Source organism: Pseudobutyrivibrio xylanivorans DSM 14809, from assembly GCF_900141825.1.
In the GTDB taxonomy this organism is placed as follows: domain Bacteria; phylum Bacillota; class Clostridia; order Lachnospirales; family Lachnospiraceae; genus Pseudobutyrivibrio; species Pseudobutyrivibrio xylanivorans.
The window spans coordinates 57,672-115,342 of record NZ_FQYQ01000002.1 but is presented as its reverse complement, the minus strand read 5'-3'; the positions used below and the strand labels follow the sequence as shown (position 1 = coordinate 115,342).

Annotated in this window: 50 protein-coding genes and 1 tRNA gene (2 of these 51 cut by a window edge); 6 read left to right on the top strand and 45 right to left on the bottom strand. The window is 39.1% G+C overall.

The features are described 5' to 3' along the window. The 4 genes from asd to BUA88_RS02240 form a co-directional block, all read right to left on the bottom strand. On the bottom strand, positions 1–573 hold the 5' portion of the coding sequence (asd, locus tag BUA88_RS02255) for an aspartate-semialdehyde dehydrogenase (protein WP_072912120.1). 513 nt of this gene lie to the left of the window's left edge; the window shows 573 of its 1,086 coding nt (coding positions 1–573); its start codon is at positions 571–573; the stop codon falls past the left edge of the window. Positions 574–640: 67 nt separating this feature from the next. After that, positions 641–2,020: an argininosuccinate lyase gene (gene argH / locus BUA88_RS02250; RefSeq protein WP_072912116.1), complete on the bottom strand. Its 1,380-nt coding sequence runs from the start codon at positions 2,018–2,020 to the stop codon at positions 641–643. A gap of 19 nt (positions 2,021–2,039) precedes the next feature. Then, positions 2,040–2,675, bottom strand: coding sequence for an epoxyqueuosine reductase QueH (locus BUA88_RS02245; protein ID WP_072912112.1), 636 nt, complete (start codon positions 2,673–2,675; stop codon positions 2,040–2,042). Continuing rightward, on the bottom strand, positions 2,672–3,019 hold the full coding sequence (locus tag BUA88_RS02240; protein WP_072912109.1) for a hypothetical protein: 348 nt from the start codon (positions 3,017–3,019) through the stop codon (positions 2,672–2,674). The genes BUA88_RS02245 and BUA88_RS02240 overlap by 4 nt, the downstream gene beginning before the upstream one ends. A gap of 210 nt (positions 3,020–3,229) precedes the next feature. Between BUA88_RS02240 and BUA88_RS02235 the strand changes: the two genes are divergently transcribed. The 5 genes from BUA88_RS02235 (at position 3,230) to BUA88_RS02215 (ending at position 7,068) form a co-directional block, all read left to right on the top strand. After that, positions 3,230–3,302, top strand: a tRNA-Thr gene (locus tag BUA88_RS02235). A 29-nt stretch (positions 3,303–3,331) separates the two neighbouring features. Next, positions 3,332–4,399, top strand: coding sequence for an ABC transporter ATP-binding protein (locus BUA88_RS02230; protein WP_072912106.1), 1,068 nt, complete (start codon positions 3,332–3,334; stop codon positions 4,397–4,399). Then, a complete protein-coding gene (locus BUA88_RS02225) occupies positions 4,392–5,219 on the top strand; it encodes an ABC transporter permease (RefSeq protein WP_036952748.1) in 828 nt (275 codons plus the stop codon). Before BUA88_RS02230 ends, BUA88_RS02225 begins: the two co-directional genes overlap by 8 nt. Then, positions 5,216–6,001, top strand: coding sequence for an ABC transporter permease (locus BUA88_RS02220; protein WP_072912103.1), 786 nt, complete (start codon positions 5,216–5,218; stop codon positions 5,999–6,001). Before BUA88_RS02225 ends, BUA88_RS02220 begins: the two co-directional genes overlap by 4 nt. Beyond that, entirely contained in the window at positions 6,001–7,068 is a 1,068-nt protein-coding gene (locus BUA88_RS02215) for an ABC transporter substrate-binding protein (RefSeq protein WP_072912100.1), read from the top strand. Before BUA88_RS02220 ends, BUA88_RS02215 begins: the two co-directional genes overlap by 1 nt. A 117-nt stretch (positions 7,069–7,185) precedes the next feature. On the opposite strand, the gene BUA88_RS02210 is transcribed toward BUA88_RS02215, so the two are convergent. The 32 genes from BUA88_RS02210 to BUA88_RS02055 form a co-directional block, all read right to left on the bottom strand. Next, a complete protein-coding gene (locus tag BUA88_RS02210) occupies positions 7,186–7,815 on the bottom strand; it encodes a DUF5688 family protein (protein WP_072912097.1) in 630 nt (209 codons plus the stop codon). A 99-nt stretch (positions 7,816–7,914) separates the two neighbouring features. Further along, a complete protein-coding gene (gene recN / locus BUA88_RS02205; RefSeq protein WP_072912092.1) occupies positions 7,915–9,594 on the bottom strand; it encodes a DNA repair protein RecN in 1,680 nt (559 codons plus the stop codon). 53 nt (positions 9,595–9,647) lie between these two features. Then, on the bottom strand, positions 9,648–10,103 hold the full coding sequence (gene argR, locus BUA88_RS02200) for an arginine repressor (protein ID WP_072912088.1): 456 nt from the start codon (positions 10,101–10,103) through the stop codon (positions 9,648–9,650). Then, the gene (locus tag BUA88_RS02195) at positions 10,104–10,949 is read right to left on the bottom strand and encodes an NAD(+)/NADH kinase (protein WP_072912084.1); all 846 of its coding nucleotides are present in this window, start codon (positions 10,947–10,949) and stop codon (positions 10,104–10,106) included. It lies immediately after the preceding gene. Next, positions 10,949–11,746 (bottom strand): TlyA family RNA methyltransferase, encoded by a 798-nt coding sequence (locus BUA88_RS02190; protein ID WP_072912081.1) that lies wholly within the window; start codon positions 11,744–11,746, stop codon positions 10,949–10,951. Before BUA88_RS02190 ends, BUA88_RS02195 begins: the two co-directional genes overlap by 1 nt. A 9-nt stretch (positions 11,747–11,755) precedes the next feature. Beyond that, positions 11,756–13,612 carry a 1-deoxy-D-xylulose-5-phosphate synthase gene (gene dxs, locus BUA88_RS02185; RefSeq protein WP_072912078.1) on the bottom strand — a complete coding sequence of 619 codons (1,857 nt, stop codon included), beginning with the start codon at positions 13,610–13,612 and terminating at the stop codon, positions 11,756–11,758. A gap of 6 nt (positions 13,613–13,618) precedes the next feature. Beyond that, positions 13,619–14,512 carry a polyprenyl synthetase family protein gene (locus BUA88_RS02180; protein WP_072912074.1) on the bottom strand — a complete coding sequence of 298 codons (894 nt, stop codon included), beginning with the start codon at positions 14,510–14,512 and terminating at the stop codon, positions 13,619–13,621. Between the two features lies 1 nt (position 14,513). Further along, a complete protein-coding gene (gene xseB / locus BUA88_RS02175) occupies positions 14,514–14,747 on the bottom strand; it encodes an exodeoxyribonuclease VII small subunit (protein ID WP_072912070.1) in 234 nt (77 codons plus the stop codon). Further along, complete coding sequence (gene xseA / locus BUA88_RS02170) at positions 14,728–15,948, bottom strand: exodeoxyribonuclease VII large subunit (protein ID WP_072912066.1); 1,221 nt, start codon at positions 15,946–15,948, stop codon at positions 14,728–14,730. The genes xseB and xseA overlap by 20 nt, the downstream gene beginning before the upstream one ends. 1 nt (position 15,949) lies before the next feature. Continuing rightward, positions 15,950–16,375 carry a transcription antitermination factor NusB gene (gene nusB, locus BUA88_RS02165; protein WP_072912064.1) on the bottom strand — a complete coding sequence of 142 codons (426 nt, stop codon included), beginning with the start codon at positions 16,373–16,375 and terminating at the stop codon, positions 15,950–15,952. A 112-nt stretch (positions 16,376–16,487) separates the two neighbouring features. Further along, positions 16,488–16,865: an Asp23/Gls24 family envelope stress response protein gene (locus BUA88_RS02160; protein WP_072912061.1), complete on the bottom strand. Its 378-nt coding sequence runs from the start codon at positions 16,863–16,865 to the stop codon at positions 16,488–16,490. A 94-nt stretch (positions 16,866–16,959) separates the two neighbouring features. Further along, complete coding sequence (locus BUA88_RS02155; RefSeq protein WP_072912057.1) at positions 16,960–18,270, bottom strand: HD-GYP domain-containing protein; 1,311 nt, start codon at positions 18,268–18,270, stop codon at positions 16,960–16,962. Between the two features lie 56 nt (positions 18,271–18,326). Beyond that, positions 18,327–19,043, bottom strand: a complete 717-nt coding sequence (surE, locus tag BUA88_RS02150; protein WP_072912054.1) for a 5'/3'-nucleotidase SurE — start codon at positions 19,041–19,043, stop codon at positions 18,327–18,329. 13 nt (positions 19,044–19,056) lie between these two features. Beyond that, entirely contained in the window at positions 19,057–19,815 is a 759-nt protein-coding gene (locus BUA88_RS02145; protein WP_072912051.1) for an SDR family NAD(P)-dependent oxidoreductase, read from the bottom strand. After that, complete coding sequence (locus BUA88_RS02140; RefSeq protein WP_072912048.1) at positions 19,812–20,399, bottom strand: HD domain-containing protein; 588 nt, start codon at positions 20,397–20,399, stop codon at positions 19,812–19,814. The genes BUA88_RS02145 and BUA88_RS02140 overlap by 4 nt, the downstream gene beginning before the upstream one ends. 23 nt (positions 20,400–20,422) lie before the next feature. Then, entirely contained in the window at positions 20,423–20,974 is a 552-nt protein-coding gene (locus BUA88_RS02135) for a macro domain-containing protein (RefSeq protein ID WP_072912047.1), read from the bottom strand. A 148-nt stretch (positions 20,975–21,122) separates the two neighbouring features. Then, positions 21,123–21,959 (bottom strand): phosphatase PAP2 family protein, encoded by an 837-nt coding sequence (locus BUA88_RS02130; RefSeq protein WP_072912043.1) that lies wholly within the window; start codon positions 21,957–21,959, stop codon positions 21,123–21,125. Positions 21,960–22,092: 133 nt separating this feature from the next. Continuing rightward, positions 22,093–24,537 (bottom strand): homocysteine S-methyltransferase family protein, encoded by a 2,445-nt coding sequence (locus BUA88_RS02125; RefSeq protein ID WP_072912040.1) that lies wholly within the window; start codon positions 24,535–24,537, stop codon positions 22,093–22,095. Positions 24,538–24,542: 5 nt separating this feature from the next. Beyond that, positions 24,543–25,445 carry a LysR family transcriptional regulator gene (locus BUA88_RS02120; RefSeq protein ID WP_072912037.1) on the bottom strand — a complete coding sequence of 301 codons (903 nt, stop codon included), beginning with the start codon at positions 25,443–25,445 and terminating at the stop codon, positions 24,543–24,545. A gap of 138 nt (positions 25,446–25,583) precedes the next feature. Further along, the gene (locus tag BUA88_RS02115) at positions 25,584–26,510 is read right to left on the bottom strand and encodes a hypothetical protein (RefSeq protein ID WP_072912035.1); all 927 of its coding nucleotides are present in this window, start codon (positions 26,508–26,510) and stop codon (positions 25,584–25,586) included. Between the two features lie 165 nt (positions 26,511–26,675). Further along, on the bottom strand, positions 26,676–27,353 hold the full coding sequence (locus BUA88_RS02110; RefSeq protein WP_072912032.1) for a response regulator: 678 nt from the start codon (positions 27,351–27,353) through the stop codon (positions 26,676–26,678). A 20-nt stretch (positions 27,354–27,373) separates the two neighbouring features. Further along, positions 27,374–28,006, bottom strand: coding sequence for an Hpt domain-containing protein (locus BUA88_RS02105; protein ID WP_072912029.1), 633 nt, complete (start codon positions 28,004–28,006; stop codon positions 27,374–27,376). Positions 28,007–28,082: 76 nt separating this feature from the next. Continuing rightward, on the bottom strand, positions 28,083–30,452 hold the full coding sequence (locus tag BUA88_RS02100) for an HD-GYP domain-containing protein (protein ID WP_072912026.1): 2,370 nt from the start codon (positions 30,450–30,452) through the stop codon (positions 28,083–28,085). A 15-nt stretch (positions 30,453–30,467) separates the two neighbouring features. Further along, positions 30,468–32,345 (bottom strand): response regulator, encoded by a 1,878-nt coding sequence (locus BUA88_RS02095; RefSeq protein WP_072912023.1) that lies wholly within the window; start codon positions 32,343–32,345, stop codon positions 30,468–30,470. Positions 32,346–32,476: 131 nt separating this feature from the next. After that, the gene (locus tag BUA88_RS02090; RefSeq protein ID WP_072912019.1) at positions 32,477–34,645 is read right to left on the bottom strand and encodes an HD-GYP domain-containing protein; all 2,169 of its coding nucleotides are present in this window, start codon (positions 34,643–34,645) and stop codon (positions 32,477–32,479) included. 59 nt (positions 34,646–34,704) lie between these two features. Continuing rightward, positions 34,705–36,285 carry a PP2C family protein-serine/threonine phosphatase gene (locus BUA88_RS02085; protein WP_072912013.1) on the bottom strand — a complete coding sequence of 527 codons (1,581 nt, stop codon included), beginning with the start codon at positions 36,283–36,285 and terminating at the stop codon, positions 34,705–34,707. Between the two features lie 17 nt (positions 36,286–36,302). Next, complete coding sequence (locus tag BUA88_RS02080; protein ID WP_072912008.1) at positions 36,303–36,740, bottom strand: ATP-binding protein; 438 nt, start codon at positions 36,738–36,740, stop codon at positions 36,303–36,305. Positions 36,741–36,914: 174 nt separating this feature from the next. Further along, positions 36,915–37,736, bottom strand: a complete 822-nt coding sequence (locus BUA88_RS02075; protein ID WP_072912004.1) for a response regulator — start codon at positions 37,734–37,736, stop codon at positions 36,915–36,917. Positions 37,737–37,750: 14 nt separating this feature from the next. Beyond that, positions 37,751–38,242: a hypothetical protein gene (locus tag BUA88_RS02070; protein ID WP_072912001.1), complete on the bottom strand. Its 492-nt coding sequence runs from the start codon at positions 38,240–38,242 to the stop codon at positions 37,751–37,753. 58 nt (positions 38,243–38,300) lie between these two features. Continuing rightward, a complete protein-coding gene (locus tag BUA88_RS02065; RefSeq protein ID WP_143151388.1) occupies positions 38,301–38,600 on the bottom strand; it encodes an STAS domain-containing protein in 300 nt (99 codons plus the stop codon). Positions 38,601–38,736: 136 nt separating this feature from the next. Then, positions 38,737–39,408 (bottom strand): hypothetical protein, encoded by a 672-nt coding sequence (locus BUA88_RS02060; RefSeq protein WP_072911998.1) that lies wholly within the window; start codon positions 39,406–39,408, stop codon positions 38,737–38,739. Between the two features lie 131 nt (positions 39,409–39,539). Then, on the bottom strand, positions 39,540–40,892 hold the full coding sequence (locus BUA88_RS02055) for an MATE family efflux transporter (protein ID WP_072911995.1): 1,353 nt from the start codon (positions 40,890–40,892) through the stop codon (positions 39,540–39,542). Between the two features lie 108 nt (positions 40,893–41,000). Between BUA88_RS02055 and BUA88_RS02050 the strand changes: the two genes are divergently transcribed. After that, a complete protein-coding gene (locus tag BUA88_RS02050; protein WP_072911992.1) occupies positions 41,001–42,125 on the top strand; it encodes a DUF362 domain-containing protein in 1,125 nt (374 codons plus the stop codon). A 192-nt stretch (positions 42,126–42,317) separates the two neighbouring features. Here the strand turns inward: BUA88_RS02050 and BUA88_RS02045 are convergent, their stop codons facing one another. From BUA88_RS02045 to BUA88_RS02005, 9 genes are all read right to left on the bottom strand, one after another. Then, positions 42,318–42,749, bottom strand: a complete 432-nt coding sequence (locus tag BUA88_RS02045; protein WP_072911989.1) for a flavodoxin — start codon at positions 42,747–42,749, stop codon at positions 42,318–42,320. Beyond that, a complete protein-coding gene (locus BUA88_RS02040; RefSeq protein ID WP_072911986.1) occupies positions 42,746–43,318 on the bottom strand; it encodes a DUF3793 family protein in 573 nt (190 codons plus the stop codon). The genes BUA88_RS02045 and BUA88_RS02040 overlap by 4 nt, the downstream gene beginning before the upstream one ends. Before the next feature lie 151 nt (positions 43,319–43,469). Then, a complete protein-coding gene (gene mnmA / locus BUA88_RS02035; protein WP_072911982.1) occupies positions 43,470–44,534 on the bottom strand; it encodes a tRNA 2-thiouridine(34) synthase MnmA in 1,065 nt (354 codons plus the stop codon). A 76-nt stretch (positions 44,535–44,610) separates the two neighbouring features. Further along, positions 44,611–46,185, bottom strand: a complete 1,575-nt coding sequence (locus tag BUA88_RS02030) for a GH25 family lysozyme (RefSeq protein ID WP_072911979.1) — start codon at positions 46,183–46,185, stop codon at positions 44,611–44,613. 9 nt (positions 46,186–46,194) lie between these two features. After that, positions 46,195–46,809, bottom strand: a complete 615-nt coding sequence (locus BUA88_RS02025) for a hypothetical protein (RefSeq protein WP_072911976.1) — start codon at positions 46,807–46,809, stop codon at positions 46,195–46,197. After that, positions 46,790–48,076: a sensor histidine kinase gene (locus BUA88_RS02020; protein ID WP_072911973.1), complete on the bottom strand. Its 1,287-nt coding sequence runs from the start codon at positions 48,074–48,076 to the stop codon at positions 46,790–46,792. The genes BUA88_RS02025 and BUA88_RS02020 overlap by 20 nt, the downstream gene beginning before the upstream one ends. A 4-nt stretch (positions 48,077–48,080) precedes the next feature. After that, the gene (locus BUA88_RS02015) at positions 48,081–51,200 is read right to left on the bottom strand and encodes a sortase (protein WP_072911971.1); all 3,120 of its coding nucleotides are present in this window, start codon (positions 51,198–51,200) and stop codon (positions 48,081–48,083) included. A gap of 2 nt (positions 51,201–51,202) precedes the next feature. Continuing rightward, entirely contained in the window at positions 51,203–52,498 is a 1,296-nt protein-coding gene (locus BUA88_RS02010) for a class C sortase (protein ID WP_072911968.1), read from the bottom strand. 98 nt (positions 52,499–52,596) lie between these two features. Next, positions 52,597–57,671 carry the 3' portion of an LPXTG cell wall anchor domain-containing protein gene (locus tag BUA88_RS02005; RefSeq protein ID WP_072911964.1) on the bottom strand. Its footprint extends 67 nt past the window's final position, so 5,075 of the gene's 5,142 nt are visible here — the last part of the coding sequence; its start codon lies off the right edge, out of view; it ends in the stop codon at positions 52,597–52,599.

Genomic DNA, 57,671 nt, shown 5'->3' with positions numbered 1-57,671 from the left:
CTTACCTGCACCTGAGATAGCCTGGTATGTTGTAGCTACTACCTCGTATGGCTCGAATTCCTTCCAAGCTGTAAGAACTGGTGCATATGACTGGATTGAGCAGTTTGGCTTAACTGCAACGAAGCCACGTGTAGTACCAAGTCTCTTCTTCTGGAACTCGATAACTTCCATGTGCTGTGGATTGATTTCAGGTACTACCATAGGAACGTCTGGAGTCCATCTATGTGCTGAGTTGTTTGAAACTACTGGAGTTTCTGTCTTTGCATAAGCTTCTTCAATGGCCTTGATTTCGTCCTTAGACATATCAACAGCTGAAAATACAAAATCAACCTCTGAAGCTACTTCCTCAACCTCATTAACGTTCTTTACGATGATGTCCTTCACTGCTTCTGGCATTGGAGTAGTCATTTTCCATCTTCCGCCTACTGCATCCTCGTATCTCTGACCGGCACTTCTTGGGCTGGCAGCAATTGTAGTAACCTCAAACCAAGGATGGTTTTCTAATAGAGAAATAAATCTCTGACCAACCATACCAGTTCCACCAAGAATTCCGACTCTTAATTTCTCGCTCATTTCAAACACTCTCCTTAAATTTGTTTTTCTGTCGCGGACATTTGTCCGCCGCAGTCATTACATGGCATTATAAACTATTAAGGAACTCCTTGCAAGCCTTAATTTCAAAGGTCATTGCCTCATGTCCAGGCGCACCTGTTGTAAGTCGCTTATTTACACAGGTTTCCATGGAAATTGAATCGTAAATATCTTCTTCAAAAACTGGAGAAATAGCCTTTAATTCCTCTAATGAAAGCTCATCGATGGACTTATCTTTGTCTATGCAGTAAAGAACAAGCTGTCCGATGATACCGTGTGCATCTCTGAAAGGCACACCTCTATTAACTAAATAATCGGCAGCATCAGTGGCATTTGTGAACCCCTTCTTTGCAGATTCTGCCATGACCTCTTTATTGAAAGTCATTGTTGCAAGCATGCCATCAAAGAGAACGATACAGTTCTGTACTGTCTCCATGGCGTCGAATGCCATCTCCTTGTCCTCCTGCATATCCTTATTGTAAGCAAGAGGAATGCCCTTCATTGTAGTAAGAAGTGATGTAAGTGCACCGTAAACACGGCCTGTCTTACCACGAACAAGCTCTGCGATATCTGGATTCTTCTTCTGAGGCATGATAGATGAGCCTGTAGAGTAAGCGTCGTCAATCTCTACGAAACGATACTCATTGCTGTTCCAGATGATTACTTCCTCTGAAAAACGGGAAAGATGCATTTGAATTGTAGCAAGGGCTGATAAAAATTCGATAAGATAATCTCTGTCAGAAACACCATCCATAGAATTAAGTGTAGGACCATTAAAATCCAAGAGCTCTGCAGTCATATCTCTGTTAAGAGGATATGTAGTACCTGCAAGGGCACCTGAGCCAAGTGGACAATAATTCATACGCTCTCTGATATCAGAAAGACGAAGTACGTCTCTTCTAAACATTTCAAAATAAGCGCCCATATGATGAGCAAGAGTGATAGGCTGAGCCTTCTGAAGATGTGTGAAGCCAGGCATAATTGTATCTATATGCTCTTCCATAATACCAAGAATAGTCTCAAGCAGATGCTTAAGAGCCTGAGATGTAGCATCAACCTGATCACGAGTATAAAGGCGCATATCCAAAGCAACCTGGTCGTTACGGCTACGACCTGTATGAAGCTTCTTTCCTGCGTCTCCAATTCTATCAATAAGATTAGCCTCTACAAAGCTGTGGACATCCTCGTACTCAGAAGTAATTTCCAGTGCTCCTGAATTAACATCAGCTTCAATACTGTCAAGACCATCTAAAATCTGATCACGCTCTTCATCAGTGATAACTCCTACAGAAGCAAGCATCTTAACATGTGCTCGGCTACCGCGGACATCCTGAGCAAAGAGCTTTTTATCAAAACTGATAGAAGCATTGAAATCATAAACCATCTGATCGGTAGATTTTGTGAATCTACCTCCCCACAACTGTGCCATAACTAATCCTCCGTAATTCTTAATTCTGTTCTTTTTGTAACTGTCTTTCATTATATGAATAAACGCATCCACAGTAGTCCTGTCGGTACATATCATATTCCGCTGATAACTGAGTAGACCTCTTAAAGCCCTCCTTCTTTTTAAAATCAGATGGAAGCCATGCCACTCCCACTTCTTCGCCTATACGAATTCCGATTTCATTGAGAACCTGAGAATCTTTCATTGGAGATATTGTAAGCGTTGTTGTGAAAAAGTCAAAGCTTTTTTCTAATGCAACTTCAGCTGTCCGTCTGAGACGGAGTTCGTAGCATTTATGACAACGTGCTCCCTTCTCTGGTTCATGCTCCAGTCCTTTTGCTATTTCGTAAAAACGATTTTTATCGTAATCACCTTCGATAAAGCTGACAGGATGCTTAGTAGGAAAAGCTTCGATAAAACGCTGCTGTTCCTTTACCCTGTGATAGTATTCCTCATCCGGATAAATATTCGGATTGTAATAGAACACAGTTATATTGAAATACTGTGATAAGTACTCAATACAATAACTGCTACATGGCCCACAACAGCTATGTAGCAATAAAGAAGGCACGCGGCCTTCTTTTTCAAATTCTGCTATTAACTTATCTAATTCTTTTTGATAATTTACCTTAATCATCTATTTGCCCAAATAAATAAAAATGCAATGGCGAAAACATAGATAAACGCCATAAGTACCATAAATCCAACCTGTGAAGCAAGGATACCGATAACAATCTGTGCAATAAACACAAGACCATGAATCCAGATAGGAATTCTATTAAGACATGCAGCAAGGGCAGCCTCAAGAACTACCATTACACAGGCAACAACAACATTAATATCAAATGATACGCAAGATATGATAATGGCCACTACCGAAAAAACTACCAGCCATATTAGAGCTATCAATGGAAGATTATCCTTATTAATGTAGGATTTAAGAAATGATGTAGGTAATGTCTTTTTAGTATTCTGAGCCATGTTATTCTCCTAATCTTTATAATCAATTTTTTACAAGTGTCATTATAATAAAATAGCTTGGTTTTCTCAACAATTTAATTGATTTTTTAGGGTAATTATATTAGACTTAATGTCGCAAAATAAAGGTTACCTGTGCATTGGAAATTACCTTCGGCAAGCACAGGTCATGTTCACGATTTTCCTTCGTAAACTTGGAAAATCCCGAAATATGCTCCGATAGCTCAGTTGGTAGAGCACCTCACTCGTAATGAGGGGGTCGTCAGTTCGAGTCTGATTCGGAGCTTTTTTCATATAGATAAGGAGGATTAAAAATTGGAATTTATTCAATTCGATCACGTTTCAAAAAGCTACGATAAACAGCTTGTTTTAGATGAGCTTGACTTATACATTAAAGAGAACACATTCGTGACTCTTCTTGGACCATCAGGCTGTGGTAAAACTACCACTCTTCGCCTTTTAGGTGGATTTGAAAAGCCTGATTCAGGACGTATCTATCTTAATGGAAATGATATCACTATGCTTCCAGCAAACCTTCGTCCTATCAATACCGTATTCCAGAAGTATGCTCTCTTCCCTCACATGACAATCGAGGAGAATATCGCATTTGGTCTTAATATCCAGAAGAAATCAAAGGAATACATTAACGACAAAATCAAATACGCTTTGAAACTTGTTAATCTTGATGGCTTCGAGAAGCGTTCTATCGATTCACTTTCAGGTGGTCAGCAGCAGCGTATCGCTATTGCCCGTGCCATCGTTAACGAGCCAAAGGTTCTTCTTTTAGATGAGCCACTTGGTGCGCTTGACTTAAAGCTTCGTCAGAACATGCAGTACGAGCTTATGAAGATTAAGCAGGAGCTTGGCATTACCTTCCTTTATGTTACACACGATCAGGAAGAAGCCCTCACTATGTCTGACACTATCGTTGTTATGAACCAGGGATACATTCAGCAGATTGGTTCTCCAGAGGATATTTATAATGAACCTGAAAATGCTTTCGTTGCCGATTTCATTGGCGAGAGCAACATCATAGAAGGAATCATGATTAAGGATGAGCTTGTTTCATTTCTTGGTGTTCAGGTTCCTTGTGTTGACCGTGGTTTTGGTACCATGAAGCCTGTCGACGTTGTTATCCGACCTGAGGATGTAGAGCTTGACGCTCCTGGAAAAGGATTTATGGATGGCGTCATCACAGACTGCCTCTTCAAGGGTGTTCACTACGAGCTTGATGTTCAGTGTGGTGAATACGAGTGGCTGGTTCACACTACCAAATACTTCGAGGTTGGCCAGCACGTTTCTTTAAATGTAATTCCATTTAACATCCAGATTATGAACAAGCCTGAGTCAGAGGATGAGGAGGTAATGAAGGAAGATGATTAATCGCTTTAGAACAAGCTTCCTTGCAGCACCTTATGCAGTCTGGGTATTGATTTGCACTATTCTTCCACTGTTTTACATCTTGGGATATGCCCTGACAAATGATGCAGGAGGCTTCACCCTTGCAAACTTACTTGCAATCACCGATGCAGTTCATTTGAAGTCACTTTGGCTTTCCATCGAGGTTGCTTTTGTCACAACAATAATCTGCCTGATTATTGCTTATCCTGTTGCGCTTATTTTGCACAACCTGAAAATCACAAACAAAGGATTCGTAGTATTCCTTTTTATCCTTCCAATGTGGATGAACTTCATGCTTCGTATTTTGGCATGGCAGATTATCCTTTCAAACAACGGAATCTTAAACAGCATCCTTTCAGCTATTGGTCTTCCAACAGTCCATATTTTATACACTAAGGCTGCTGTTACACTTGGTATGGTTTACGATTTCCTGCCTTACATGATTCTGCCTATTTACAACGCATTATCAAAGGTAAGTGATTCTGTAGTAGAGGCTGCCGCCGATCTTGGAGCCAACTGGTGGACTACTTTCATTAAGATTACTGTTCCACTTTCCAAGGATGGCATCATCTCAGGAATCATTATGGTATTCGTACCCGCCCTTTCTTCATTCGTTGTTTCCAACCTTTTAGGTGGAGGAAAGGTTCTGCTTATTGGTAACGTAATCGAGCAGGAATTCACACTTGCCAGAAACTGGAATTTAGGTTCTGGCCTTTCAATCATCCTCATGATTTTCGTACTTCTTTCTATGTCTATCATGAACAGAATTGATGATTCTGAGAATGGAGGTATGCTTGTATGACAAAGATTAAAAAAGGTACATCCTACTTCTATCTCGGACTTGTATTTTTATTTTTATATGCGCCAATTTTAGTGCTTATTGTTTTATCTTTTAATGACTCAATGTCACGTACCGTATGGGGCGGATTCACTTTGAAGTGGTATATGAACCTCACCTCAAACGACAATATTATGGGAGCACTTGGCACTACAATCAGGATTACACTTACGTCTTCAATCCTGGCCACAGTGCTTGGTACTTCAGCAGCCATCGGCATTCACTACATGAAAAAAAGACACGCTGCTATAATGCTTGGTGCAACAAATATTCCACTTTTAAATGCTGATATCGTTACTGGTATCTCACTGATGCTTCTTTTTACCAGATTCACTCCTCTTGGAGAGTTTTCAGTGGTACTTGCACATATTGCATTCTCGGTACCATATGTAATCTTTAATGTACTTCCTAGATTACAGTCACTTTCAGAGGCTTGCTTTGAAGCAGCCATGGATTTAGGTGCTACACCATCTTATGCATTTTACAAGGTAGTATGGCCAGAGATTTTCCCTGGTGTTTTATCAGGATTTTTGATGGCACTCACCATGTCACTTGACGATTTCACTATCACCTATTTTACAAAGGGTGCCGGTGTTAACACTCTTTCTACAATGCTTTACACACAGCTTAGAAAAGGAATCCAGCCAGAGCTTTATGCCCTGTCTACTATCCTGTTCTTACTTGCATTTATTCTTCTGCTAGTAATGAACTTTAAAAAGAACGTTAGAAAGGAGGCTGTTAAATAATGAAAAATAGATTTATTAGCCTTCTTAGTATTTTTGTTTTGTGTGCTACCCCAGTTCTCAGCTTTACAGGCTGTGGTTCTGATGCAGAAGCCACAGACACACTTGTTGTTTTAAATTATGGAAAGTACATCGAGGCTGATGTTCTGAAAAGATTCCAGAAGGAAACTGGAATTAAGGTTAAATATGAGGAGTATGAATCAGTTGAAGATATGTACGCCAAATATAAAGCCGGCTCTATCAATTATGATGTTATTTGTACATCAGACTACATGATTGAGACTATGCGACAGGAAGGTGAGCTTATTCCTATCGATTACAACTCTCTTCCAAACTACGCAAACATTGACCAAGATATCATTGACGCATCAGCAGCCTTCGATCCTACGCACAAATATACTGTTCCATATTTTTATGGTACAGTTGGTATACTTTATAACACCAAAATGGTAGACGAAGATACTGTTTCATCTTGGGATTGTCTTTGGAATCCAGAGTATAAAAATCGCACCGTAATGATTAACTCTCAGCGTGATGCATTTATGGTTGCACAAAAGAAATTAGGCTACGACATTAATACCACTGATAAAAAGGAGCTTGATGATACTTTTAATCTTCTCTGTGATGAAAAGAAATATGTCTATGCCTACCTCCAGGACGAGACCTATGAATGCATGATTTCCGAGGATGCCGCCATGGCAGTATGCTACTCTGGCGAGGCCGCCATGGGTATGGAATACAATGAAGATTTAGATTACATAGTTCCTAATGAAGGTGGAAACCTTTGGATAGATTCATGGTTTGTGCCTCGCACCTGCAAGCACTATGATGCAGCCATGAAATGGATTGACTTTATGTGTGAGGAAGAAGCTGCCACAGAAAACTTTGAATATGTTTGGTATGCTACGCCAAATACAAAGGTTGCTCAGCATGAGGATGAAGAAACCTTAGCTGATGAGACTGTATTCCCAACTAAGGAAACACTCTCTCGATGCAAGCTTTACGAAGCCTACGACAAAGACACCCTTGATTACACAACCACACTTTGGAAAAAACTTAAGGCTTACTAAATATTACACTGGTTACGCTCTCAATCCTTAGTAATTACTCCCTCGAGCTGAAGAAAGCTCTCCTTGAGTAATTCTAAGAGATTGATAGCTACCAGCTTTTTTGTTTTTCAGCAACGTTTACTGTACGATAGTCACCTCGTCATCGACGACACTATAAAAGTAGAGATTATCTGAGAGGAATTCATCTTCCTTCAATTCGTTACGATTAACGTGATAAATTAAATTCTTCAACTCTTGAGGGTCTACGTTTGGGCACTCTACCGATGGAATCATTATAAGTTCATGCACTGAGCATGGAATAATATAAACATCCGACTTCTTACGAGCAGCAAAAGCCTTGAGCAAATCTCTGTAAAGAAGTACTGCAGCTCCATGCATTGCTATATTATTTGTAGCAACATATAGTGGCAAGTCGTTATCCTCTTCCTCAGCTACAGACTGAAGTTCTTCACTATCTGTATAAGATGCTATAGTACTTAATATTCCACGAATCTTCAATCCTAGTAATCTTGGAGTGTTCTCTAGAGATAAGTTCATGAGTGCATCTACTTCTATACCCCAGGATGCCATCAACTCATTGGTAATAACCATACATTTCAAGGTGTCGTCATCATTGGTCTGTACAATATAAAACACCACTGCAAAATCCAAATATTCCTTATAAGGAACTGTCTCTAAAAACTCTGCATTTTTGTCTTTATTTATAAGCTTAAAGACAATATTCTTATTAATTTTTTTGTATGTCATATAGCCTCCGCTAAATGACACAAATCAAATGGGAATAAAAAACGAAAAAAGTCTGCATGCGACCATGCAGACTTCATTATATCATCTAAATTTTATAAATCAAGCTCTTTCTTTGTAACTTTTTGCCATATCTTTCATTTCCTTGGCATTAGTCATAACTGCCTCAGTAATAGCACTACCACCAAGCATTCTTGCAAGCTCATCTATTGTCTCATCTCCAAGAAGCTTCTTGATTCCAGAGATTGTGTGACCATTTGCAACACTCTTCTCAATAAGAAAATGAGTGTCAGCCATTGCCGCAATCTGAGGAAGGTGTGTGATACAGATAACCTGATGATTAGCAGCTACAGTAGAAAGCTTCTCTGAAACAGCCTGAGCTGTACGACCTGAAATACCAGCATCAATCTCATCAAAGATAAGTGTGTCTATTCCTCCATCTGAAGCCAAAACTGTCTTGATAGCCAGCATAATACGGCTCATCTCACCACCAGATGCGATATCCTTCAAAGGACGAAGTGGCTCTCCAGGGTTTGTGCTGATTACAAACTGTCCATCATCTATACCATTATCTGTGAAATGATCCAAGCGATTCAGCTCCATATCAAACTCACAATTAAGGAAGTTCAAATCACTCATGGCTGCCTGCATTTTCACAGCAAGCTCCTTAGCAGCCTTATGACGGATATCAGATAGCTTACCTGATAAAGAATCAAGCTCTGCTGTGGCATCATCCACCTTCTTCTTAAGCTCAGATAAATACTCATCAAAGCTTTCAAACTTATCTTTCTTCTCCTGACGAGCTGCTAACTCCTCTAAAATTATCTCGATAGAAGGACCATATTTATCTTTCAGGCGATTAATCTCGTTAAGCCGAATCTCCACCTCATTGAAGTGTCCTGCATCAAATGATGTATCAGCCATATAGCTTGAAAGCTCACGATTGAAATCTGAAATGATGCTGTCAGCGTCATTTAACATAGCGAGTAAATCTGCAGCCTTCTCATCTATTGATTCGATATGACGTAAATCTGAAATAGCTGAGCTAAGAGCATCCGAAGCGCCGCCTTCACCTGCCATCGCCTCATGAGCGCGTTGGAAATGTTCCATCGTCTTACTATAATTAGAAAGACGTCTATACTCATCTTCCAATTCCTCATCTTCGCCAGATTTGAGATTTGCAGATTCGATTTCATTAATCTCATGATCCAAAAGAACAATCTCTCGTTCCTTTGAAATATCGCTCTTTTTAGCATCTTCAAGCTCCTGCATAAGTGTCCGGTATTTCTTGTAGCTCTCTGCAACCTTAATCTTTAAATCGCCAATCTGATTCTTTGCAAACTCATCAAGGAATTCCATATGCTTATGAGTGTTAAGAAGTGACTGATGCTCCTTTTGACCATAAATATCAAGAAGGATGTCTCCAACCTCCTTCATCTTCGCCGCAGGAACCTGCTCGCCATTAATTTTGGCTACACTTCTAGACTCGGTAATCTTTCTGCTCATGATTACCTCATCATCATATGGCTCCACTCCTAAATCACGAAGCGCCTCTTTAGTTTTTTCATCATTAACGAGATATACTGCCTCAACAAAGGCCTCAGAATCAGAGTCTCTAAGAAAATCCTTAGATGCCTTATCACCCAAGCTAAGGTGAAGTGCTCCCAATATAATAGATTTACCTGCTCCAGTCTCGCCTGACAGAATGTTTAGCCCCTTTGAAAATATGATTTCTTCCTCATCAATTAAGGCTAAATTTTTAACGTGCAAACTAGCTAGCATCTTATTCTCCTTTTTAACCCATTTCGCCAACCTTAGGAATGCACTTTTCCTAATTAATGCTGCTCAATAATCTTTTTAAGCTTCCCCATGATGTAAACTGTGTCATCCAAAGAACGGATGGCACACATAATTGTGTCATCGCCAGCTATTGAACCGACAACCTCTGGATAATCAAAATGATCCATCGCTGCTGCCACAGCCATAGCCATACCAGAAACTGTCTTAATAACTAATATATTTCCAGCATTATCCATAGATACAAAACCATCTAGGAAAATGCGAATATATTTCTCATTCATATCTTCCTCTGTAGCCTTAAATGCTACATAACGAAGCTTTCCTGTACCATCAGCAATCTTAGTAAGCTTCATCTCTCGAATATCACGAGAAACTGTAGCCTGAGTTGCGTTAAAGCCAGCCTCCTCGAGACGTGCTGTAAGCTCCTCCTGTGTGCCGATTTCATTTTTTACTATTAACTCTAAAATCTTTGCCTGTCTTTCAATCTTCATTTAGATCTCCTGCATTCTTGCTCTTATTCGTTCCAAGAAATTAACATTTTCAAGCATTACCATATGTGATGTTGTGTCGGATTGGTAAATTCTGAGCTTCTCCCCCTTTTTCAATGTCTGTCTGAGGGTGCCATCATAAACTATGTTTGCCTGAGGATCATCCTCATCGTGACGAGCCTCTATGGTTACCTCAACCTCATCTGAAGAAGCAAGTATTATACTTCTTGAATTAAGAGTGTGAGGATTTATTGGTGTAAGTATTAAACAATCTGCATGTGGGCTTACAATAGGTCCGTTTGCAGACAGATTATAGGCTGTAGAACCTGTAGGTGTGGCCACAATAAGACCATCGCAATTATGATTGTAAAGCTGAATTCCATTAACCTTTACCGTCAGATTCAAAACATATAAACCTGCCGCGACAGGCGCAACCACAATATCATTAAGTGCTCTGAAGTGATTGCCAGAATCATTAGAACAATCTCCCTCGAGCATCATTCGAGTATCCAACTTATAATTGTCGTTAAGGAGCTGATCAAGGCAATGTTCTATGTTATCTACTGTCATATCGCAAAGATAGCCGAGATGACCACAGTTTAATCCAACTATTGGAACATTACGATTTGTAATATTCTGAGCAACGCGAACTACCGTTCCGTCTCCACCAACAGTAATAATGCACTGGACATCATCTGCTACGCTTATTGGTTCATCTGAGCTGTCTGAACATGTATCCAAATCTAATATGCACATTCCGCCATGTGCCTTGATATAATCACGAATTACATTGACATATTTCTCATGTATATCGCTAAAAGACCTTGCAACAATTAAAAAGTTTTTCATTATTTGTCTAAGCTACCATGAGCCGCTGCAACAGTGGCAGCAACATCAATAGCATCCCCCTCTTTTTCTGAGTTAGAAATATGAATTAAGTATTCAATATTACCTTCTGGCCCCTTTATTGGAGAGAACTCCAAGTGGAGCACATAAAAACCTATCTCTTTAACAAAATCTATTATGTTATTAATTACTTCCTCATGGACTGCTGGATCACGGACTACGCCCTTCTTACCAACCTTCTCACGACCGGCCTCAAACTGTGGCTTGATTAGACAAACCATCTCAGCATCATCATTAAGAAGTGCCTTTGCAGGGCCTAAAACCTTTGTAAGGCTAATAAAGGAAACATCAACAGATGCGAAATCTAATTTCTCACCAATGTCCTCTAATGTGACATAACGGATGTTAGTCTTTTCCATGCAAACTACACGTGGATCCTGACGAAGCTTCCATGCGAACTGACCATAGCCTACATCCACCGAAAATACTTTGCTGGCGCCGTTTTGAAGCATGCAATCAGTGAAGCCTCCTGTAGAAGCCCCAATGTCCATGCAAACTTTGCCATCTAACGTGATATCAAAATGAGTCATAGCTTTTTCAAGCTTAAGACCACCTCGGCTAACATATTTAAGCTGCTGGCCGTGGATTTCTATATCAGCATCTACATCTATTTTTGTGCCTGCCTTATCCTCACGATTGCCTTTGACAAATACATTGCCTTCCATAATCATGGTCTTGGCCTTTTCGCGGGATGGAGCAAAGCCCCTATCTACTAAAACAATATCAAGTCTTTCTTTCATTCTTATTTCCTATAAAACTTCTAATATACGTTCTGTAATTGACTCAGCGTCCATTCTAAGTTCTTTAAAAAGAAGTGTGACACTGCCGTGCTGTACGAACTCATCTGGAATGGCAATCTTAAGTACCTTTCCTTTGTAATCAATGTCATTAAGGTATGCCTGCACCTGCTGACCAAAGCCACCAGTGTAAACATTCTCTTCCATAGTGACAATCAAATCGTATCGGTCCTTGATTGCTTCAAGATATTCCTTATCGAATGGCTTCGCAAAGCGGGCATTGCAGATACCAGCATCGATTCCATGAGACTGTAACAACTGCTCAACTTCCTCTGCTTTCTTAACCATTGAACCAAAGGCAAGAAGCATAACCTTAGAACCATCCTTAATTTCTTCAGCTCTTCCAAGCTGAATTGGAGCTCGCTGCTCCTTCAATCCGCAGTATGCTTCTCCTCTTGGGTATCTGATGGCAATTGGACCATCATGATTAGATACTGCAAATTTCATCATATCTGAAAGCTCCCATTTATTCTTAGGAGCCATCACTGTCATATTAGGCATTGATGTAAGGAATGATACATCAAATACACCCTGATGTGTGCTTCCATCTGAGCCAACAAGGCCAGCTCTGTCAATTGCAAATACAACATGAAGATTCTGAAGACATACATCCTCGAGAATCTGGTCATAGGCCCTCTGAAGGAAGGATGAATAAACTGCAAATACTGGAGTCCTTCCACCTAGTGCAAGACCAGCTGCAAATGTAACTGCATGTTCTTCTGCGATTCCCACGTCGAAAAACTTTTCTGGGAACATATTTCTGAAACGCTTGAGACCAGCACCCTCGGCCATAGCTGCTGTTATAGCAACTACCTCAGGATTTCTGTCTCCCATTTTACGCATTACAGTAGAGAATACATCTGTGTAACCAGGATTATTACTTCTCTTAGGAAGACCAGTCTCAATCTCAAAAATATCGGTGCCATGGAAACGTGAAGGATGACGCTCAGCCGGCTCGTAGCCATTACCTTTCTTAGTAATGACATGAACAAGAACTGGTCCGTTAATACGAACTGCCATCTTGAATGTTTCAAGCATAGCTTTTATATTATGTCCATCGACAGGACCCAGGTACATAACACCAAGATCCTCAAATACCATATTAGGAACCATTAATTGCTTAATTCCATTTTTAGTACTGCGAATCTTGCGGATAATATTCTCGCCATTAGGCCATGACTCAAGTGATGAAAGAACATCGTTTTTTAGTCCAACATACTTTGAGCTTGTACGTAATCTTTCAAGATTAACCGACATACCACCTACATTTTTGGAAATCGACATTTCATTATCGTTAAGAATAATGAGCAAATTAGATTTCTGAAGGCGTGATGCATTATTGAGAGCCTCGTAAGCAAGACCACCTGTAAGAGCTCCATCACCGATAACTGCTGCCACTTTATAATGCTCGTCTGCCAAGTCTCTGGCAATACAATAACCAAGAGCTGCAGAAAGTGATGTAGAGCTGTGACCAGTATCAAAGCTGTCACATTCGCTCTCCTCTCTCTTAGGGAAACCACTCAATCCACCGTACTGACGAAGATGTTCAAACTCACTTGCTCGACCTGTAAGAATTTTATGTGTATACGCCTGATGTCCAACATCCCAGATCAACTTGTCCTGAGGGAAATCTAGAAGCAAATGCAAAGCGATTGTAAGCTCTACTGTACCAAGATTAGATGCAAGATGTCCACCAGTCTTGGAAAGATGCTCAATCAAAAATGTTCTGATTTCCTGTGGCAGAGCCTGAAGCTCTTCCTCTGTTAAGTTTTTTACATCATTTGGCTGCTTTATTTTATCAAGAACCATATATTTTTATTTGTCTCTGTAAACTAAATAGTTAAGAAGCTCATTTAAGAATTCGTTCTTCTGTGGAAGACTATTAAGCTCTTCAAGTGCTTCATCTGTGAGACGTTTTACCTCTTCCTTGGATTTTTCAATACCTGCAAATGTAACAAATGTACATTTTTCGTTTCTCTCGTCTGAGCCAATTGGCTTTCCGAGAGTAGCCTCATCGCCTTCTACATCCAGGATGTCATCCTGAATCTGGAAAGCAAGGCCGATTTTCTTGGCTACATTTTCAACAATCTCAACCTGTTTTTCTGTAGCCCCAGCAAGCACTGCTCCAATCATCATGGAAGCCTCAATAAGCGCTCCTGTCTTTAGTTCGTATATAAAATCCAGCTTTTCTTTTGTCATTTCAAGCTGCTTTTTTTCAGATTCTACATCTACCACCTGTCCGCCAATCATACCGAAAACTCCGGCCTTTCTGGCAAGAAGTCTCATAGCTTCTGTGACTCTGACGGTATCCACATCTGCATCGTAAGCATTTAATGCTGTCTCAAATGCATAGTTGAGAAGTGCATCGCCAGCAAGCACCCCCATTGCCTCACCATAAACTGCGTGAGTGGTAGGCTTTCCACGACGAAGCATATCGTTATCCATGGCTGGTAAATCATCATGAACAAGTGAATATGTATGAATAAGCTCAATGGCTGCCATAAATGGCTCAATCACATCTCCTTCACCACCAAATAACTGGAAGGTCTCGTTCATAAGAATTGGGCGGAGCCTCTTACCTCCAGCCGTGACGCTGTACTGCATAGCATCGAAAATAGAGCTCTGCATTCCTTCAACGTCTGGTAAGAATCTGATAACTACATCCTCAGCCGATTCCGCTCTAAGGTTAAGTTCGTTTTTAATATCCATGCTAGTCTTCCTCTTCAAAAACCTCTAAACCGCCATCTTTACTGATAGCCATAACGGCTTTTTTTGTCTGTTCGATTTTGGCATTGACATGCTGTAGTTCTTCCATGCCTGCCTTATATAGCGCAAAGGAATCATCCAAAGATATGTCTGACGACTCCATCTTCGAAATGATTTCCTCTAATGCTTCAAAGCTCTGTTCAATTGTAGTTTCCTGATTATCCTTTTTCTGAGCCATATAATCTCCTGTCTGTAACCTGACTGATAAGCTCTCCATCTTTGATTCTGATATTGATGCTGTCTCCAACAGAAATCTGTTCTATGGTATCAACTCTGTTTCCAGCCTGGTCGGTAATATATCCGAAACCTGTGGCCAGCTTTTTCGCTGGTGAAAGTCCATCAAGACGACCTGATAAAGCAACAAGTCTGTTCTCGTATCTGTCCAGTTTTACCTGAATCAGATTCTGCAGTCTGATGGAAATATTTGAAAGCCTCTCTTCGTTGGCTTTGATTTTATTCTCTGGGCGCAACAGCTGCAGTCGCTGTTTGTAGCTATTTAAGCGCTCCTGATAGGCCTGAAGTCTGAAATCCAGATTACGCTCCAGCTTGTCTGAATATCTGGTAATCTGATTTGCAAAATCCTGATAAACAAAGTTTGCAAGCTCTGCCGCCTGTGAAGGTGTGGCTGCACGTCTGTCTGCAACAAAATCTGCGATAGTAACATCTGTCTCGTGACCAACAGCAGAAATGATTGGAGTGTTTGCCCTGAATATCGCTCTGGCAACCTCCTCTTCATTGAAAGCCCATAAATCCTCGATGGAACCACCGCCTCGACCAACGATGATAACATCCAGATCCATCTCATCCAGGCACTGAATACCTGAGATAATGGATGGTGCTGCTCCCTCACCCTGAACCTGAGCGGGATAAAGGATTATTTGAACAAATGGATTACGGGTCTTAGATACACGGATGATGTCGTGAACTGCCGCTCCTGTAGGAGCAGTAACCACCCCGATTCGCATAGCATGTGTAGGTAGTGATTTTTTATACATGGCATCAAACATACCACTTTCCTGAAGCTCTTCTTTAAGAGCCTCAAAACGCTGATATAAATCACCGACACCCTGCAATTCGATTTCATTTGCGTAGACCTGATAAGTGCCATAAGGCTTATAAACTCCAACATAGCCTGTGACCACTACCTGGTCTCCATCTTTCATTTGGAATTTCAGCCCCTTAGCACGCTTTCCTGCAAACATAACACAGGAAATCGCTGCCTTATCATCCTTTAAGGTGAAATAAATATGGCCAGTATGATTATACTTGCAATTGCTAACTTCACCTGAAAGTGAAAGGTTCCCAAGCATAAAATCGTCGGAAAACATCCGCTCGATATATGTATTTACCTGTGAAACACTATATACATTTTTATTCATGTTATTGAACTAATTTAGCTAATGCTCCGTTTACAAAACCAGCTGAGCTGTCTGTACCAAATTCATCTGCTAAAGAAACAGCCTCATTTATAGCTACGCCAACAGGCATGCTCTCATATTTGATTTCGTATAAAGCAAGACGGATAAGTGTAAGATCAACCTTTGCCATACGAGTAGTCTTCCAACCATCAACTGACTTATTGATAAGCTCATCGATTTCTGGAAGCTTTGAAATAATATCCTCAGACTTGGTTTTAATATATTCCTCATCCTCAGGTGTCTTATTATTCTTAGCAAGATCTTCTGTTTCGGCGTTGTTACGACCCTGAAGGAATGTGCTTATAACACCTTCCATATCATCAGTGTCATGAAACTCATTCATGAAAACTGCCTTGAATACTTCTTTTCTGACTTCATGTCTATTCATAAAATAATACTCCTAAAAAATGTTGATATTTAGAATAATATAGGGATGCCATCATAACGATAGCACCCCATAATTATACATTAATATGCATAAAAAATAAATAACCGCTGGATTAGTTGTTAGAAGAAACACTAACTGTAGCGATACGAATATCTACTGCTGTAACAACAAGACCTGTCATAGTTTCAACAGCCTGCTTAACCTTCTCCTGAACCATTCCTGAAACCTTTGGAATCTCATAGCCATATTTCATATTAATAGCCATACGGACAACAATCTTTCCAGGATCAGCATCAACAACTCTAACAGCCTTTGCAAGCTTGCCCTGACCTGCCTTTGAGATGTTATCAGCTGTAAGATTACCAGCTAATGACTCTACGCCCTCAACCTCAACTGCACCAAGACCAGCAATAATGCCAATCACCTCTTCTGAGATATTTACTCCGCCATCGCCATTAACATTTATTACAAAATTCTTATTTTCTGCCATGTCTGCCTCCTAAAATCTATAGAAAAACTAGAATAATTATAGCAAACTAGAGGGAATTGGTAAACCTGTTTTCAAATTCATTTTATTTATAGGGTCAATCCTTATATTTCAGTCTGATTTCCTCAATCTGGTCATAGCATCTGTCAAATACATCTACTACTCTAGGGGCAAACTGCTGGCCGCGCTGGATAATAATCTCAGTTCTTGCTCTGTCAGCTGGCCATGGATCCTTGTAGGAACGTTTGCTGGTAAGAGCGTCATACACATCTGCCACTGCTACTATCTGGGCGAAGACCGAAATCTCATCCCCTTTCAGCCCCTGATGATAACCTTTTCCATCCCAGCGCTCGTGGTGCTGGTAAGCTATTTCTCTGGCTATATTCATAATCAGACTATCGCCATGGGACAAAAGAGTATTTCCATAGGCAGAATGTTCTTTTACAATCTCATATTCCTCAGGCGTAAGTGGTCCTGGCTTTTCAATGATTTCGTTAGGAATCATAAGCTTTCCTACGTCATGCATCATTGATGCCACCTTAACAAGCTCCACATCCACATTATCATTTAAAATCTCACTTGCGAGAATGCCAGTATATTCAGACACTCGACGTATGTGCTCGCCAGTCTCGCCAGATTTTGCCTCGGATATAGTAGCAAAATCCCTGATAATATCAGTCTGGCTTTCCTGGAATTTCTTCATGTAATCTATCTTTTTAGTCTGTTCTTTCGATAGGTACACATTCAGCTTTGAAAATCCCGCAGCAAAAGCGCAGGACACTATAACGATCGCATCAATCCAAATAACCAGAACATCTATATCTTCTGAAACAACGTAATTGAAAAAATACAAAGCACAGTAACAGCTATCCATAAGCACAAACAATGCGAAGTAGAAAGACAGCACTGCCTTCCAGTTCAAAGACTCCAAATGACTCCTGATGTAATCTATTTCATTGAAATGGACAATAACCAAAAGTATCAGACCTATAGCATACACAACCAGATATGTTCCCCTTGTAGGAGAAATTATAAGGGCAAATCTGTCCTGAAGCACGAACTGAAAATACCAGGTCGAAGTAACAGCCGCAGGCAAACCTATTATTTTTGCATATAGAATAAGCGGAATTATAAATGCGATTATGTCATAAGCAATGACAAAAGCTGTATGAATGGCAAAGAATGTCGCACTGGAGGATTCTGCATAAGAAAAGAGCAGAACGGAAAAGAACCATGATGAAAGAAATTCAGCAATAACCGATACCACTGGCGCAGAAATAAAAAACAGGACAATACTGAGCCCTATTTTCTGAAGGAAAGTATACTTGCCTTTTACCTGCATAAAGGAATAATAGACAAAGAATACTGCCGGTATATATCTAGGCCAATGATATAATACTAGGTCCATGCCATACCTCCATTGCTAAATTTTAGCAAAGATGTGTGGCATAATTATGAATATTTCTAGAATCCAATATTGTTCACAACTCCGACGGAAACATAGTTATTTAGAACCGCGTGATAATCAGAATCCTCTTCTGCCTCAGGAGTATAAACTCCTTCAACCATATATCTGACTCCGCCGTCATCCAGCTCTTCCACTACATTGTAGTGATCCTTGTAAAACATTCCCTGTGAAACAGTTCTGTTGTAAAGGATTCCCTTGCAGTCTGAAAGAGGACAATCCGGAAAATTTACATTGTGAATATGACCTGGTTTTAATGGCTGATCTAACAAGCGCTTTAGTATTTCACGAAGGTATTTATCAGTAACATCATGATAATTACACCCCTCAGACAACGCTATAGCGTGATATCCTTGAAAAGTCGCCTCAAAAGCTGCACCTGCTGTGGCTGAATATTGAATATCCGATGCTACATTAAGGCCAAAATTAATGCCTGAGAGAACCACATCAGGCTTTTCCGGCATAACATTAAGACCTCCTACTCTGACACAGTCTCCAGGGGTGCCACTGCATGAGTAAGCATGAACACCATCAATAGGAAAATCTTCATATGGATATATATCTATGGCATTATGTAGGCTGATACTGTGGCTGGCAGCGCTTCGCTGGCTTTCCGGTGCCACCACCCAAACCTCTCCAAATTCTTTCGCTACTCTGGCAAGTCTTATGATTCCAGCTGCTTCTATGCCATCGTCATTCGTAATTAAAATTCGCATAAAATTCTCCCAATTAACCAAGCTTTTTCTTCTGTTGGCGGCCTGTCATCTTAACCAAAATTGGATATGGCACGAGATGTGAAAATGTACATGCTAGCTTCATTCGTATAGATGGAACAATAATTAATTTCTTCCTATCCATTCCTTTTAAAGCTTCCTTTACACACTGCTGTGGAGTGATTCCCTTTAGCGAGAAAACCACATCTGCATTCTCGTTAAACTCAGTATCTACAGGTCCTGGGCAAAGTGCACTAACTCTTATACTGCTCCCCATTTCTCTAAGTTCTACTGCTACGGCTCTTGTGAGACTAACCACATAGGCCTTTGAAGCGTAGTAGCCTGCCATATAAGGTCCACCAGGAAGAAGTCCCGCCGAAGAAGCCACATTTAAGATATGACCTGAGCCTGCCTCCTGCATATTCTGAAGGATTCCTTTGAATAAAATATGCATAGCCACGTCATTAACTTTGATCATCTGAAGCTCTTTTTTTATATCAGTCTGAGAAAAAGCTCCAGCCACGCCAAGACCTGCATTATTGATGAAAACATCGATATTCTCATCCTGAAGCTTTTCTAAAAGATTAAAGCATTCTTTTTTCTTGCTAAGATCCACTGGAATAATTTCAACTGGGACAGAAACCATCGACTTTAGCTCCTCAAGACGCTCCACTCTTCGTCCTGTAACAATAAGCCTGTAGCCTCTGTTAGCAAGCTGAATAGCGAACTCCTTGCCGATACCTGATGTTGCGCCTGTAATCAGTGCAGTTTTCATTCTTTGATATTCCCCTTTTCTATATTGTTTTGAATAATATCATTAACAACTTCAAAAAGCTTTTGTGAACCAAGCTTTGTTTTGTCCTGTCTACCGTGAACCTGGGCAGAAGTTACTCCGTGCTGCCTCCAGTCTTCTCCGCCATTACTGTTATTTAACATCAGCGGCTGAAGATTGTCCATTGCATGTGCGAACTTGGATTCTGGTGTCTCATAGGCTTCAAACTCATCAAATAGAGCTATTAACTCTAACTTCTGATCATCTGGAAGTAAGGAGTAAATCTTCTCCTTAGCTACATCTTCTCTTGCCTTTTGGGTCTTAAGGTTCACCTCATCATATGCATAAGTATCGCCTGCCTCAATCTCTACGATATCATGAATCAGGCACATAAGCATAACCTTTGAAATATCCACCTCTTCATTGGCATATTCCTTTAAAAGATATGCCATGATGGCCATGTGCCATGCGTGTTCTGCATCATTTTCATTGCGTCCATGGCCTGACAGGTGAGTCTGTCTAAAAATGTTTTTTTCCTTATCTATTTCAAGTGCAAAATCAAGTTGTTTCTTAAGTCTTTCATCCATGGTCATATCCTTGCTTAATTTTATTAGTCTTCTTCCTCTACACGGAAAAAATTATTGTACTCTATCTGAGCTTCGGCCAATTCACCTCTACCGAAGGCACAAAGCTTTACATCAATTGAATAATCTGGGAAATCCTTATTGAATTTATCATATGCCCTGCAACACTGCTTGGCAGATTCCGCTGCTGGATGTGCTAAATTCCCCCCGAAGATTCCCGAGCTGATAAGTGGAAATGAAATGCTGTGATAATCATTTTCCTTAAGTGTAATCAATGAATTGTAGTAGGCATCAAATAATTCCTGATAAGCCTTAGGTGTAACGGAAAAATTAGGACCTACAGCGTGAATTATAGCCTTTGCATTTGTAAGTTTAAATGATGGTGTGATTACTGCATCCCCATCATTCAGTGGTGTTTCAATCTTTTCGCAGGCATCTGTCAGTTCATTCATTCCTGCCTTCGAAAATATTACTCCACAAATTCCTCCCCCGGCCCACAAGCCTTTGTTTGCTGCATTAACTACTGCATCCACCTCCTGCTCTGCGCAAGATCCGTGGACTAATTCGATATTGCTCATAATATTCCCCCATATTACTTAAAAATTTTACCGTTTTATATTACCACAACTTAAAGGTTTAAGTTAATGGTTAAATGTGATATGTAAAAAAAATGGCACTTTATCAATGATAAAGTGCCATCCTTCATAATTCATTTACTACTCTTTTTTAAACCTTATAAGTTTTCTCTACATACCAATTTGTAAACGAAATTGTGAATAGCGTTAAAAAACATCCCGCCCAGACATCTGTCGCATAGTGAACACCCAATAGCATGCGGGAAATCATGGTGGAGCCTGTTATAAATATAGCCAAGAGCCACAACGCTATGTCCCACTTATTAATCCTAAGTCTAGGAATAAATTTTTTGAAATAAACCAAAATAAAACTTAGCGCAGCCTGTGCTGCATGACCTGAAGGGAATGAAGAGTCATGAGCTATAGGATGATGAACAAACCAGTATGTAAACTGGCTGTCAGGGTCTGTCAGTGTGATAAAACGTGGTCTGTTAAAGCCGTATTTAATAATAGTCTGTCCTAAAACCGCAACAAGTGTAGCAACAAGACCAACCATCATAACTTTTCTAAGCTCTACCACCTGTGCATAACTACAGATACATCTGTTTGCCCACATTGAGAAACGAATAAAAAGCAAGTCTAATATAAAGATTACTCCCAGCCATCTACTATTCAACATACCTACAGACAATAAATTAAAGCCAACAAATACAATCAAAGAAAGCCACCCCAAAATGATAGATAATACTCTCTTTTTTGCTACTCTGAGAGTAAGAAAATTGCTGATTGCAAAAAAGATTCCCGCCATAGGAGTAGTAAGAAGACCTACTATTTCAAAAAACTTCGCATATGAACTATCAAATCTGTAAACAGCTTTTGCAATTGGCAAATCATAAAAAGTAAAAATCAGCATTCCCACTACAAAAACTATTATCCATAATGCAGAATTCCACACAACCTTTTTAATACTAGTTTTTTTTTCAACCATAACATACCCCTAAATAATCCCCCAGCATCACATGTTTATTCTATCTTATAGTTGTGTATTTTTTATATAATCATCTATTCAGTGGGTACTTACACCAAAAAATCCCCCACCACGTCTGTGGTAGGGGAACCAATTAATATCCCACTAATTCACGTACAAGCTTTACGCAGCCTGCGGCATCCTCGGAATAGCCATCGGCACCGATTTCATCCTTAAAGGATTCTGTAATGCAGGCACCGCCAATGATAATCTTTGACTGGCAGCCACGATTTTTCGCCTCGATAACAACATCCGCCATCTTCATCATTGTGGTAGTCATCAACGCTGAAAGACCGATGATTTCTGCATTAAGCTCCATTGCCTTATCTACAATGTCAGCAGCTGGAATATCCTTGCCCATATCGATTACATTATATCCGTAATTCTTAAGCATAAGAGCGCAAAGGTTCTTTCCGATATCATGAATATCTCCCTCTACGGTAGCGATAACCACAGTAGCCTTTGGCTCCCCAGATGCGCTGGCAAGAAGTGGTTCGATAAGCTTCATTCCTGTCTCCATTGCATTGGCTCCGGCAATAAGCTGAGGAAGGAAATACTTCTTCTTGTCATAGAGCTCTCCTACTACATTGATTCCCTTGATAAGATGCTCCTCAATAATAACCTGTGGATCAACTCCATCAGCAATAGCTTTGTTTACTTCTTCAACTATCTGTTCTTTTTTGCCTTTAACAACGCACTGAGCGATAACTGATAATCCCTCGCAGGCAGATGCCACAGTAAGACCTCCACCAGCTCCAGCGCCACTGACACCACCAGCAGGTGCAGCCGCTGCAGCCTTTGCCTCTACGACAGGAAGCGCAGAATATTTTTCCAGAGCTCCTGGCTTATTCATAAGAGTATCTGCTGCCGCTGCGCAGTACATCAGCATTTCCTGATTCGGATTTGCGATAGCCATAGTAAGACCTCGGCTGACAGCGATAGTAAGATAAGTCGTATTTACGAATTGACGATTAGGCATACCAAATGAAATATTTGAAAGACCACAGACAGTTGGGAGTCCTAATTCGTATTTACAATAATCAATAGTTTCGAAGCACTGTAAGCCTGCTGTACCTTCGGCACCAACTGTCTGAACCAACACATCCACAACAGCATCTTCCTTCTTAAGACCAAGCTCAACAGCCTTATTTAAAACTGTGTTGATATGCTGCTTTTTCTCGTCCATATCCTTTGGAAGTCCCGCACCTGAAAGAGGAAGTGTGATAAACATCGCACCGTACTTCTTTGCAAGCTTAAGCATCGGTTCCATCTTCTCCTGCTCTGCAGAGATGGAATTAATAAGGGCACGACCTGGATAAATACGAAGAGCTGCCTCCATAACATCCACATGGCTTGTATCAATACAGAGAGGCAAATCAACGGATGAAGTAACCTCGTAAATGCTATCAAGCATCATCTGCTTCTCATCGATACCGTTCATTCCCATATTTACATCAAGAATATTTGCACCACGTTCCTCCTGCTCTCTGGCGAAATCAACTACCATAGAAAGTGAGCCATTGCGCAATGTCTCCTGAAATTTCTTCTTTCCAGTAGGATTGATTCGCTCACCGATAACCATAAATGGACCATCCAAATCAATCCATGTATTCATACGCTCTGAGGTAACGACACGAAGAGGCTTATCAACCACCTTATGAGGTGACTTATCCTTAAGACGTGAAACCAGCTCACGAATATGCTCTGGTGTCGAACCACAACAGCCGCCAAAAAGAGATGCTCCAGCTTCATATAATTTCTCGCAAGCATCTGTAAACTCTGTAGGACCCATCTTATAAACAGTCTTTCCATTTTCAAGCTCTGGAAGACCTGCATTAGGCTTGCACATAATTGGCACTGTAGCTACTGGTGCAATCTGCTGAACTAGCTCAAGCATAGCATCTGGGCCTGTACTACAATTCATTCCGATACAATCGATTCCCATAGACTGAAGCACAATTGTAGCTGTATCGGGTGATGTTCCATAAAGAGTCTTTCCGTCTGGATTATAGGTAAGTGAAACGATAATAGGCAAATCACATGTCTCTTTAATAGCAAGAACAGCTGCACGACATTCCTGAAGACTCATCATAGTCTCCACCACAAACAGATCTACGCCCTCTTCCAAAATGGCACGAACCTGCTCCTTATAACAATCCACCAAATCCTCAAACATCAAATCTCCAAGTGGATAAAGTTGCTTACCTGTCATTGAAATATCAGCAGCTACATATTTTCCTTCAGGACAAATCTCACGGGTAAGTCTAACAAGATTTCGGTTTATATTAACCAAATCATCTGCCATGCCATACTCATCCAGCTTAATTCTGGTACCTGTGAATGTAGGTGCAAGAACGATATCTGAACCTGCATCATAATATGCCTTCTGTACTTCCTGAATAGCCCATGGATTATCAAGAATCCATTTTTCTGGACATACACCGGCTGCCATTCCACGTTTCTGAAGCTCAGTACCTGTGGCTCCATCAATAAACACTGTTCTAGTTTCAAGTAACTGTCTAAATTCGTTTCTAGTCATTAACATTACTCCTCAATTGCATGTCTTACATAATCCAAAAATTCTACGGCCACTGGGCCAGGTGTGTATTCCTTATTAATTAAATATCCAAACTCAATCTGTCCACCCTCATTGAACAGCTCAATGCCTGGAATATACTCACTCTCATAATTGTTAAAGGACTCAGCACTAAGATTTGCTAAGTGATTCTTCTCTAACATGTTGTGCATGACATAATCACTATTCGTAATTACGGATATATCCTTGCTTATATCAATGTCATCCCCATCTGCTGTCTGCCATTTTCCATAGCGAAGATACGCGTCATTTTCTGACTGGATAAACTTAAGTCCACTAAGAACCTTTGCATGCTTCTTTTTTGAATATGCTTTGTCCTCTGGTTCAAAATAAACCATTCCATTCATAGTTTTTAGTGTAACGAATCGAAGATTATATTTCTTTATCAGATATTCCACCTGAGACTTTGAATCCGGAAATACGTAGATAAAGCTAAGCTCATCATCGGAAAGACGTACTCTCTCAATGAGAGATGGTGTACTGTCTGCATGAACATAGAAGCACAAATCATCCTTCTTATGTTGCTCGTAAAACTCAGAAAAACAATTTGAAAGCCATGAGCTGTGGTTCATTCCAATTCGAACCACATTCTTCTGAGCATTGGCACTTTCTGATTCAAGTCTGTCAAAATCCATAACAAGATGGCTTGCCTTCTGATAAAAAGCCCTGCCCTTTTCAGTAAGCGCAATACCTTTGCTTACTCGCTTAAACAATGGGTATTCCAGTTCGTTCTCCAAAGAAAGAATAACCTTGCTGACACTTGATTGCGTTGTAAATAAAATCTTTGCAGCCTCGCTAAAGGAACCTACGTCAGCAGACACTACAAAATATTTCAACTGTTTAATTTCCATTATTTATCCCCTCGCATTAAGGCTATGTATTCCCTACTGAAATACCTGGCACTTTACTATGCTAAAGATTGTACCATAATAAAAGGAGCAGTCCAATACGAACTGCTCCAAAACATTTATAGTTAATAACATTAATTATTACTGAACAAACTCAATTGAATCAATGATTGCTGAGAATGCATCAGATACTGGGATATCAATAGCATCATCACCACTGTTGTGTACTGTGAACTCAAAAGTTAATGCTCCATCCATGTAATCTCTGCCAAGTGCAGAACAATGAAGTCCAGAATTAGAATCATCACTAACTGGCATAGCTGCATAGTAGCATGTCACGTCCTCTGTTCCAGGGAAAATACTCTCACTATAGTTTGTATCACTACCCCAAGCATCACCGATTGCCTTAATTGCGCCTTCACCCTTGTTATCTACTGTATAAGTAGCTGTAATCATGCATGTACCAGCACAGTCACCTGTGTATACAAATGTTGTTACAGGGCCACCCTGATTTACCTGAATAACATCTGGATTATACTTTACCTGCCATCCATTAGCGTCAGTGTATACAAAGTCTTCACCTGTCTTCTCATTTACATAATTAACTGCATCGAAGCTATCGGTATCTACACCTTCTACTGGTTCAAATACAAGCTCGAGGCCATCAGAAAATGATCCAACAACTTTGCTGTCTTTAAATTCCTTAACTGAAAAAACTTCATCGGTTGGATCAACACTTCCAATATGGAATGTCACATCATCATAACCAACTTCATATTCAAAGTATGTCTTAGTTCCTGTAACACCATCATCAATACTTCCTGAACCATCACCGTAAAATACGTAGAAGTATGTCTTATCTGGATTCTCAGCCTCAGCAGCATAATTTGCATATACACCCTTTGTGAAATATGTAACTGCTGACATTGCAACTTCTTCATCATCAATCTGTGCTGTCTTCATTGTGTCAACATCTGCTGACTGTCCGCAGCCAACCATGCTCATTACCATTGTAAGAGCTAAACCAAGTGAAAATACCTTTTTCATTACTGAATTAATCTTTGTCATCTTTCCATCTCCTTTAAATAATGTTTATATTATTTTCTTGTTCTCTTGTTTACATGCACATATTATCATCCCTAATATCACACAAGTGTCACACAGAATATCACAGCAATAAAAAAAGAGAATACGCCTGTAAATCCGCATTCTCCCTTTGTATTCTATTAACTATTATTCTGCTTCCTGCATAAAAAAGACTTTGATTTTATTTAAAAACTCATCCTTCGGCATGGTTTTTAAGAAATAGCCCTGGTGATTTAAATGCTCTACTGAACGAATACTTTCCTGACTATCATTTCCTGATAAGAAAATCACAGGCAAATCCTTCATCTGGTCATCAGCCCTAAGTTTTTCCAAAACCTGTGGTCCTGATGTAACAGGCATTTCATAATCTAACAGAACCAAATCTGCATTGTTACTACCAAGCCATTTTATCGCTCTTGCTCCAGAAGTAACCATAGATACTTTGTAATCATCAAGCATCCATTCTCTCACAAGACTCATATAATTTGGATCATCATCCACTATAAGAATTTTCTTTTTATCCTCAAATGAATCCTGACTTACATCAGCATTAACACTTGAAATGTAACTGTCATAATCAACCGGCTTTTTTAAAGGAATGATTCTTCTACTTCCTAAATTGTTTTCAATAAATGCTTTTATATCTTCTGATACAGCTTCTTCTTCACTAAAAGTAATGACAGAAACCTCAGCCCACATTTCTTGTATTTTATCTAAATCATAAATTGAAAAAATAGATTCTATACCTGAATCGTCAAGTTTCTTCATAAGAATCTTTATTACAAAAGATTCTTTCTCCCCCAATATTAATACCTTATGTCCCAATACTATTCGCCCCCATTAAATCACTTAATCGCTTGTATTCCAAGCAACTCTTCAAGTCCATCCCAATCACACTTTCGTAGCATGGACTCCACTTTATCAACAACCTCCTGCTTATCCAAAGGAAGATGATATAAGCTTAATTCCTCCAAAATCATTTCCACCCCATCAATATCCAGTGTAGGCACCACTTCCTTAAGTGCGTCAAACGCCTCGTCCAATTCTTCCTCAGATATAGGCTTTTTATTTTCCAGTCGTTTTTTCTTCTCCTGCATATAAGGATGTAATCTTTCCTTGTAGCTTCTATAAAGCTCCAATAAATGTCCCAGATTCTCATCTAGTATTGAAAGATTATTACTCTTACCAGCCAGCTCAAGAGAATATGCCAACTCGCACATTTCGGTGGCACCGATAATTCTTGATGCTGTTTTTAAAGCATGGACCTTGACGGTAAAAAAAGAAATATCCCCCTCTTTAAAAGATTTTTCTAATTCAGAGACTTTTTCATCTATATCTAAATAGAAGGATTTAAGATATTTATCAAACTCTCTTACACTGCCACAATAGCGCAATCCATCTGAAATAGAGATTCCCTCTACCCCTGACAATCCTATTAGTTCCTGCGGAACATTATCGTCTCTGAATGAATCAGCCATACTTTCTCCTCAAAAAATAATTATATGTACAATATACCATACTTTTTAAAATGTTTATCCATTTCTATAAATATTATTAAATTTTTTTACTAATTCGTATATCCGTTAATGCAACCTGATCTCCACTTATAGAAACATAAATTTCTTTTGTACCATCAAGTATTAAGGTTTTATTTTCAATTTCTATTCCAAGGTTTTCTGTTTTAAAATCGATTGCATTTCCTTTTCTCACAAAGGAGACAGAACACTCCAGTCCTGCTTTATGTTTCTGCTTCCATATATCCCAACCTGGGAAGGTATCCTTTTTCTTCATTGAAAAATTGTTCTCTGCGATTTTTTCATCAGCCGACACTTCGCCATTTAATTTTATCAATGCATATTCACGATAATTCTTTCCGAATATTTTTTGATCATCAGCATAATATAAAACGATATAAGGACAATGCCAAACCAGACCTGCTGAAGGTAAACTCATAGTACGGAAATCCAGTCTAATTTTATCCTCCAGTGGAATCCCCTCTGTTGAAGCTGAACGATACTGATCAATCTGAACATTGGCAACATCAGATTCCATTCGATTAATAAATGTGTCGCCATCCACAATCTTAGGAATATCAGATTCTCTAATTAGTTCATCAGTAATATCAACCACGATATCGTAAATACGACAATTTTCACCAGTGAGACAAACATATGCTGCTTTAGAACGATCTGGTAAAGCAAGGATAATATCATATTTTCCTTTAGAGCTGTTTACTTCCAGCTTTACATGATCTTCATATTTAGCAGCGATAATCTCATAACTATCCTCTGAGATTTCCGCTTCCTGACTTTGAATAGGCTCCACTTTAAGATTTCTAGCCGATGTTAAAATTGACTTACCATCAAACCAGACTTCTCCATACTCCAAATAATGATACGCTTCAATGCCTTTTGTTGTATCATGACAACGCCCATCAAATGAGTCAAATAAAACCATGGCAGGTTCCGAGAATTTGCCAATAAAGTCTTCCGGGGTCGAAGTCTTGAAATGAATTTTAGTTATGGTGTTTACGATTGGAATTCCAACAGTAGTAGCATCTCTATATGCCTTACAAGCTATTTCCTTCTCTACCATTAATGGTGTCTTCTTAATAACCTCATTATTTTCCTGATCTAGAATATTCACCATAATTGCTGCTATCTCAGGATCAAATTTGCTTCCCGACTGCTTGATAAGCTCTTCACGTATAGTCTGAATAGGAAATGGTCCGCGATAACTTCTTCGCGAAGTCATGGCATCATAAGCATCTGCAACACAGATAATTCTTGCAATTTCAGGAATCACCTTGCCTTTCAATCCCTTTGGATATCCATTTCCATCATATCGTTCATGACTATATAGAGCAGCCTCTTTCAAATATGGATACTCCACAATGCTGGAGAGAATATCACTACTAAGCTTTGGCACATTCTCAATTATCTTTCTTTCATCATCAGATAACTGTTCTTTTTGATCGAGCAAAGAATCAGGAATACCTACCAAACCCACATTATGCATTAGCGCTGCATAATATATTTCGTCACACTCCTCTTCTGTTTTCCCCATAAGAACAGCAATTCTTTTTGCCAGCTTCGCTACTCTTGAAGAATGGCCAAGTGAATACTCGTCACGTTTTTCAACAGCATACATAAATGCTGTTGCTGTCTGATCAAAAAGACGCTTAACGCTCTTCTTTTCTTCCTCAAGCATTCTCATCTCATGATTATGCGCATCCACAACAGTCTGATTAATATCAATATACGTAAATACGTACAATGAAATTGAAACCAAAACCATAGCCATATTTGTCAAAGACAAACCATACATATATACTTGAATTATTCCCATTAAAACAGGAACAATGGCATAAATTATCAACGATATATATATCCATTTGCTAAACAAATATCGATATTGATACAGCACAGTTAGCAATATAAATGGAGCGCAAACAGGAACGATATAGCTTAAAAGAAATCCAGGTCCTCTGTGATAAAAATTAGATTCGTCAAAGTAGTAGAATAAACCTGTATACTGCGACATCACAACTATACTCATATCTATAAAACAAGCTATGCTGATAAAGACTAATCTCTTAGGGCGCGACTTTACTCTTCCATCTCGCATAATAATGTTTTCAAGATACAAATCAAATCCCAGTACAGCACATGGAGTCAAAAAATAAACGAAGAAATTGCTAACCCTGACCATAATATAACCAACTGTTCCTGTAGTACCGGCATACATATATGCCAAGCGTTCAAATATCATGAGAAAGGTTGCCACGGAAAGCATAAAAATCATTATCTGCTTTCTACGCTTTTCCAAAAATCTTGTTATAAAAAGAAGCAGTGTGAAACACAAACTGACTACAGCAAGTACCTGCATTATATCTAATTGATAAGTTCTGATAAAATTATACATGTACTGTCTCCCACATCAGACATTTTTAATCCATTCTTCCATAGCATCCCAGTCAAAGATCTTTAGCATCTTTGACAAGTCGTAAATCTTAATTGCATCATCATCAGGAAGCTTATACTCCATCAGTCCGTCGACAACCATAGATACTGCATCATAATCCATAAGCGGAATCATCTCCTTTAAGGTTGCATAAGCGTCTTCCAGCTCATCAGCAGGAATAAGTTCCTTATCCTCATCATCTGAAACCACAACCTTAAGTGATTTAAGTTTTTCCTTATACGCTTCATACTCCGCCAAAAAGATATCATTGTTGGCATCTATGAAAGCAATATCATTCCTCTTTCCTGCCTTTTCAAGCTTTAAAGCATATTCTGAAAGTTCACGGGCACCTATAATACGGCATGAGCTTTTTAAAGAATGAACCTTAATCGTATAAAGTCGAATATTGCCTTCTTCGTAAGAATCCCTAATTACCTTTGTATTGGAATCAATGGTATCAAGGAACAACTCCAATGCAAAAATAAAACTTCCTATTCCACCAGAATTCTTAATACCCTCATCTACATCTATACCTTCTGTCTCGTTTATCCATAGCATGTTCTCCGGAAGCTCTTTCAGTTCTTCCACTACTTCATCCCTGTCAATTACCTCCACCATTTCCTCAGGAAGGTATTTAAGAATGACCTTCTCCAAAACCTCTGTATCAACAGGCTTAGAAAGATATCCATCAAATCCTTTTGACAGATAGAAATCTTCACCTGTAGTTGAGTTCGCTGTAAGGGCATAGACTGGAATATCCGGTTCTATCTCACGAATCTTTTCAAGTGTTTCTATTCCATCCATTTCAGGCATCATGTGATCTAGCAGAACAAAATCAAAATGATTATCCTTAATCTTATCAATTGCTTCCTCGCCACTTAATGCAGTAGTAACAAATACTCTCGTGGCTTTCAGTAAGCCCTTAATAACGCTAAGATTTAATGGATTGTCATCCACTACAAGGATATCTGCATCCGGAGCTATGAAGTGAGGTACATATGGTCCCTTCGCACCAATATCATCATGCTCTATGAAAATACCTATTGGGGTTGCATCTACAATCTTCTGTCCCAATGAGAGGAAAAATTCAGAGCCCTCACCATAAGTACTTTCGCACCAAAGCTGACCGCCCATTAATTCTGCGAACCTATTTGAAATATCAAGGCCCAGACCTGTTCCCTGAATCTCAGCGTTTTTTTCTTCATCCAATCTATCGTAGGCCGTAAAGAGTCGGCCCATGTCCTCTTCTTTTATACCTATACCAGTATCTTTTACAGCAAAGCAAAGTGTGCAAACGTCGTTTTCCCGAGACTCCATAGATACATTTAAAATAAGTCCACCTCTTGGTGTATACTTAACAGCATTTGTGAGCAGATTTAAAACAATCTGCTTAATCTTCCCCATATCTCCGTAAAGACGTTTTGGCATAACCTCATCAATAACAACTTCGAAGGTCAATTCCTTTTCAACAGTTCTAACACGAATCATTGAAACAATTGAGCGTAGCATATCCTGGGTGTCATACTCCTGCTCCACTAGATGCATTTTTCCAGACTCAATTTTTGAAATATCAAGCAAGTCATTTATTAGTCCAAGTAATGATTCTGATGCATTTCTAATATCGAAAGCATAATTCATCATTGATATGAAATAATCCTTTGGAACTCCTCTTGCATCCTCACGTATTGCCATCTCATTCATTCCCATTATTGTGTTAATAGGAGTTCTGATTTCATGAGACATGTTTGCAAGGAATCTGGACTTTGATGTGTAGGCTCTTTCAGCCTCTTCCTTTGCCTTTCTGATTTCCTCATACTGCCTTTTGATGACAGTTGAGCGCATTATAAGCCACACAATCAAACCACCCAATATAGCAATCAATATCAGGAACAATATATTTATTATTGATAAATGGTCCGTTGACCCTAAGCCTGTTAAATCATTCATTTCCTACTATATAGCTCCTTTTCATAATTGAGTGCTATTTAGCCATGTTCTTTGTTGTACTTTCTATAAATAACCTTTACCTCCGGGAGCGAATCTACAAATACCTCGACACATTTTGGATCAAACTCAGAGCCTGCTCTCTCCTTAATGAGTGCTATAGTCTCGTCAAAAGAATGCTTTATTCCATCGCTCTGACCTGAGGTAAGAACATCAAACTGATCTGCTACAGCCATGATTCTTGCTGAAAGCGGAATAACTTCCCCATGTAACCCTTCCGGATATCCTGTTCCGTCCCATCTTTCATGATGATATGCCGCCATATTTCTTGCTTCCTTAAGATAGTTTTCACCAGCTACTGTTGTAATAGCATTTTCCATTATCTTCTTTCCAGCTGTAGTATGTGTTTTCTTTATTTCTTCCTCTTCAGGGGTAAGCTTTCCAGTCTTATTTAAGATACTATCTGGAACGTTAATTTTCCCAATATCATGCAAAGGTGCTGAACGAACAACGGCTGAAATAAATTTATCGTTAACCTTGCCAGGATAATACCCCTTTTTCTTAAGACCCTCTGCAATTATCTTTACGTAGGCTGATGTCTTTTGAATGTGAGCACCACTACTCTCATCGCGATTCTCTACCAAATCAGCCATAGTAACAATCAAACCGTCCTGCATTTTTGTAGTATTCTCTGTAAAATGCCGAATGCTTCGAATCTGCTCAGCCTGGTTTAAAGCAATATTGCAGATAGATTGATAGAGCATTTCCACTTCGTCGCCTGTATGAACATCTATCTTTCTTAAATCTCTAACAGCTTTATCAATCTCTACCTGATTATCCCCAGCCTTAATAAAGCGTTCCACACCAAGCCCGATTCTGCTGATTGGATAAACAAGATATCTTCCCATAGTCCACATTCCATGTGCCAAAATGGTAATAATGATACTTACCATTATAAGAAGTACTCTCCACATGAATTCCATCAAATATTCAGCAACATATTCTACCGATGCATCCGCTCCAGCATAGCAGACACAGTTTCCATCAGAATCATAAACCGGATAAAATGATGTTACTATCCAACTATAAGAATTGTCAGATTCTGTAGGAGGAATCACTTTGCCTTCCTTAAAATCATCTACATAACATAAAAATTCTTCATCTAAACGAATTCTCTCTCCGGGAGCAATGCCAACTTCGTCACCCTCATATCCAAAGTTTTCATGATCGCTTCTGGCATCCAAATCAAAGACGAAAATCATATCCTCGCCTTCAATTTTTACGATGTAAAGGTAAGCTACGCCAACAGCGTTATCTCTGATTTTATAAAGAAGTTCTTCTGTAGCTTTATATCCTGGAGCGTTTTCTCCATATCTTATGTATCTATCAATCTTGTTGGGGTCAACAACAGAAGCCGCAAACTTAGCAGCCGAAGTCGCAATCTCCTTTTTTTCTTCAAGAGCCCTGTTGAAATACATTCGCATTCCAATTATGGACATCATGATAATTACCAAGACCGAAACACCCAAGAGCAGCATTGTAAGTCTTACTCGCATAGAATGTTTAGCGTCTCTGCTCCATGCTCTGATTGCAATCATTTCCTCATTAGAAAGAGGACGCTGCTTCCAGCCAGCATATATGAATTTTTCTTTAAATTTTTCAGGAATAAAATTAATGATATTTAATGCTATACCAATAGATAAACCCTTATCAAAAATATTAATGACAGTGTTTACAACTAAAAATGTAGTTGCATGAGAGAAACCTGTAGCCCTGGTTATTCGTTCTATAGAGTCTGATACAAGAATGTTTTCAGGAGAAAGAAACAGATGCCACTGAATATAAGTACCCACTCCACCACTCATAATACCTGCTGCTAGTGCAAATAATACTTTATACAAAAAACTTCGGTAAGCATAACGTTCAATATATAAAGCAGAAAGCATTGCTATAAAGATATTAACAATGGCAAAATACATGGATGCATCGCTATATATACTACATAGCGCATTTGTTAATACTGCTGTGAAAATTCCCGGCAAAATTCCAGCGACACAAGAAACTACAACAGTACCTATCGTGTCCAAAAACAGCGGAACGCCTGATAAATTGGTAAAAAAAGCAGGCAGCAAATTAATGACTATTCCAAATAAAACAAATAGCCATCTAATCAATAAATTCTGATTATCTTTGAACCATATTTTTCTCAAGCCTAATCCCCCCACTAATACTTTTAGACTACTATTAATAAAGAAATTGTCAAGGAAATCTATAAGTATTTAAAACTAAGCATTGTAATATCATCAAATTGAGGCGAATCTTCTACAAAAATGTCAATGTCATTCTCCACTATCTCAAGCAGCTCTTTCATATTAGCATTTGGATTTAGATTAAGAGCTGTCAACATTCTCTCTGCTCCATAACGCTCATTTTGGGAATTGGTGGCCTCAGGTACACCATCCGTATATACGAACAAACAATCTCCGTGATTAAGCTGGAATTCGTTTTCTCTAAATTTGATTCCTTCCATAGCTGCAACTGCAGGTGAATGCTTATAAATATCAAGCTCAAATTTTCCATCTGCTCTTTTGATAACAGGATGTTCATGACCTGCATTGGCAGCTATTACTTTGCCTGTGGAAATTTCTATAATACCAAGCCATACCGTAACAAATAAATCTGCATCATTACCTTCGCAAAGCTGATTGTTAACATCATAAAGAATATCTGATGGAGAAAAAACTTTATCCATCAATGCTCGATATTTAATAAGTGTTTTAGCATTTACCATGAAAAGTGCTGCTGGCACACCTTTACCAGATACATCTGCCATTACAAGGGCTAAATGGTCATTATCAACTAAGAAAAAATCATAAAAGTCTCCACCAACCTCTTTTGCTGGTGTCATTGTCGCGTAGATATCAAATTCTTTTCTCTCTGGAAATGGAGGGAAGATTCTTGGAAGCATATCAGCCTGAATCTTTGCTGCTACATTTAATTCAGCAGTAATACGCTCTTTCTCAGCTGTGATAGTTTCAATATTATCAATATACTCTACAATATCCTGCTCCATGCTATAAACAGACTTCGCCAGTTCTTCCAATTCATCACCGGTTTTGATATTGTTCAAAGAATCATCAGTTGTAGTTTCATCTGCGAAGTGCTTGATATTTTTTGTTAACACTATCAAAGGATGGATGATATAAGTGTTCATATAGTGCCAGTTCAAAAAACAAAATGCCCCCAAAAGAACTATTGCAATTATAATCATTGCGATAATAAACCTGCGGAGCGTAGAATGAATAACTTCCATGTTCGTATCTACGAATAAAAGTGCTACGACATTTCCTTTGCTATCTTCTACTGGAAGGCAGCTTGATGTAAGATAGCCATACTGTGAATGTCGCACCAAATAACTATTGGGTTTTACTCCTTCTGTGTATACTTTCCATAATTCATCAAAGGACGCAGCAATAGGATCCACAAAGCCCATATTGCTTCCTGAATCGTATATGTATTGAATTGTATGATCTTCTCTTGGAACGCCAATATAGATATAGGCAGCATTTGAAAATTCCTGAACAGATTTAAGATACTCTACCATGTCTTGGTAGTAGTCATCCTCATACCATGTCTTGGTATACTCAGCAATTTTGTCGTGATCAATGTGATGTAAAATGATATTTGCAACAACATAGCCACGCTCGTTATAGATTTTTTGAACTGATCTGTCAAAAACAAGTGAACCGCTAATACACATAGCGATATTGATAAGCAACGTAAATACGATAATACCAGCAAGAGCTTTCGCGTGAATACCAAATTTTTTCTTTTTGAATATTGTTGTCATTATCCCCTCTTTCCCCTTTAAATATGCTTCATCAATGTAAGTATATTTTTTCCATCTTTATAATCGTATGTAATCTCATCCATACTCTTTTTCGCCATAAAAATTCCAAGTCCGCCGATTTCCCTGTCCTCCGCCGACAGTGTAATATCAGGTTTTTCTCTTTCCAGGGGATTATAAGGAACACCTTCATCCTTAAAAGTAAGATAAACCTGTCCTCCATCTGTCATCAAGTCCAATTCCATAGGCCCGATACCAGTGTCAGGAATAGTCTTACCTTCCTTATCAAGTTTGCCATAAGCGTAGTGAGCAATATTGACGTAAATCTCTTCTACAGCAAGTGTGATCTGCATAATGTGAGCCCTATCACAGTCCTGTGCCTCAAGCTCTCCTTCAACAAACCTCATTACTTTTTCAAGATTTTCAATTGTTGCTTCACACTCAAAAGACTTTTTCATAAGTATTCTACCTATAAAACCCTTCAATCAAATCCGCTGATTTCTTCATTGATTAAGATTATACTATAAATAATATCACACAAATGTCACACAATGTTTATTTATCATCATATGTGAAAAAATAAAAGGGGCGGAAGATTTGTCCGTCCCTCAAGTAATACTTCCTTTAATTCTTTATACTGCGTCTTCATCTTCGTATAATGCATAACTTATCTCATCAAGCTCTGCATGGAAAAATTCAGGCCAGCTGTACTGATTCATATAATCACCGAGATATTGGTACTTGGAATCTTTCTTTTTATCAAGCCAGTCAAATAAATCACACTCGATTTTATCCTTGGCGATTGCCATACTGCCTCGCTGCTTAATAATAACTCCATCCAATTTCAGCTTCTTAAATGTATTCTGTAAATCCTGTCTCAAATTACATAGATACGATAGCTTCTTTTCTGGGTCACCATCATCTTCCCACAATGAAGCAATTAACTCTCCATTTGTAGTCTGAGCTCCACGATTGTTAATTAGAATAGCAACTATCTCTTTTGTTCTATTGTATTTGAACGTCACCGGTTCACCATCTACAAAAAGCTCGAAGTTTCCAAAAGTTTGAGCAAACACTCTCTTGTACTTCTTTCGAAGCTCAGGGTATCTAAGAGAATCAAGCTCCTTTGTCACCCTTTTTTCAACCTCTGGTTTGTAGATGTAACCACTGGCATGAAGCTGCATTGCATCATATGCAAATTCCTTATGCTCAGTCACAAAAATAATATTTATATATGGATTAAGTTCTACCAAATATTTTCCTAACTCTATTCCTGACAGTTCAGGCATGTTCACGTCCAAAAAGGCTACGTCAATTTCTTCTTCTCTGGCTTTTGCCAATGCCGAAAGCGAACTATCAAAAGCAAAAAGACTAGCGTCACTGTTTGCCTTTTTCACAAGCTTTGTAAGTTTATCAAGAGAAGTGCGCTCATCATCTACTGCTAATATATTCATACTGCCCCCCTCCCCTACACTATTGAAACTGACTTAATTTTCTGGTTTTTACGCTGTTCAGCAGTCATGTGAAGAGGGTCTGCCTCTCCTACCACCAGTGTATCTCCATCATTCATAGCCGCATCATGTAGAGGCCCCATATTCATGTCAGCAATAACAAGTGCAGCGAACCTGTCATAATTATCATCATCTATTACTGGAAAATGATGTTTCATTCTATACCAATGCTCACTATCGTAGCCTACACTTCCAACATATAGACGATCTGCTGTATCAGCCACATCATCAACATCAGCATAAGGTGCATTGGCCATGGCTGTATCTTCACAAAACAGAGTTGCGTATATACGAAGTATTTTGTCTCTTACAGTCTCTTCATGACCATCTTTTGCCACCTTGCCAGTACTGGATTCCATATAAGTATAAAAGTATTCCTGTGCTTCGTCGCTATCGTCAAAATTTAAAATTGCATCATAAAATTTTTTATCAATAAAACTTTTTCCCATAATACATTAACCCTTCCTCAAAAAATAAGGGGTAGAAAAACCACCCCTCAAACAACTCTTATTGAATTGTAAATATATCTGAAAAACCAGTTACATCAAAAATCTCCTGAACCTCCTCAGTAGGATTATTAACTACCATCCTGCCCTGCTTGTTCATGACTTTCTGTGCTGATAAAAGAACCCTTAAACCTGCACTTGAAATATATTCCAGATTCTTTAAATCGAAAGTGAGCTTTGAAACCCCATCAATAACTGCATTAATCTTTTCTTCTAATTGAGGAGAGGTGGTTGTGTCTAGTCTTCCCTCGAGCTCCACAATCAAATCTCCACCATTTTTCTCATCCTTGATATTTAACATATTCTTATACTCCTTCTCGTATGCCAATAAAGACCTTGATTCTTGGCCTAATATTTTGAAATTATTATACTCTAACAACATTTTATACTCAATAAATTGTGATTGTTTCACATTTTTTTCATAAATCGCTTATCATCTAGATTTCCATGATAAAAGCCATTTCGATCTGGTTCTTTTCCACACCAACTACAACATCCTTTGCAATGCTTGCTACGATAGACTTTTCAAGCTCATCCCAATATGCTGTAGTCTCAGGTTCACCATTTCCCTCCTTAAGGGATTTCTTATAATCATCCATTGTCCACATAAATCCTGTAAAGGCATTTGGATTTGAAGCAACAGCTGTATCTAAATAGCAACCTGATATTCCCATTCCATATCCATTATACTTCTGCTGAAGCTTCATAACTCCATCATAGCTTAGAAGCCCTGTTTCCACGAAATCTCTCACCTTACCCATGAAACCAACTGCAAGAGCATTTTCGCCAGTGGATGAAACAGACATTAAATCTGTCTTTTTATCTATGTTCATGTTAGTCTTTCCAACAAGTCTAAGCCAGCTTTCTCCATCATATTTTTCAGCCCAAACAATAGCTGTGAAATCACCAGTGATAGCTTTTACCATGCTGATAGATTCTTCATATAGAAGCTTCATATGTAATGCATCCTTCTTATTCAACTGAAGCTCTTCAATACTCTTGTCCACCTGTTCATAGACTTCATTGTATCTTTTTGCATCACTGTTAACGTAAATCTGCTCTGTAGATAACTTTGGGACCTGATTCTTATTCTTGATTATAGTCTCCATTGATAACCTCCCCAAACCCTATGATTATTTTCTATGGTGATAATTTATCATAGGAATTATCACAAAAGTGTCACATGCTTCTGTAAGTCATACAAAACGTTGAAAAAAGACTGCACTAGGCAGTCCTATAATTATCGAGTTAAATCCTTAACCCACTTATATTTTTTATAATGATAGAAAACCCAAGGTAATTTTCCAACTTCATCCAAACAGGTGCAGGCATAAACTGCAAGTACCGGCCAATGAAATACAAATGCTCCCAAAAAAGCAATAGGTACAGCAATGCACCACATACAAACTGCAAGACTATAGATATCAAAAAGTGTGTCTCCACCAGCACCAAAGACACCGTTGATTACTACAGTATTAATGCAACGTCCTATCATGTAAAAGGACATAATAACCATCATTCCTATAAGATATTGCTTTGCCCTTGGTGTAAGGATAATGAAATTAACTACTAAAGGTGTCACAAGCAAAATGATTGCAGTTGAAAAAAATCCTATTAGCACAGACATCTTTGAGATACGCTGTCCATATAGCTTTCCTCTTTCCAAATTTCCAGCGCCGAGCTCATTTCCAATAATAATTCCTCCTGCAGCACTGACACCATCACATACGCAGCACATAAGATCTCGGACAACTGCTGCAACAGAATTAGCGGCAGCTGAATCGGTGCCAAGATGTCCCATAAAAGCAGTATATGATGTAAATCCTACACCCCAGAACATAGCTGCACCTGCAAGAGGAAGACCACAACGAACGTAATCTTTGAGAAGCAAAGCGTCTCTTACTACCAAATCCCTTAATGATGGATGAATGAAATCCTTTTGGAAGGATGAAATAACCGCCCAAATCAATTCTATAATTCTAGAAATAAGTGTCGCTATAGCTGCGCCCTTAGCACCAAGAGCAGGAAGTCCCATAAGTCCAAAAATAAGAATTCCATTAAGAATTATATTGATAACTACAGCACCTGAACTAATGATGGCACATCTGTCTGCATGTTCAGTAACTCTCATAATACCAAGGAAACACTGAGAAAATCCTGTGAGAAGATATGACCATCCTGCGATTTTGAGGTAGCTTGCGCCAATGGATATAAGGGCTTCATCACTGGCAAAAATCATCATAAGCTGTCTTGGAAAAGCCACACAGGCAACACAGAAAAACAGTGAAATTACAAATGCTATTCTAATACTCATTCCAAAAATCTTATGAAGAGTCTTTTTATCGCCCTTGCCCCAATACTGGGCACCAAGAATCGAAATTGAACCCGTAACAGCACAGAGCATCATATTTTGAATAAACTGCACCTGAGTGGCAAGTGAAACTGCAGCCATTGAATTCTGTTCAATTCGTCCAAGCATTACAGCATCGCATGCAGCCACCAGCGCAAGCATTAATGCTTGAAATGCAATGGGTAAAGTTAAATTAAAAAGTCGTCGCAGAAAGTCCTTGTCTGCAAATAATTTATCTTTCATCAAGTAACCTCCAAAATTTGTCTATGATTATTATACAATTATGTTGTATGATTTAGATATAGTTAGTTTTGAATTTAGGGTTCATTTGAAAGGAGTCTTATTTATTTTATGGAGAAATCAAAGGTATATTTTACTGACTTTAGAACTGTATTAGGGGTTAGTCTCCCTGCTAAATTACAGAAACTTATTAAAAAAGCTGGGATTGAGACAATAGATATGGAGGGAAAGTTTGTCGCAATCAAAATGCATTTTGGTGAGTTAGGTAATCTGGCATACCTTCGACCAAATTATGCAAAGGCAGTAGCTGATGTTGTTAAAGAATGCGGAGGACTTCCTTTTTTAACCGACTGCAACACTTTATATCCAGGTAGCAGAAAGCATGCTTTAGAGCATTTGGACTGTGCCAATATTAATGGATTTAATACTATTACTACAGGCTGCCAGATACTAATTGCTGATGGTCTAAGAGGAACTGATGATATTCTTGTTCCTGTTCCAAATGGTGAGTATTGCAAGGAAGCCTACATTGGTAGAGCTGTTATGGATGCTGATATTTTTATTTCTCTTAGTCATTTTAAAGGACACGAGCAGGCTGGTTTTGGTGGCGCCATCAAAAACATTGGAATGGGTTGCGGCAGTCGTGCTGGAAAAATGCAGCAGCACAATAGTGGACAGCCACATGTAATAGAAAACAAATGTAAGAACTGTAAGCGTTGCGCAAAGGAATGTGGCTCTAATGCAATCAGCTATGATAATGGAAAGGCTTGGATTGACCCAGATAAATGTAAGGGCTGCGGTCGCTGTATTGGAGCTTGTGCATTTGATGCAATTGTTAACAATAATGGGGATGCTCCTCAGCTTCTTGGAAGAAAAATGGCGGAATATACAGCTGCTGTTGTTAGTGGCAGACCTACATTCCACATCAGTCTTATTACAGATGTTTCCCCTAACTGTGACTGCCACGGAGAAAACGATGCTCCTATCCTTCCAGATATCGGAATGCTTGCTTCCTTTGATCCAGTTGCGCTTGATCAGGCTTGCGTAGATCTTTGTCAAAAGGCTGAGCCAATTAGAAACAGTCAATTAGGCGATAACATGGCTAAAGAACATTTCCATGATCACGGCGATGTATGGCACAACAGTAACCCAAATGTATCATGGGCTGAAACTCTTGAGCATGCTGAAAAACTGGGAATTGGATCTCGTGAATACGAACTTATTACGATGAAATAGTTTTTGATAATAAACAATAGCCTGGCAAAATGCTGGGCTATTGTTATTTAGACAAATAAATACCTCCAGGCACTGGCATACCTGGAGGCTGTAAAAGGAGTCTAATAACTTCCCCAAGAAACCCGGTTAGAAACTTGGGAAAAGGAAATTTAACTAAGTTAGAAATGTCTGAGCAAAAAAACTCAGTAGATATTAAATTGCAGCGAGAGCTTTTCCAAGCTCCTGGCATTCTGCCTCTGCAGCCCCATCTGGAGCATCCTGACAGATAACACCTTCGCCATTTACTACAGTGGCACCTGCGGCTGTCATACGATCAACCCAATCTCTCATCCACTGTCCGTCTCCCCAGCCGTAAGAACCGAAAAGACCAATTGTCTTACCTGAAACAAAACCTTCCAAATCTGATACGAAAGGTTCCATCTCACCTTCCTCAAGTACCTCAGCTCCCATTGCAGGGCAACCAAGTGCAAACGCCTTAGCATTCTTGAGTTCATCTATTGAAGCATCGCCAACGTATACTACATTAGCAACTCCACCAGCCGCTGTAACACCAGCACCAACAGCATTTGCCATTGCTTCAGTGTTTCCTGACTGTGACCAAAAAACTACATTAACTGTACTCATGCTAATACTCTCTCCTTCTTATAAATCTTTCGAACCATTTCATCTTTGATGTCATCAAACTTGTCGAAAAGCTGTTTTGTCGCGTCTGGGTTCTCATAGACTTTCCAGTATCCTGAGATTTTGTAATCCTCGCCACCATTATCGATGAACCCCTTTACATCGCATAATGGATATCCAAGGAAAACGCCTATCTCATGTGGAAAATCCTTTCGATTATGAACATAGTTGTCATAGCGCTCCTGAAAATTTCGTAAGCTATAACCAAAAGCATCTGTTCTATAACCATAGCCCTTAAGGAATTCTCTGACATCCTTACGAGATAAGTAATCAACGAGCTTATCCTTATTAAATACCAGGAAGATCACTCTATGTCTGTCATACACAAGTCTGTATCCCATCAGACCGGAGTGTCTAAGAAGGAATCTCACTTTATCTTCCTGATCTCTTGGAACTATTAGAAGGTTTGAAGTCTTAAGCCCCGCGATAGTAGGTGCACACTGCAGAACAATCTGTAATTCTACTTTTCGCCTGTCCATGGCGCATAACATCTCAAACACTTCGTTACTCATCGTTTATCTCTCTCGTATTTTTCTCGGTTAGCATTTACTAACTGTGGTTATAGTATACTAATGTTTGTTAGATGTCAACACTTTTTTCACATTTTTTTCTTATTGAAAAACCCTATCAATAAACAAAAAAAGAAGAGGTTCCCCTCTTCTTCTAATGCTTTATTATTCCACCGCCCAGCACTACATCTTCATCATAGAATACTGCCGACTGTCCCGGTGTTATAGCTCTCTGTGGCTCATCAAATGTAATCTTTGCTGATGTAGCTCCCACTCGCTGGACTTCGCATGGCTGCTCTGTCATTCTGTAACGAACCTTAGCTTTACATCTAAAAGTCTCAGGTAGCTGGTCTGGACCTATCCAGTTTATGTTTTCTACATAAACATCCCTTGAGAACAAATCCTCATTCTTACCAAGCACTACCTGATTCTTTTCAGTATCAAGCTTAACTACATAAAGTGGATAAGCTGAAGATATGCCTAGTCCCTTTCGCTGACCAATAGTATAGCAAACCAAGCCCTTGTGTCTGCCAAGTACGTTCCCCTCCATGTCCACGAAATCTCCAGGTTCATATTCCTTACCTGTAAATCTCTTAAGAGCTGATACATAATCTCCATCCGGAACAAAACATATATCCTGACTGTCTGGCTTATTCGCATTTACGAATTCATGCGCCTCAGCAATCTTTCTTATTTCGTCCTTAGAGTATTCTCCAAGTGGAAATTCTGTGTGAGCCAGCTCGTCCTGTGTCATAGAATAAAGCACATAAGACTGGTCCTTAGTGGCATCCTTGCCCTTTAAAAGCTGATATCCACCATCGCATTTACGAACTCTTGCATAGTGACCTGTAACAATCTTATCGCAGGAAAGCTCCTTTGCTCTTCTATAAAGCTCACAAAACTTAAGATGTTTATTACATTCGATACAAGGATTAGGTGTCATTGCATGCTCATAGCAATCTATAAAATTATCAATTACCTTTTCTCTGAACTGATCCTTAAAATTCCATGTGTAATGTGGCATACCAAGCTTTCTTGCTACATCCTTTGCATCCTGAACATCATCTAAGGAGCAGCATGTGCTGGTATCTGATAAATCCACATCCTCATTGCCATATAACTTCATAGTGCAACCCACGCACTCATAGTCTTTTTCTTTCATTAAAAGAGCCGCCACGCTACTGTCCACGCCGCCGCTCATCGCAATCAATGCCTTCATATAGCCTCCATTCATATGTTAAGAATATACAGCCATTTTTAGCATCAGTCAACTGTGCGACTACTTAGCTCTATACCTACTTTCCTGAAGATTCTCTTACTACATTAACATCTACATAGCCTGTAATACCGGCGATAGTCTCCTTTGAGGAATACTGCCAGTAATCAGTCTTTCCTGTGTAATTACATTCTGTATTATACTGGGCTACCCAGATACTGTACTGTTCCAGGCTTTCCGCATAGAGCTTTTCATAAAACCAGTTTTTACTGGCGTAAACTCCGCCTCTGTAGCCACTATTATTTATGGTTTCACAGAAGGCCTGCAGACATCTTGTTCTTGTGGCTTTGTCCAGATTATTGGCACGGCCTCTTACTGCATTCTCAGAATCGATATAGATTGGTAGCGTGATTTCATATTCCCTGCACATTGCCACGGCCATTGATGCTTCCTCAATAGCCTCCTGTTCTGTGATGGCCTGGGTAAAGAAGTACACCCCTACCTTTATTCCATTAGCCAATGCCCCCTGAATGTTTTGCTTGAAATATGGGTCTTCTACCAGCTGACCTGAAATAGAACCTCTAAATCCACATCTTATTATGGCAAAATCCACACCGGAAGCTGCAACCAATTGCCAGTCTATGTCTTTCTGCCACTTTGAAACATCAATTCCCATATCTCCGACGGCATAGGATAGAATACCATCATCTCCAAAGTCGTAAGGCAAACCTCCTATAATCTGATGGCCCTTTACTGGGAGTGAATCACTATTAAAATAATAGGTAGCCCCATCGATTGTCTGCCAACCAGTAGTTTTTATCTCACCATAAAAGTATTCATTACTTGAAAAATCAGATACATAGGCTGCCTTCTTACCAGCTTTATCAAGGAATAATCCATTTCCAGCTCTGTCCTTTAGCTGGTCATCTCCATAAGATACATTCTCCACAAACACATTGAATGTAATCTCTCTAGTGGATGTATTTCCCTTTGAAGTCTCATAGGTCACGATAATCGATACTGGCACCTTTCCAGAAAATTTTTTCCCCACATACTCTAAGTCCACTGTCTCACCAGAAGTTGAAGAAAGCTGAACTACATCTGGCTTTGTACTACTCCAGCCAAGTGACTTGATTATCTTGTCATCATCCTCCACTGTGACATTTACTGTAGCCTTGGAAGATTTATCTATACCCACATTGTAAAGATAAATCTCTTTTGGAACAGAAACTGTAGAATCATTTATAGAAATAGACTTCTTTTCATTAAGAATGTAACTGTCGGGAAAAGCACTGATGTCCACATACTCTCTCAGAACCTTTTCTCTCTCGTTCATAATACTTGGTAATAAAGGCGTGGTATTGATATAGGTATTTTCCACCTCAACATCATGGATGGCTGAATCCTCAGCATCCATATCCACATCATCCACTCTTACAACCATGTTTGTCACATCTATAGGCACATACTCAAAATCGGGATTCAGCCTTGGAAATTCATCCTCGCCCTCCTTAGCTTCCTCCTGCTCTAGCTCTGCTTCAACCTCTGCCTGCTGTCTGTTATGAACTCTGGCATATAAAATTGTCCCAATAAACATCAAAACCATTGCTGCTGACAGTGCAATAGCAATGGTTATTGTTTTTTTGTCCTCCATGGTTCCCCTCTAAAACAGATTAATTCCAAAAGCAGGTAAAATAGTAATTAACATAACCAGCACTGAAACAACAAATGATACTGTTGCAAAAATAAGCACATTGTTCATTCGCTTTCTCAGTGAATCCGATTTGTTATCAAGTCCATATAATGCCTGATTTTGCTTGGCATTTTCTTCTATAACCACGGCCTGAACATTTCTATATATTTTTATAGCTTCGATATTGGTCTTTTCCATTAGGTTGTCATACATAGCTCTAAAATCAAGGCTTAATCTCTCGTCGATAACCTCTTTCATTGCCTTCATTTCAGCTTCCATATGCTCAACATTATTAAGCTTTTTCATAAGCAGATTAAACTGCTCATCATCAAGCTTTGCAAAATCAGCTCTTGTAATAACAGGTGCTGGCTCTGGATATTTAATAGGTGGAAGAATTATTGGCTTTAGAGCAGGAAACTCTATATCCTCAAACTCCTGCTTCATTCCAAGCTGCTTTTCTATCTCATCAAGTTCTTCTAAAAGAGAATCCACCTCGGTTTCTAAATCATCCTTAGGTGCATCTTTTATTTCAACCTCAGCAACTGCTTCCTCTACGCCTTGTGTCTCATCCTTGAACAGAATCATCCTCAGTGTCCTCCTTCATGATAAGATATGTAACTGTAGTGCCAACTCCTTCTGTACTTGCTATAGAAAGCTTTGATTTATTCATCTCATACAAACGCTTTCTAATATCATGTATACCTGCTGCCTCGATTTCTTCATCCAGCTGTTTTGAATCAAAACCTATTCCGTCATCCTTTACTGTAATTTTATAACAATCTTCCATTTCACGCACGTAGATTTTGATTGTTCCACCACCAATCTTCTTGGTTACACCATGCCTTACTGCATTTTCTACAACAGGCTGCAATGACAAAGGTGGAATAAGGAACTGATCCTCATCAATGCTATATTCTATTTTTAAATCACCAAATCTTAACTGCTCCAACCATAAATAGGTTCTGGTGTGCTCTAACTCCTCTTCAAAGGTAATCAACTCCTGATCCGTAATTGTATCCAGATTTCTTCTTAGATACTTTGTAAATTTATCCATTGCATTTACGGCAAGCTCAGGATTCTTCTTAATCAAATACTTAATGTTCGTAAGTGAATTGAAAATAAAATGAGGTTGCAACTCAGAAATAATCAAATCCGTTTGCATAATAGTGTCATCCATTTTCTTTTCCACAATAGTCTGCTCTCGTGTAACATGAATGGCTATGAACATTATCAGATAACTTACTGTAATAGCCCCATATAGCATAGACAAGCACTCACACAGCAAAGCAGGAAATAGTACTATAAATGGAATAATAATAAAAATATACAGTGCTATGCACACATTTACATCCAAAACTCCATTTATCTGGTTGTAAAGAATCCTAAAGAAAATAAAAATCACAAGGATACAACCAATAAGCACTACAAAGAAATATAGCTGCCCCTGACTATATACTCCATCATTGGAAATCTGAAAAGCATACCCGTGAAGCAAAGACGAAATCCAAAACAGAATCATTATCACACAGATAGCAAAAGGAACTGCTCTAAATACAGGACGTTTTCCTCGCTTTCTGGTAATAAGCTTATCTACATAAAGATTAAATCCTGAAATGCTTATATATGTAAAAGAACCTTGAAGAATAACGGAAATACGAAGTAACTCTAATGTCTCGTTATCATTTGCAAAAACCAGAGTACCCATATCCGCAAGCAGAACCAGGGCGTTCATAAGTAAAAGAATTGGAAAATATTCATTCATCGCATTTCTTTTACCTAATAAAACGCCCACAAGAATAACAAATGTAATTAAGATGGACAGCATATCAATGCCGATTCCCATCATCTCCATATTACTACCTCTCCAGGTCAAATCTGATTGCTATTCTCTTATCACCTGAATAACTACAAGTAAAAAGTGTTAAGTCCCAGTCACCTGTCAGCATTTCGTCAATCTGATCAGGCTCAAGATTTTCAATTAGCTTGCTGGTATATTCATATTCACTTCCATCCACCAATGTCAGCTTCGCTGTAATAACTTCCTTGCTATCAAGAAGATTAAAATCACCAAACTGGCTGTTGTAATTATGTCCTACAATTACAAGGTTTCCATTTTCCCTTGTACCATAGTAGACGCAAGGTGTAGTCTTCATGTCTGCATCTGTATAGCTGCTTAAAACTGGAAGCTTGATCCCCAGTCTTTCCACCTCTATAACACCTATATATTCTCTACCATCAGCAGGGACAATCGACTTGTTAGGAGCAACCTCTTCCACAATCTTTTCAGTGGAAGTATCCTCCACTATAGTTATAGCTTCCTCAGTAACTACCTCCTGTTCAAAGGTCGCATCACCTGACGTGTACTGGCTGTTACCTTCACCAGATGCCAGGCTATCCATCACCTGATTATTCTGCTCGATTATCTTAAGCTCATCATAGACATGATAGCTACCTATACCAGCACCTATCAAAAGACAAGTGACAGAAATTACTGTTATGTACTTTACTACTTCTTTTCTTTCTTCCTTTGTCTCTTGTACTGCTCGGAAAATAAATCCAATCAGTCCCATAAATAAAAGAATAAATTCCAATCTAAACACTCCCGCTTCAGGAAGTAGCGCACCTCCTCTGCTCCATGTGATTATATTGTTATCGAAATCCATCTCCATGTAATAAGCTGCCGAGGTATCCATGTAGAAGGAGCTCAAATCAACAATTGAAATACCTGCCGCTGCCAAACCAAAGTAGTAATCATTTGAAAGAGAACCTATTGGCTGGGTTTCATCAATGTCATCTGTAGACATGGTTATTCCAATCAAGAAGCTTTCAGTTCTAATAAGTGTACCGTCAACTACAATTGCAGAATTAACATCCATATAGACATTTCTATCGGTCCTGATTCCTTCTATATCACCATTTGGATTTGCTACCTCGCTATAACATACATTGTTATGAATAACGATATAGCCATTAACCTTCATTCTACTTCCACCCTTCAGATAAACACCTGAAGCTGGGTCGCCTGCAGTAGCTCCAAGAAGTGCAACATTTCCTGTAAGAACTGTACCCACTCCTGTTGAACCTACAAGAGATAATATGCCTCCCGAATCAACAGTAATCATTGAGCCAACAGCTACCTGACTTTCTGAAATGTAACCATTAATTGTACAGTCGTTGAATATCAGCTCACCACCTGATATAACAAACATTGTTCCATCAAAGCCTGCAGAATCTCCTCCACCTCTTGTGAAACTAATATTGTCAATCTGTACCACTGGGTCGTAACCATCTGGATTACCGGTCAGATAGTATGTCTGCGAAATGGCAACACTGGAAACGACTGCATCATTTATAGCGATAACAGTCTTGGCTCCATCATTTGATTTACTAAGGTTCTGAGCTGTTTCAAACGCCTCTGCAAATGTTGAGCTATAATAATCTGTCGCACCAATCATCTGAAGTGTAACTTTAAATAGTGCTGAGCAAAGACCATAGCCCTGAACAGAATATCCTGAAATAGTAAGTGCTTTTTCCATCAGCACCATACTGGTAGGACAAACAACACTGCCCTCGTTACCACTTGTATAAAGACTGTCGTATACAAAGAAACCGTTATTTACATTAAAGGTAGTTCTGCTATCAAAAAGACTACCTGATGAATTAATCAAAAATGCGTCGTTTACTGTAACCGTTGAGAAGCCACTGCATAGCACTCCACTGGAAATACTGTAATAACCAGTTGTCAGTGTCAGCGTGTCTGAACCTGCAAATAGCTTGTCGCTGGTACCTGAAATACCACCTGGCCTTGTGTTGTCACCGCCATAATTAATTCCAGATGTACCGCTGTCTCGGATAGTTACATTACTGCTGTTGAAATTCAGATATGCTCCAGAATCAAGAGATATCCTATGACCCTTCACATCGATAATTAACGTGCAGTTATTCTCTATAGAAATGGAAGATGAAACACTTATTTCATCTCTGATTTCAATAACAGGAACAAAGTTGGAATCCTCATTGTTATGAACCTCATCAGAAACCTCCTTTGCCCCATTCAAAGCCTCTTCCAAGGTAAGGAACTTTTCCTTTTTAGACTCTCCTTTAATTGAATAGTGAATTACAGCAACATACTCCTGCTCAACACCTTCACACTTTGTGAAATCCTCTGCACATAGTTCACAGCTTAAATCCACATACCCTTCTTCACATAAATGCTCACAGGTGCATTCCTTTTCTTCCTCTTCTACAAATTCGCATTTAGTAAAGTCCACCGAGCATACTGGGCATTCCTCGTTAAAATCAGCTGCATTACAAAGCTTGTCACAGATACACTCAGGCTTTGGCTCTTCTTCCTTAGGAGAGCACTGATTATAGTCCTCTGAACATACTGGGCATTCTGAATTTACTTCGTCCTCTGTACAATGGATTGTACAAATACAGCCGTTATCATCTTCCTCTGCCCCCTCTGTAGGTGTTGGCGTAGGCTCAGGTGTTGGCGTAGGCTCAGGTGTTGGTGTAACCTCTGGGGTCGGTGTTGGACTAACTTCAGGATTTTCTGGATCAGCTGTAGTACCTAAACTTTCTGGGTCATCAGCATCTGTAGGAGTTGTTGTTGATGTCGATGTATCCGCTGGAGTTGACTCTGAATTTTGGTCACCTGCTACAGCCTCCGGTTCTGCTACCTCAGTAGGTTCTGCAGAAGCATTCCCGCCTTCATTTCCTGTATCAGTAGGCACTGAATTATCAGTTTGTTCAGGATTTTCGGAACTACCAGTTGAAGAAAGCATTACTTCTCCATTAGGGTCGGCCATGTTTTCATCTGAGCTGCCACCTTCAGACAGACTTTCATTTAAATCTCCAATCTCAGCTACAGTTGTCACAGTAATAGCATTTGAAATGATAAATAATATCAGCATGGAGCCTGTTACTATAATCAATATGTAGTTTAAGTATTTAGTCCAGGCTCCATTAAACATGACTACTTTCCTTTCTTGGATTTCTCTAATAATTCAAATCCTATTCGTAATTCTTCTTTGAAATATTCATCTAAATTCTCAAATGATTCCTCAACCTTACCCTGATCTATAATTTCATTTATGTTCTCAAACTTAAGATTCTGCTGATTCTTATCTCTGTCAAATACTGACCAGTCCTGATCAACCTTTTCAAGTACCTTGTCATCCCAGAGTCTTACTTCCTCTTCCTCACTGTAATCTACAGATTCATCATAGAAATCATAATCATCCCAAGGTCTTTCCAAGTCATCCTCTGTAAGCTTATCGGCATATTTTAATGTATCGTCCCATCTTCGCCTCTTTGCAAAAGTGTCTGCCTCATGGGTAACGCTATCCATTTCCCAGTTTGCTCTAGTGGCCATCTCGGAAACCTTAATAGCAGCTTTACATACCTCTTCGATGTTGTCATCCCAAGGTCTTATATATGCCTTAGGTGTTGGAACAGGTGGGAAAAGTAGAATTGGCACTGCCACGAACATGAATACAGTTCCCATAACTGCTGCTATAGCATTTACCACCTGCTCTCGGGTAAGTCCGTATTTCAGAGTCGCTGACTCGGTATTATCAATTATTTCCTCGGCCTCTTCGTCCTCTATTCTGGCTCCTCGTATCATAAGACGATGAGTGTTCTCACCATAAGGAGTACATGTAACTAACGTACAGTAATCCATTTCGGGATCAATTGCCAAAGGTGATAAATCATTTGGTAGAACTGTTACTATCTGATCTATCTGATAAAAATGTTCCTCACCTAAAACTATGATAGAGAAAACATCTCCCACTTCCATTCTGTCTAAGTTTGTAAAAAGAACCGCACTTGGTAATCCTCTATGACCAGAAAGACCACAATGAGTTCCTTGTCCACCTATTGGAAGCGAAGTTCCTTCTATATGTCCTACATATTTTTGTAGTACGTCCTCTGTGGTTCCATGGTATACCGGGAGATTTAATCCCAGCTTATCTATTTTCAAATAACACATCATGCCACTTCCATCTATATCCAAAGTGCCATAATAATCATCCTTCATCTCCTCGGTCATGTCTGCAAAACGACCTACCGGATTAGATAAAAGTGTGGTGTTATAGCTTTCCGTTTCTTTAAACAGTACCTGTCTGGTTTCCTCATTCATCTGAGCTACTGTTTCGTCATATTCATTAATTGATTTCGAACTGTTCTTTTGGTTAAAAAAATCAGAAATATTGGGATACAAAAGTATTCCTAGTCCCACTACGAAAACTAGGATTAAAAGTAAATTCATGTAATTGAATTTCCTTTGAACACCCATGCCATCCCTCAAAAGTAAACAGGCAGAAGGCAGTTAACTGCCTCCTGCCCATTTTTTGTTTAAGTCAGAAACTACATATAACTATTTTTCTTTCTCTTGGCTAGTATTACGATAATTACTGCTGCCATGATAATGATACCGATGATTGTGAATAATAATGTACCAATACCACCAGTACTTGGAAGTGTAAGTCCCTGATAGTTCTTTACATTGATTCCATAAATACCATCTGAGTATCCCTGATAATACTTAACTACTGTTGTTTCGTTTTCTGTTCCTTCATTCTCAGTAACTTCTAATGCAACTGCATCTACAATACCTTCCTCTGCAGGATTAACTTCATTAGCTGAGTAGAAAATAACATCTGTGTCATAAGCTGAGTTTTCTGTTAACTCACGCATCTCATTAGTAATCTTGCTAATTTCAAATCTCATTGCCTCTGTAAGAGCGTTGTAACCTGTAGGAGATACTGTCTCGATTAATACATATGAAGCATCCTCTAATCCGTCGATTAAAACACCTTCTTCTGTATCAATTGAATAAATTGTATTTTCTTTTACTGTCTGGTACTCCTGACCTGCTGCATTTGTTCCAAACTGGTCTGCAAGTGCCATCTGCTTATAAACGATTACATTGTAGTGCTCAGCGTCAATGCCATCTGTTCCTGCTGGAACTGGAACATATCTGAAGTAAGTATTAAGTCCACCTGCAAATGTAGTACCCTGTGCCTCAAGCTTATCAAGTGTATCGAGCACTACAGGAGTCTCGCTGTCATCTGTAGGAATCTCAGCAGTCATTGATGAATACTCACCATTTTCTGCATATCTTCCAAACTTATAGTACTGCCAATTAGAGCTTGAAGGCTCTGCTGTAACTATAGACTCATCACCACCTGCAAGTGTCAAATCAGGAACATATACAAATGCTTCCTTGTAGAGATTGAACTGTGCACCGATAAGGTACTTAGTAGGATTTGATTCTCCATCAGTCTTTACAATTCTCATTCCATATGTGTAGGCTCTTACTGTGTCATCTACTGAACTATAATGTCCTGCGATATCACTTCTATACCAGAGGTGAACTGTATTTGTGTTGTCCTGTGAACCAGGTTCGCAATCCTCTGTAACTGTAGCCTTGTATGTAAGACCAATGTACTTATAAATCTGTTCCCACTTACCTTCGTCATTAATATGTACAAGCTTTGAATAGTCAAAGGAAATAGCAAAAATGTTCTTATTGGTAGCTCTTGCTATTGTTCCTACAGACTGAATATCTGTTGCAGTCTTGTAAGCACTGGTAATAGATGCATCTGGAAGTCCTGTAGCATTAGCCTCTGAACTAGCTGTACCAGTTGTTAATACTTCAATGCTTCCTTCTTTTTCGTTATAAATATACCAGGTAAGATTATAAACACTACCATTCTTCTTAATGTGCTTGATAATGTAATAACCGTTCTTATCTGTGCTGTCCTTAAACCAAACAACTCCTTCTCCTGCCTCAGCTGAATATGGAGATGCAATGAGGCTTATATAAGAATTTGCTGGTGGAGCTACCCAACCATCCTCTGTAAGAGAATTACCTAAATAAATCTCTATTGTACTTGGATCAAGTGTGAATGCTGATGACATATCATCAGTAATATTAAACTTGTAATTTGCATTCCAATCATATCCAGTGTATAAATCTCCATCTTCCTTGGTGTATACAACACCGCCATTGATTGGATAGTAGCTAGGAATTTCACCTGCGATTTCGAAGCTTACAGTTTCTCCTGTTCTAACTACATCAGAGTTCATCTGATTGATGCGCTTATCTACTGTAACGTCAGCATACTTAAGTGTAGCTTCCAGATCACCTGTAAGATAATATACGCCCATAGGTCCCTGAATCTCTGGAACTGCTGAAAGTGTAAGTACTGAGTATGATCTTCCTATTTCCTTATTTTCACCCTTGATTAGGTACATTCCATAGGCAACGTTTGTAATCTTTGCATAATTCTCATTAGTTGTCTTGTTATCAAACTTGCTTATATACTGGTCATTAACCTTATATGTTGCTCCTATTCCAGACTTATCTTTTGTATCATAAACCCATGTAAGGAAATCTGCCTGCTCTTTTGCATTTAACTCTGTAAACTGCTGTGGAGTTGTAGGAATGTTATCATTACCTGTATCAAGTGAGTAATTTCCTAAGTAACTGTAAAGGTTTGGAACCCATTCCAAATCACTCCAGGTCATTGTTGTATCATCATAACTTACAGATGCAATTCGATATACTGAAAGTGTGTCATGTGCATCTCTAAGATGAATAATAAATTCTGCTGTTCCATTAGGTGTAGCTTTCTGTGCACCTGTGCTAATTCCCTCACTGTTTCCAAGGCTGATTGTTGTAGCTGCATTTGCATTCATTGAAGGAACAAGGAGTGATAAAATCATCAAAGCTATTGCCATAAATGACGCTGCATTTCTAGCTAACTTCTTTCTTCTTGCAATTACAAATACAATTGCTCCACCCATAATAATCAAACCTATCAATGTGAATAATAATGTACCCATACCACCAGTACTTGGAAGTGTAAGTCCACTGTAGTTCTTGATAATAAAGTGATAAATACCATCTAAGTTATCATCAACTATCTTTTCTCCAACTGCGTTCTCATACTCATCTGAAAGGAAGCTAGCGTAAGAATTACCTCTTTCTGTATAGAGCTCGTCAGAAATCTGATTTACCTCAAAGTAAATTGCTGTACTTAACTTGTTATATCCACCTGCTGGTGCAGTCTTCTCAATCATGAGATACTGATTTGGATCAAATCCTGTTAAGAGGACACCATCACCATCAGCAACTGATGTTGTATCTGCCCAGAATAATGAGTATGCATCCAAGTGCCAATGTGCTCCTGAATGAATAGCACATTCATTTGCTTCTACCCATCTAGGTACAAATACTACGAATCCACTTTCGAAATCTTCTGCTACATCCCATTTCTTTCCATTGTCAAGTGTCTGTGCCTTTGGAATCATGTAGTCAAGAAGAATATTTCCACTAAATTCGTCATGTAATCTCTTGATTGTTTCTACGTTTTCATAAGCATTTGCAAAATTATACTTATTTGTAAACTGGTCAGCTGTAGTATATGCTGTCATCTGTCCAATTGCAGATTGGATTGCACCGCCTATAACTGTTGCATCTGTAAGGGCCATTTTCTGAGTCATCTCATACTTCATAGCCTTCTGTAATACTTCTGCATATTGTCTAAATGACTCTGTGTATCTTGTTGTGACATTAGCGCTATCAACTGATGTAACAGGATATGTTGAATCATCATAGAAAGCGAATGTATTGTATGCTCTTTCTACTGGAGCTGTATTCTTATCAGCATTTGCAGCGCCACCACAGTATGTTGTATCTAATCTATAGATATCAAATACTGCGCCCTCCAAATAAGGTGCTTTACCTTCTGCAATCTGAGCTGCCTTTTGCTCATCTGAAAGCTTCTCAAAATCTGAATAAGCTTCACCGTCTACCTTTACGATGTTTGCACCGTATGTCCAGGCAACTACCTCATCTGAAACCTCACCAGTTGTTCCTGATGTATCCTCAATGTAATAAGCTGTTACTGTATTTGTATTGTCGTTATTACCTAAGTATGCTGAATCATTTACTAAAGCATCATATTTTACAGTTACCTTATTAGGGTATGTAAATTCCTCATCCTGAATATAGCTGGCTGAATCAACCATATGTACATATGTCTCTTCATTCATAAGAGTCTCATAATTGAACTCTACAGCGATAAGAGACTTTGTTGTATCAGAAAGAGTAAACTTTGGTGCATTTGATGAAGTAATATATGCACTTGGAATCTGATTGTCTGATCCAAGCTGGTTGTTAATAGCTATTAAATCATTAGTGTTAAATGTATATTTTCCATTAGATCTACTCTTTGTAAATGGAATGGAATTAAGCTTACCACCATTGTTAACCCATACAGTAATTGCTGTTGGAGAATCTTCTGTTACATAGAAATATGCCTTCTGATTCTCTTCACCACTATAATATACAGGGTAGCTGTATCCAATAAGCTTTGCTTCATAAGTTCCGTTTGTGTCGCGTGCGGTCTTATTTCCATAGTTATCACCTACAAGTGCTGCCACCGGATGGTACTCTCTTCCCTGAGCATCAAAATATGTAAGTGTAGCTGATGTTGCTATAAGAGTGAAGCCCTGTGACATATCATCAAATGCGCAGAACTTTGTGAAATCAAATGTATTGCCAGTCTTTGTATAAAGAGGAATGTCAATATCTACGTTAAATGTAACAATCTCACCTTCTCTGATAATATCGCTATCAGATCCATTAATCTTCTTTCCGATATTGATTGATTCATTCTTAAGTGTTGCTGTTTTATGATTATCGATATACCAATGACCTGAAGGACCTGTCTGTTCTGGGATAAGCTCTACTACTACAGGCTGATATCCACCACCTGAAGCTCTGGCTGGGTTTGAAGCATCTACAAAATACAAACCAAACTTTAACTTGCTGATTTCATAAGCTGCTCCAGAAAGTCCGATTACTACTTCTGAGCCAGGTGTATCATTGAGATTAGCAGATGGGTTACTAGCAATTGTAGACTCCACTGCTGAACCATCAACGTGAGCAACAGCTGTCATCTGACCAAGAGCTGTAGCATTCTTATCAACTACGATTTCATAATCTGACTTCATAGCATTGATAAGAGCAATAAGCTTCTTTTCCTTTGCTGCCTTGGCTGCCTTCTCTGCATTTTCCTTAGCTTCGCCTGAAAGGGACTGGTCTATTGTATAAGACCCTAGTGCTATAGGAGAAGCGTAATCTGCATCACCAGAAAACTGCTCATGTGTACGGATGAATTCTGCAACTGGAGTAATCCACTGAACGTCAATGGATGTAATTCCGCTTGCCTCATCAGGTGTTGAAGCAACGATATTCACCAGATTATACAGAGTAAAGCTGTCATCTGCTCTCTTTACATTGAGAGTAAATCCAGTTCTATCTGGTGTATTCTCAGCAACAGAAACCTCAGTATGATCGAATTCCTGATTGCTTACACTAGTACTTCTCTGAATCAGTTTTGTATTGCTGCTTTCAGCGCTAACAACCA

Bases quoted from the DNA above. Each gene is read 5' to 3' on its own strand.
- argH (WP_072912116.1), bottom strand. From the start codon at position 2,020: ATGGCACAGTTGTGGGGAGGTAGATTCACAAAATCTACCGATCAGATG.
- BUA88_RS02245 (WP_072912112.1), bottom strand. From the start codon at position 2,675: ATGATTAAGGTAAATTATCAAAAAGAATTAGATAAGTTAATAGCAGAA.
- BUA88_RS02240 (WP_072912109.1), bottom strand. From the start codon at position 3,019: ATGGCTCAGAATACTAAAAAGACATTACCTACATCATTTCTTAAATCC.
- BUA88_RS02225 (WP_036952748.1), top strand. From the start codon at position 4,392: ATGATTAATCGCTTTAGAACAAGCTTCCTTGCAGCACCTTATGCAGTC.
- BUA88_RS02220 (WP_072912103.1), top strand. From the start codon at position 5,216: ATGACAAAGATTAAAAAAGGTACATCCTACTTCTATCTCGGACTTGTA.
- BUA88_RS02215 (WP_072912100.1), top strand. From the start codon at position 6,001: ATGAAAAATAGATTTATTAGCCTTCTTAGTATTTTTGTTTTGTGTGCT.
- BUA88_RS02210 (WP_072912097.1), bottom strand. From the start codon at position 7,815: ATGACATACAAAAAAATTAATAAGAATATTGTCTTTAAGCTTATAAAT.
- recN (WP_072912092.1), bottom strand. From the start codon at position 9,594: ATGCTAGCTAGTTTGCACGTTAAAAATTTAGCCTTAATTGATGAGGAA.
- argR (WP_072912088.1), bottom strand. From the start codon at position 10,103: ATGAAGATTGAAAGACAGGCAAAGATTTTAGAGTTAATAGTAAAAAAT.
- BUA88_RS02195 (WP_072912084.1), bottom strand. From the start codon at position 10,949: ATGAAAAACTTTTTAATTGTTGCAAGGTCTTTTAGCGATATACATGAG.
- BUA88_RS02190 (WP_072912081.1), bottom strand. From the start codon at position 11,746: ATGAAAGAAAGACTTGATATTGTTTTAGTAGATAGGGGCTTTGCTCCA.
- dxs (WP_072912078.1), bottom strand. From the start codon at position 13,612: ATGGTTCTTGATAAAATAAAGCAGCCAAATGATGTAAAAAACTTAACA.
- BUA88_RS02180 (WP_072912074.1), bottom strand. From the start codon at position 14,512: ATGGATATTAAAAACGAACTTAACCTTAGAGCGGAATCGGCTGAGGAT.
- xseB (WP_072912070.1), bottom strand. From the start codon at position 14,747: ATGGCTCAGAAAAAGGATAATCAGGAAACTACAATTGAACAGAGCTTT.
- xseA (WP_072912066.1), bottom strand. From the start codon at position 15,948: ATGAATAAAAATGTATATAGTGTTTCACAGGTAAATACATATATCGAG.
- nusB (WP_072912064.1), bottom strand. From the start codon at position 16,375: ATGAATAGACATGAAGTCAGAAAAGAAGTATTCAAGGCAGTTTTCATG.
- BUA88_RS02160 (WP_072912061.1), bottom strand. From the start codon at position 16,865: ATGGCAGAAAATAAGAATTTTGTAATAAATGTTAATGGCGATGGCGGA.
- BUA88_RS02155 (WP_072912057.1), bottom strand. From the start codon at position 18,270: ATGGACCTAGTATTATATCATTGGCCTAGATATATACCGGCAGTATTC.
- surE (WP_072912054.1), bottom strand. From the start codon at position 19,043: ATGCGAATTTTAATTACGAATGACGATGGCATAGAAGCAGCTGGAATC.
- BUA88_RS02145 (WP_072912051.1), bottom strand. From the start codon at position 19,815: ATGAAAACTGCACTGATTACAGGCGCAACATCAGGTATCGGCAAGGAG.
- BUA88_RS02140 (WP_072912048.1), bottom strand. From the start codon at position 20,399: ATGGATGAAAGACTTAAGAAACAACTTGATTTTGCACTTGAAATAGAT.
- BUA88_RS02135 (WP_072912047.1), bottom strand. From the start codon at position 20,974: ATGAGCAATATCGAATTAGTCCACGGATCTTGCGCAGAGCAGGAGGTG.
- BUA88_RS02130 (WP_072912043.1), bottom strand. From the start codon at position 21,959: ATGGTTGAAAAAAAAACTAGTATTAAAAAGGTTGTGTGGAATTCTGCA.
- BUA88_RS02125 (WP_072912040.1), bottom strand. From the start codon at position 24,537: ATGACTAGAAACGAATTTAGACAGTTACTTGAAACTAGAACAGTGTTT.
- BUA88_RS02120 (WP_072912037.1), bottom strand. From the start codon at position 25,445: ATGGAAATTAAACAGTTGAAATATTTTGTAGTGTCTGCTGACGTAGGT.
- BUA88_RS02115 (WP_072912035.1), bottom strand. From the start codon at position 26,510: ATGACAAAGATTAATTCAGTAATGAAAAAGGTATTTTCACTTGGTTTA.
- BUA88_RS02105 (WP_072912029.1), bottom strand. From the start codon at position 28,006: ATGGCTGATTCATTCAGAGACGATAATGTTCCGCAGGAACTAATAGGA.
- BUA88_RS02100 (WP_072912026.1), bottom strand. From the start codon at position 30,452: ATGTATAATTTTATCAGAACTTATCAATTAGATATAATGCAGGTACTT.
- BUA88_RS02085 (WP_072912013.1), bottom strand. From the start codon at position 36,285: ATGACAACAATATTCAAAAAGAAAAAATTTGGTATTCACGCGAAAGCT.
- BUA88_RS02080 (WP_072912008.1), bottom strand. From the start codon at position 36,740: ATGAAAAAGTCTTTTGAGTGTGAAGCAACAATTGAAAATCTTGAAAAA.
- BUA88_RS02075 (WP_072912004.1), bottom strand. From the start codon at position 37,736: ATGAATATATTAGCAGTAGATGATGAGCGCACTTCTCTTGATAAACTT.
- BUA88_RS02070 (WP_072912001.1), bottom strand. From the start codon at position 38,242: ATGGGAAAAAGTTTTATTGATAAAAAATTTTATGATGCAATTTTAAAT.
- BUA88_RS02065 (WP_143151388.1), bottom strand. From the start codon at position 38,600: ATGTTAAATATCAAGGATGAGAAAAATGGTGGAGATTTGATTGTGGAG.
- BUA88_RS02060 (WP_072911998.1), bottom strand. From the start codon at position 39,408: ATGGAGACTATAATCAAGAATAAGAATCAGGTCCCAAAGTTATCTACA.
- BUA88_RS02055 (WP_072911995.1), bottom strand. From the start codon at position 40,892: ATGAAAGATAAATTATTTGCAGACAAGGACTTTCTGCGACGACTTTTT.
- BUA88_RS02050 (WP_072911992.1), top strand. From the start codon at position 41,001: ATGGAGAAATCAAAGGTATATTTTACTGACTTTAGAACTGTATTAGGG.
- BUA88_RS02045 (WP_072911989.1), bottom strand. From the start codon at position 42,749: ATGAGTACAGTTAATGTAGTTTTTTGGTCACAGTCAGGAAACACTGAA.
- BUA88_RS02040 (WP_072911986.1), bottom strand. From the start codon at position 43,318: ATGAGTAACGAAGTGTTTGAGATGTTATGCGCCATGGACAGGCGAAAA.
- mnmA (WP_072911982.1), bottom strand. From the start codon at position 44,534: ATGAAGGCATTGATTGCGATGAGCGGCGGCGTGGACAGTAGCGTGGCG.
- BUA88_RS02030 (WP_072911979.1), bottom strand. From the start codon at position 46,185: ATGGAGGACAAAAAAACAATAACCATTGCTATTGCACTGTCAGCAGCA.
- BUA88_RS02025 (WP_072911976.1), bottom strand. From the start codon at position 46,809: ATGATTCTGTTCAAGGATGAGACACAAGGCGTAGAGGAAGCAGTTGCT.
- BUA88_RS02020 (WP_072911973.1), bottom strand. From the start codon at position 48,076: ATGGAGATGATGGGAATCGGCATTGATATGCTGTCCATCTTAATTACA.
- BUA88_RS02015 (WP_072911971.1), bottom strand. From the start codon at position 51,200: ATGTTTAATGGAGCCTGGACTAAATACTTAAACTACATATTGATTATA.
- BUA88_RS02010 (WP_072911968.1), bottom strand. From the start codon at position 52,498: ATGAATTTACTTTTAATCCTAGTTTTCGTAGTGGGACTAGGAATACTT.